Raw genomic sequence first — 54733 nt, 5'->3', positions numbered from 1 at the left:
CCTTCGCCAAGGCCGAGCCCGAACCCGCGCGCCGGGTCGGGCTTGCAGCGGTGGTCGAAGGCGCGCTCGAGGTTCTGGCCCGGCGCATCGAGGCCACGGGGACCGAGATCGACTGGCGCCGCCCCGAGCGCGCCACCGTGGTGATGGCGGGCGATGTGCGGCTGGGGCAGGTGGTGGTGAACCTGCTGTCGAACGCCATGGATGCCATGGCCGACAGCGCGTCCCGGCGCATCGAGATCCGTGTGGCGCCTGACGACGAGGCGGGGCTGGTGCGGCTTACCGTGCGTGACACCGGCCCCGGCATCGCCGACCCGTCGCGCATCTTCGACCCGTTCTATTCGACCAAGGAGGTCGGCGCCGAAGAGGGCATGGGCCTCGGGCTCTCGATCTCCTACGGGATCGTCGAGGGCTTCGGCGGGCGCCTCCGGGGCGAGAACGTCGAGGGCGGCGCGCTCTTCACCATCGAGCTGCAACAGGCGAGGGAAATCGCATGATCATCCGCAAGGTGCTTCTGGTGGACGACGACGCGGCGGTGCGCGAGGCGCTGGGGCAGACGCTGGAGCTGGCCGAGTTCGACGCGGTGACCGCGGGCAGCTTCGTAGAGGCCAAGGACCTGATCGGGCCGCGTTTCGAAGGCGTCATCGTCTCGGACATCCGGATGCCCGGCCGTGACGGCTTTCACCTGCTCGACTACGCCCACGAGCAGGATACCGAACTGCCGGTGATCCTGCTGACCGGCGAGGGAGACATCCCGATGGCGGTGCGGGCGATGTCGGCGGGAGCCTTCGACTTTCTCGAAAAGCCCTGCGCGCCGCAGGACCTGATCTCGGTGATCGAGCGGGCGCTGCGCACGCGCGGGCTGGTGCTCGAGAATCGGCGGCTCAAGGCCCAGCTCGAGACCGGCGACCCGGCGGCGCGCATGATCTTCGGCGTCTCGCCCCAGTCCGAGGCCCTGCGCGCGCAGGTGCGGGCGGCGGCGCGGGCGGGGGCCGACGTGCTGGTGCGCGGCGCCCGGGGCTCGGGGATCTCGAAGGTGGCCGAGGTGGTGCACCTCTGTTCCTCGAGCGCCAAGGGGCCGTTCGAGAAGCGCTCGGCGGCGGGGCTCGGCCGGGCGGCGCTGGCCGAACTCTGGCAGGCCTGCAAGGGCGGCACGCTGTTCCTCGACGAGATCGGCCGGCTGCCGCAGGATACGCAGGTGGCGCTGCAGGATGCGCTCGAGGAGGGCGGCGCGCGGCTCATCGGCGGTACGGTCGACGACTTGTCGGGCGCGGTCGAGGCGGGGGCGTTCTCGTCCGAGCTCTACTACCGGCTCGACGTGATGCAGCTGCGCATTCCCGCGCTTTCGGAGCGGCCCGAGGATATCCCGGTGCTGTTTCGCCACTACGTTGCGCAGGCAGCGGAGCAGTCGGGCATGACCGAGCCCGAGATCGGCGAGGAGGTCGTCGCGGGGCTGATCGCCCGAGACTGGCCCGGTAACGCCCGCGCGCTCATGTCCGCCGCCATGCGCTTCGTGCTGGGGCTGGGCGAGGATGACGGCGGATCCGAGGGGCTGGGCCTGGCCGAACGCATGGCTCAGGTGGAACGCTCGCTGCTGGCGGACGCGCTGAAGCGCACCGGCGGCCAGGCCAGCGCCGCCGCCGAGGTTCTGAAGCTGCCGCGCAAGACTTTCTACGACAAGCTGGCGAAATATGGGCTGAAGCCGGAGAGTTTCCGCTGAAACGGCGTCAGGACGCGGCCTCTCGCGTGAGCCGGTCGATACGCTCGCGCAGGCTCTGCAGGAATGGCGCCTGCGATGTCCAGCGCGTGCCGTAACCCAGGTTCCAGCCGTAGTCGAAGCCGGGCTCCTGCGGGCCGGTGACGTGCTGAAGCATGGTTTCGAGCTTGTCGAGCCCCTTTGCGACGCGCGCCTCGGGAGTCTTGCCCGCCTCGTATTCCTCCCACAGCCCGCGCACCCGGTCGCGCAGGTCCGGCGGCAGACCCTCGGTCAGGGTCGCAAGATCCGCCCGCTCGCGCGCGCTCTTGTCGGTGTCGGGCCCCTGGTCGATGGCGGGGACGTCGCCCGAGATCGCCTCGCCGAGGTCGTGCACGATGCACAGCCGCAGCAGCCGGGCGAAATCCACACCGCTCTCGTCCTCGGTCAGAAGTGCCAGTAGGCAGAGGCTCCACGAGTGCTCGGCAACGCTCTCGCGCCGTTCCGCGCTGGTGCGGCCCGAGCGGAAGGTCGCCTTGAGGCGTTCGGCCTCGGCCATGAAGGCGATGATGCGGTCGTGACGATCCGGTTCCATGCGGCGGAGTGTGCGGGCGGCTCCCGAGATTCGCCAAAGACAAAATGTGCGGATTTCCGCACGGGGAACCGGGAAGCCTGTGCGAAGTTCCGCACATCCACAGGCGGCGTTTCGCCATAGTGGCAGGGGTGGAGGCATTCAACCCTCTGAGACAATTGGATTTCATGACGATTTTGTCACGACGCTTCACACAGGCTTGATGCAATTCACGCATGGCTGTCATGTGTTCAGCGAAGGGTCCGCAGGGGAGCAGGCCCTCGATCATCACTTTTCGGGAGGATACCGATGAAGACGTTTCTGATGACCGCCGTGGCCGCTGCGGCCCTTACCACCGGCGCCACTGGCGCAATGGCTGCCTGCGACGATGGCGAAATCGTCATCAAGTTCAGCCACGTGACCAACACCGACAAGCACCCCAAGGGCATCGCGGCGACGCTGCTCCAGCAGCGCGTCAACGACGAGATGGACGGCAAGGCCTGCATGGAGGTCTACCCGAACTCGACGCTCTACAACGACGACCAGGTGCTCGAGGCAATGCTGAACGGCGACGTGCAGATGGCCGCGCCCTCGCTGTCCAAGTTCGAGCAGTTCACCAAGGTGTTCCGCATCTTCGACCTGCCGTTCATGTTCGTGAACATCGAGGCCGTGGACGCGTTCCAAAACTCGGAAACCGGCCAGGAAATGAAGGAATCGATGCTTCGCCGCGGCCTGCTCGGCCTCGATTTCTGGCACAACGGCATGACCCAGTTCTCGGCCAACAAGCCGCTGGTCGCCCCCGAGGACGCCAAGGGCCTCAAGTTCCGCGTGCAGCCCTCCGAGGTGCTGAAGGCGAACATGGAGCAGCTCGGCGCCAGCCCGCAGCCGATGGCCTTCTCGGAAGTCTACGGCGCGCTGCAGACCGGCGTGGTCGACGGTCAGGACAACACCTGGTCGAATATCTACGGCCAGAAGTTCTTCGAGGTGCAGGACGGCATCACCGAGACCAACCACGGCGTGCTCGACTACATGGTCGTGACCTCGGCCGACTGGTGGGACAGCCTCGACGAGGACATCCGAACCCAGCTCGAGACCATCGTCCACGAGGTCACCGCCGAGCGTAACGCGGCCATCGCCGAGGTCGACGCCGACAACCGCCAGGCCATCCTCGACGCTGGCGGCACCATTCGCGAGCTCACCCCCGAGCAGCGTCAGGCCTGGGTCGACGCGATGAAGCCGGTCTGGGAGAAGTTCGAAGGCGACGTCGGTGTGGAAAACATCGAGGCCGCGCAGAAGTTCAACGCCGAAGTGCAGGGCTGATCGCCCGCACACGGCCGGCCTGGCCCGTATGGATCGGGGCCGGCCGCTGCAGGGGACGGTCCGCCGTCCCCTTTTTCACACGGTTTCCCATCAGACATCACTAACCGGATAAGGCGCCGGGGCCGGTGCCCGGACGCGGAATGGGGGGACAGCATGTCCAGTCACACCCACGGCCAGAGCGCGCTCGGCCGCATCGTCAACGAAATCGAGGAAACCGCCATCGCGGTGATCCTCGGGCTCATGACGCTCATCACCTTCATCAACGTCGTGCTGCGTTACGGCTTCAACACCGGCCTCATCTGGGGCCTCGAGGCGGTGACGATCCTGTTCGCGTGGCTGGTGCTCTTCGGCATCTCCTACGCGGTGAAGGTCACTGCCCATCTCGGCGTCGACGCGGTCACCACGCTGGTGCCGACCACCGTCCGCCGGGTCATGGCGCTGATCGCGGCGGTGGTCTGCATCGTCTACGCGGCGCTGCTGCTGAAGGGCGCCTGGGACTACTGGGCCAACTTCGTCAACCTGCCGCAGACCACCGGCCGCTGGTTCCCCACGGGCTTCGAGGAGATGACACGCACCTCCTACCGCTCCTGGTACGAGGTGGTCGACATCCCGATGCCCGAGTGGCTGCGCTTCATCGAGCCCTGGATCAACGAGGGCGAGGCCTACGAGAAGCTGCCGCGCTTCATCCCCTACGCCATGCTGCCCTTCGGCGCCGCGCTGCTGTTCTTCCGCTTCCTCCAGGCGGGGTGGCGCATCTGGACCGGTGCCCAGACCAGCCTGATCGTCAGCCACGAGGCCGAAGACGCGGTCGAAGACGTGGCCCACATGAACCGCGAGGACTGAAAGACCGATGGACGTTTTACTTCTCTTTGTCATCATCGTCGGCCTGATGCTGATCGGCGTGCCGATCGCAGTCTCGCTCGGCATCTCGTCGATCGTCTTCCTGCTGGTGCTATCCGACACCTCGCTGAGCTCGGTCGCGCAGAGCTTCTACCAGGCGATGGCCGGCCACTACACGCTGCTGGCGATCCCGTTCTTCATCCTCGCCTCGAGCTTCATGTCGACGGGCGGCGTGGCGCGGCGGATCATCCGCTTCTCCATCGCGCTGGTGGGCCACGTGCACGGCGGCCTCGCCATTGCCGGCGTCTTCGCCTGCATGCTCTTCGCTGCCCTCTCCGGGTCCTCGCCCGCGACCGTGGTGGCCATCGGCTCGATCGTCATCGCCGGCATGCGGCAGGTGGGCTACACCAAGGACTTCGCGGCAGGCGTGATCGCCAACGCGGGCACGCTGGGCATCCTCATTCCGCCGTCCATCGTGATGGTGGTCTACGCCTCGGCGACCGATGTCTCGGTGGGGCGGATGTTCCTCGCAGGCGTGATCCCCGGCCTGATGGCGGGCACCATGCTGATGATCACCATCTACGTCATGGCGCGGGTCAAGAACCTGCCCAAGGGCGAGTGGCTGGGCTGGGGCGAGGTCTTCACCGCGGGCCGCGAGGCGCTCTGGGGCCTGTTCCTGATCGTCATCATCCTCGGCGGGATCTACGGCGGCATCTTCACGCCGACCGAAGCCGCTGCCGTGGCCGCGGTCTACGCCTTCCTGATCGCGAACTTCGTCTACCGCGACATGGGGCCGCTCGCGGGCCGGAACGGCGAGCCCAACCTGCCGCTCATCCGCAAGCCGATCGCGCTGGTGACGGCCTTCTTCCACCGCGACACCCGCGACACGCTGTTCGAGGCTGGCAAGCTCACGATCACGCTGATGTTCATCATCGCCAACGCGCTGATCCTGAAACACGTGCTGACCGATGAGCAGATCCCGCAGCAGATCGCGAGCGCCATGCTCGGGGCTGGGCTCGGCCCGGTGATGTTCCTGGTGATCGTCAACGTGATCCTGCTGATCGGCGGCCAGTTCATGGAGCCCTCGGGCCTCCTGGTGATCGTCGCGCCGCTGGTGTTCCCCATCGCCATCGAGCTTGGCATCGACCCGATCCACCTCGGCATCATCATGGTGGTGAACATGGAGATCGGCATGATCACCCCGCCGGTGGGTCTCAACCTCTTCGTGACCTCTGGCGTGGCCGGGATGCCTATGATGAGCGTGGTGCGCGCGGCGCTGCCCTTCCTTGCGGTGCTCTTCGTCTTCCTGATCATGGTGACCTACATCCCGATCCTGTCGACCTGGCTTCCGACGACCTTCATGGGACCGGAGATCATCACCCGTTGATCCGGGCAGATCATTTCAAACGAAAAAGCGGCGCTCCGATCGGGGCGCCGCTTGCGATTCCGGGGGCCGGCCTGCCTCCGGCGGGAGTTTATCGGGCAAGATGAAGGGACAGTCCCGCTCTTCATCTTGCCCCTGAACTCCGGGGAGTGTGAGGGGCTGGCCCCTCACCGGTCCTGCGCCCTCAGCCCGCGCTCGCGTTGAGCGCCTCGATGATGGGCACGAAATCGGCCGCCTTGAGCGAGGCGCCGCCCACCAGCGCGCCGTCGACGTTGGAAACCGCAAAGATCTCGCCCGCGTTCGAGGGCTTCACCGAGCCGCCGTAGAGCAGTCGGACCGAGCGGCCCACGCCCTCGCCGAAGCGCTTCTCGAGGCGGGCGCGCATGAAGTCGTGAACCTCGCCGATCTGGTCGGTGGTCGGGACCTTGCCGGTGCCGATGGCCCAGATCGGCTCGTAGGCGACCACGAGGTTGTGGCCGGTGGCCCCGTCGGGGATCGACTTGGCGAGCTGGCCGCCGATGATGTCGAGCGTGTTCGACGCCTCGCGCTCTTCGAGGCTCTCGCCTACGCAGAGCACCACCTTGAGACCGGCGTCCCAGGCTGCCTCACACTTGGCGCGGACGTCTTCGTCATGCTCGTCGTGGTCGGTGCGGCGCTCGGAGTGGCCGAGGATCACGTACTCGGCGCCGGCATCCGCCAGCATCGCGGCGGAGACATCGCCGGTGTGGGCGCCTGAGGCCTTGGCATGGCAGTCTTGCCCGCCGATGGCGAGACCCTCTGCGGCGTCTGCGGCGGCGGCGACCAGTGTCACGGGCGGACAGATCAGGACTTCGGCGGGGCCAGACGCGGCGGCTGCCATCTCCCCGAGCTCGGACAGGGCTGCCTTGAGCCCGTTCATCTTCCAGTTCCCGGCGGCAAGTTTGGTGCGCATGGTCTCTCCCTTCTGCGGTTCGGGCACATCATCGAAGGATGGGCGCCGCCGTCAAGGGCAGGGCGACCGCCAATGCCGCGACATATCGGGAGAGTTTCGGCTGGAACCGTGCCAGCACCCTGGCGCAGGCCGACGTGAAGGGTCGGCGGGGCGCCGCGACCGGCGCCCGGCAGGGATCAGGGGTCGCCGCGCTCGACGCTGAGCTCTTCCACGTCCTTGAACTTGATCGATTCCCCGCAACCGCAGGCATCGGCCACGTTGGGGTTGTTGAAGTGGAACCCCGATTCGAGCAGCGAGCTGCGGTAGTCGATCTCGGTGCCGAAGAGGAACATCTGCGCCATCGGCGCGATCATCACGCGGGCGCCGTCCTGCTCCACCACCTCGTCGTTGGGGTCCGCCGTGTCGACGAACTCCATGGTGTACTCCATGCCCGCGCAGCCGCCCTTCTTCACGCCGATGCGCAGACCGGCGCGTCCGTCGCGGTCCATCAGCTTCCGCACCTGCGTTTCCGCGGCAGGGGTCATGGTCACGGCCTGTTTGCCAGGAATACCGAACATCGAGTGTCTCCTTTTGGAGTGACAAATCTAAGCGTTCGCGGGGCGCGACACAAGCGGACGCGCCGGGTTTCCCGCGACGGTCGTGCCCTCTGCCACGTCTCGCGTCACCACGGCGCCCGCGCCGATCACCGCGTCATCGCCGACGGTGACTCCCGGCAGGAGGATCGCACCGCCGCCGATCCAGACGTTGCGGCCGATGGTGACGGGCCGTCCGAATTCGAGCCCCGCGGCGCGGGTCTCGCCGTCGCGCGGGTGGTCGGCGGTGAGGATCTGCGTCATCGGCCCGACCTGGGTGCCGTCGCCGATGCGGATCGGGCAGACGTCCAGCAGCACGCAGCCGTAGTTGAGGAACACGCCCTCGCCGAGCGCGATGTTCCAGCCGTAGTCCACGTAGAACGGCGCGCGGATCGCGATACGGTCGGGCAGGGTGCCCAGCAGCGCCGCGAGCAGCGCACCGCGGGTGTCGTCACCGTAAACGGTGGCGTTGTAGTCGCGCATCAGCGCCTGGCTGCGCTTGCGTTCGGCCACGAGCTCGGGGTCGCCCGGGTCGTAGAGCCGGCCCGCGATCATCTTCTCGCGCTCGGTGGCCGGCTCGCGCAGCTCTCCCGTCATGGGATCACATGAAGCCCAGCTCGAGCCGCGCCTCGTCGGACATCATGTCCATGCCCCAGGGCGGATCGAAGACCATGTCCACGTCCACGTCCCTGACGCCGGGCACGGCGCTCACGGCGTCCTGCACCCAGCCGGGCATCTCGCCTGCCACCGGGCAGCCCGGCGCGGTCAGCGTCATGGTCACCTTGACGGCGTTCTCGGGGTCGATGGCGATGGTGTAGATCAGCCCGAGGTCGTAGATGTTCACCGGAATCTCCGGGTCATAGACCGACCGGCACGCCTCGACCACCGGCTCGTGCAGCGGGTGGTCCGTGCTGGAGGGAGCGATCAGCGGCGCGCCTTCGAGCGGTGCATCATCCATGGCCTGTCCTTCATGTGCCTTAGTCCGAGTGTTTATATAAGAAACAGGCGGCGGGGCGTAAAGGTCACGGGTGTGCGAGCCGGGCAGTTCCGTCGGGACGGGACAGGTTCTCCTGTGGTTCGGGGCGCTTGCGCCTCAGGCGATGTCGTCGAGGGAGGTTTCGATCCAGTCGCGCACGTCCTCGACCCGGCCGCGCGCCACCGGGACCTGCGAATCGTCGCTCAGCTGCAGCACCTCGCGCCCGCTGCGCGTTCCCAGCCGCCCCACCGCCCGACGCGACACCCACCACGAGCGGTGCGGCTGGATGCCGTCCTCGGGGCGGGTCTGGGCGGCGATGTCCGAGAGCCGGGCACGCTCAGTCAGGGTGCCGTTGCAGAGCCGCACGTGCATGTGTTGCTGGCGCGCCTCGATCAGCTCGACCTTCTCTAGCGGCAACGGCTGGCCCGCGATGTACAGGAGCCGCTCGGGGCGGCGGGACGTGGCGCGTTGTTTCGCGGGCGGGCAGTCCGGGGCGACCTCGGTCCGGACCCGGGGCATGACGAAGCGCAGGAAGATGGTCTCGAACAGAATCACCATCGCCGCAAGATGGACCACCCGGCCCGAGAGCAGCGCGCGCTGCGGATGGGCGATCGCCAGCGCCATGGCGGTCTCGACCAGCAGCAGGGTGGGGAAGAAGGCGCTGAGACTCACGATCGGCCAGTGACCGCCGGGCGCGTCGAGAACTGGCGCAGGGCGAAGAGCGCGGTAAGCAGGGCGACCCGGGTCGGATCGGCGAGAATCAGAATCACGATTACGTGAGAAAGATCGCGCCAGGGGAGCGGATGCTCGAAGAGTGCGGGGAGTTCCGCGGCGCTGAGCTCGAGGACCTCGAATGTCGGCCCGCGCAAATTGAGTTTCATGTCGAGCAAATTTGGCACGGCCTGACAGCTCTCGTCTGACGCTTTTCGGCAACAGATTCACATATTGTTTCGTGAATTCAAGCGATTCCGACGCTGAGGCGCGTCGGTTTGAAGGCGCAAGTCGGCTGTCTGACGCGAGTCTCCGGCAACAATCCGAGAACCTGCAGTTGCATGAATGGCTTTTTCATTCGTCTGACGGGCGCTTTGTGGTATTTTCGTGGGACCGTCTCCTCGGGGGCGGTCAGACCGTCGACGCACAATGGGGTGGCCCTTCCGGGCTGGAGGAAGCGGGTGGCGGAGAGGTTGGACGGGAACCGCGCATATGCCATGCGCCGTAAGACCGGTGTGCGCTGTCGCAGAAGCCGCGATGGACATGCCGGCATCGCTGTCTGCAAACGGCGGTGATCCATTGCGGCGTGTGATGTTGCCGGATTGTACCTGTGCTCGGGATACGGATCCGGGCGGTGTCTGTCGAGCCTCTCGTGAGAAGGTACGAATTCGGGTTGGGGAGAACGGATTGTCTCAGGTTGAAGGGGATGTGCTGTCGGCACTGGTGTCAGAAGTACATGGCATGACCGGCTTGGAAGCTGCACCGCGCTTGTTGCGGACCGCTGCCGTGCTGGTCGAAAAGGCGGGTTACGAAATCGCCAGATCTGAAAGATCGTCACGGGTGACGCAGATCATTCTGATCGCGGCCGAGCTGGATCGGCTCGGGGAACTGTTCGAGAAACCGGTGGCCGAGCCCATCGGGGAATCGCGCGGCCGCCGTCTGGACGCCCGCTGACAGGCGGGCATCGGCTGACGCCAGGGCAGTCGTTGCGGTGCCACCATGGATCATCGACACAAACGCAGCAAACCGGTGCCCGAAAGGGCGCCGGTTCGTCGTCATGACGTGGGGGCGTGGCGGGGGCGCGCCGTTCAGTCCGATGAGTTTTGCCGATCAACAGGCTGAAAACACGGGTTTTCCGCTGAAAATTCACCTGTGCCGCTCGGCGTCTCGGGCCCCCGGGGAATCTTTCTGAGAAAATGCGCACGAGGAGCCGTCAAAAGCGCTTGACGGGGGAAAGCACCCCGCCTAGAAGGGCCTCCACGTTCGGGGACGCAGTCCTCGGAGGCAGCGAGCGGTTGTAGCTCAGTTGGTTAGAGTACCGGCCTGTCACGCCGGGGGTCGCGGGTTCGAGCCCCGTCAACCGCGCCATCGCTGCCCCGAAAATGCGCCCCGCGGAAATGCGCGGTTGTAGCTCAGTTGGTTAGAGTACCGGCCTGTCACGCCGGGGGTCGCGGGTTCGAGCCCCGTCAACCGCGCCATTTTCCTCCCTCCACGGCAAGTCCTTCACCGGACCCGGTCCTGACCAGACCGACGCGCCGTCTGTGTCGGGAAGGAAGATGATGCACCGTGCGTGCCGCGCCCATCCGCCCCCAGATACCGATTTCGGCGCCCGATTCCCCGCGCACCGCTTGAGATGCGCGCCCACAAAGGCTACATGCCGCCACATTCTCCAGACCCGGGATCCGCCAGATGAAGTTCCTCGACCTCTGCAAAGTCTACATCCGCTCCGGAAGCGGGGGGAACGGCTGCATCTCGTTCCGTCGCGAGAAGTATATCGAATTCGGCGGTCCTGACGGCGGCGACGGTGGTGGCGGCGGTGACGTCTGGGCCGAGGCCGTGGACGGGCTCAACACGCTCATCGACTTCCGCTACCAGCAACACTTCTTCGCCGAGAACGGCCGCCCCGGTGCGGGCCGCCAGCGCACCGGCAAGGACGGTGACGACATCGTGCTGCGCGTGCCCGTGGGCACCGAGATTCTCGACGAGGACGAAGAGACGGTGATCGCCGACCTCACCACGCTGGGCGAGCGCGTGCTGCTCGCGCGCGGGGGCAACGGCGGCTGGGGCAACCTGCACTTCAAATCCGCCACCAACCAGGCCCCGCGCCGCGCCAACCCCGGCCAGCCGGGCGTCGAGCGCACGATCTGGCTGCGTCTGAAGCTCATCGCCGACGTGGGCCTGCTGGGCCTGCCCAACGCCGGCAAGTCGACCTTCCTCGCCGCGACCTCGAACGCGCGGCCCAAGATCGCCGACTACCCGTTCACGACGCTGCACCCGAACCTCGGGGTTGTGGGTGTCGACGGGCGCGAATTCGTGGTGGCCGACATTCCCGGCCTGATCGAGGGCGCCCACGAGGGCCGGGGTCTGGGCGATCTGTTCCTCGGCCATGTCGAGCGCTGCGCGGTGCTGCTGCACCTCGTCGACGGCAGCTCGGGCTCGCTGCTCGAGGATTACGACACGATCATCAACGAGATCGAGCAATACGGGGCGGGCCTCGCCGAGAAGCCGCGCGTCACCGTGCTCAACAAGATCGACACGATGGACGACGAGGAACGCGCCTTCCTGCGCGAAGAACTCGAGGCCCGGTCCGGCGGCAAGGTGCTGCTGATGTCCGGCGCATCGGGCGAGGGCACCACCGAGGTGCTGCGCGCGCTGCGGAGCTACATCGACGACAAGCGCCTGCGCGCCGCGCCCGAGGACGACTCCCAATGGCAACCCTGAGCTCTGCGCAGCGCCTCGTGGTCAAGATCGGCTCGGCGCTGCTGGTAGACAAGCTCACCGGCGCCTTCCGTGCCGCCTGGATGCGCTCGATCGCCGAGGACATCGCCGCGATCCGGGCGCGGGGCACCGACGTGATCCTCGTGTCCTCGGGCTCCATCGCGCTTGGCCGTGGCATCCTCAAGCTGCCCGCCACCACGCTGCCGCTGGAACAGAGCCAGGCCGCTGCCGCGGTCGGCCAGATCCGCCTCGCGCGCGAATGGGAAGACGCGCTCGCGCCCCACGGGATCACCACCGCGCAGGTGCTGGTGACGCTTGAGGATTCCGCCGACCGCCGCCGCTATCTGAACCAGCGTGCCACGATGGAGACGCTGCTGGGCTTCGGCGTGGTGCCCATCGTCAACGAGAACGACACCATCGCCACCGACGAGATCCGCTACGGCGACAACGACCGCCTCGCGGCACAGGTCGCGGTGACGGTGGGGGCGGACCAGCTGATCCTGCTCTCGGACGTCGACGGCTTCTACAGCGCCAACCCCTCGCAGGATCCCACCGCCATCCGCTACGACGTGATCGACGAGATCACCCCCGAGATCGAGGCGATGGCCGGCGACGCCGGCAGCGGCCTCTCCAAGGGCGGCATGAAGACCAAGCTGCTGGCCGCCAAGACCGCCACCGCGGCGGGCTGTGCCATGGCCATCACCGAGGGCTCGGTCTCGAACCCGCTGGCCGCGCTCGAGCAGGGCGCCAACGTCACCTGGTTCACCTCGCGTGTCGATCCGCACGCGGCCCGCAAGCGCTGGATCGCGGCGATGAAGCCCTGCGGCGCGGTCATTCTCGATGCCGGCGCCGCCCGCGCCATGGCCGAGGGCCGCTCGCTGCTGCCGGTGGGCGTCACCGCCACGGAGGGCGAGTTCGGCCGCGGCGACCCGGTGGTGATCCGCGACCCGCGCGGCGCCACGCTCGGGCAGGGCCTCACACGCTACACCGCCGACGAGGCCCGCCGCATCGTTGGCCGCCACTCGTGGGAGATCGAGGAGGCGCTCGGCTATCCCGGCCGTGCGGTGCTCATCCACCGCGACGACATGGCACTCTGACCCCTACCTGTCTCCTGCCAGTTCATCTTGCCCGATAAACTCCGGGGGAGTCCGCGTCAGCGGACGGGGGCAGCGCCCCCGCCGGCGCCCGGGCCGGTGCGCGACGGTGCCGAAATCGCCCTAGGCCCCGCCGCCGCGAGGCGCTATAGGAGGGCCCTCGGAAACCAGAACCCGAAGGGTGAACAGCGATGAAAGACATGACCGACATTCCCGCCGTCATGACCGAAATCGGCCGTCGTGCGAAAGCGGCCGCAGCCGAGCTCGCCTTCACCCCGCCAGCCCGCAAGACCGAGGCGCTCGAGGCCGCGGCCGACGCCGTCTGGGCCCGCCGGGCAGAGATCGTCGAGGCCAATGCCCAGGATCTCGCCTTCGGCCGCGACAAGGGCCTGACCGAAGCGATGATGGACCGGCTCCTGCTGACCGAGGACCGTATCCGCGGCATCGTCGAGGGGCTCCGCGCCATCGCGGCGCAGGAGGATCCCGTGGGCAAGGTGATCGCCGAGTGGGACCGTCCCACCGGCCTGCACATCCAGCGGGTGCGCACACCGCTCGGTGTCGTCGGCGTGATCTACGAATCGCGCCCCAACGTCACCGCTGACGCGGGCGCGCTCTGCCTCAAGTCCGGCAACGCGGTGATCCTGCGCGGCGGCTCCGAGAGCTTCCACTCCTCGCGCGCCATCCATGACTGCCTCGTCTCGGGGCTGCGCAAGGCGGGCCTGCCCGAGGACGCGATCCAGCTCGTGCCGACCCGCGACCGGGCGGCAGTGAGCGAGCTGCTGCAGATGACCGACTACGTCGACGTCATCGTGCCGCGTGGTGGCAAGGGGCTCGTGGGGCTCGTCCAGCGCGAGGCGCGGGTGCCGGTCTTCGCCCATCTCGAGGGCATCGTGCACATCTACATCGACGCCTCCGCCGACCCGGTGAAGGCGCTGACGGTGGTGATGAACGCCAAGACCCGGCGCACCGGCATCTGCGGCGCCGCAGAGTGCCTGCTGATCCACCGCGACGCGGTGGACACCATTGGGCAGGGCGTCGTGCGCGCGCTGATCGAGGCGGGGGTCGAGGTGCGCGCCGACGAGACGCTGCAGGCCATCGAAGGCACCCATCAGGCGAGCGCTGACGATTGGGGGCGCGAGTATCTCGACAGCATCATCGCCGCCCGCGTGGTCGAGGACGAGGATGCCGCCATCGAGCACATCCGCACCTACGGCTCGAACCACACCGACTGCATCCTCGCCGAGGATCCGGCGGCCATCGAGCGCTTCGTCGAGCGGGTGGACAGCGCCATCGTGATGATCAACGCCTCGACCCAGTTCGCCGATGGCGGCGAGTTCGGCATGGGCGCCGAGATCGGCATCGCCACGGGCAAGATGCACGCGCGCGGCCCGGTCGGCGCCGAGCAACTGACCTCGTTCAAGTACGTGGTGCGCGCGGACGGCGCGGTGCGCGCCTGATCGGGCCGCACTTCTGAGAAGAAGACTGGCGTTCCGGGTCCGCCCGGGACGCCGGTCCATTTCGGAAGATCCCGAAACGCCTCTCAGCCGATCTCGATGGTGACCGCCGCGTCGCCTGCATGCACCACCATCTTGCGGCCACGTTCCGGCGCCAGGAGTGCGAGCAGGGCGAACTGCACCCGCGCCGGCGTCACCTCTGCCTCGATCGTGGTGCTGGTGAGCTGCGCCCAGAGATCCGGCTCGATCGACAGCCGCTGTCCGGTGCCCGAGATGCGCCAGCCTCCGCCTTCGATATGGGTGATGTGCACCCGCCCGCCCAGCGGCAGGGCGCTCTCGCAGCAGAGCGTCGCGAGAAAGGCGAGCTGGACCTCGGTCCGCGGCGCGTCGCCGTCGGGCAGCCAGTCGATGCTCAGCCGGCTGCCCTTGCAGTAATCCTGCAGCAGCTTGCGCGCCTCGCGCGCGCCCACGTCCTGCTGGGTCGAGGCATGGCCGAAGGCCACGCGGAAGAAGTTGATGCGCGCGGTGGCCGAGGCCGCGCTCTGCTCGATCAGCGCCATTTCCTCGGGGCCCGGGGTGCCGGCCAGCGCGATCAGCTCGAGCCCGTTGGAAATCGCGCCGATGGGACTTACAAGGTCATGGCAGAGACGAGAGCCGACCAGCGTGGCGATTCTGGCGGTTGCAACGGACATGGGGGCTCCTCACTCTGGACTGTGCTCAGGGCTTCGACCGGGAAGAAGGGACGCGATCGCACCTATGGACGACCTCAACGCAATCCTCGAACCTGGGATGCTGGTGACGCATCCCGACCGGCCCGACTGGGGCACCGGCCAGGTGCAGTCGAACATCGCCGGGCGCGTCACGGTCAATTTTCGCGAGCAGGGCAAGGTTGTCATCGACAGCACGCGCGTCACCCTTCTGCCTGTGTTCGACGAATAGCTAGACATCGAGACGTTGAAGAAAGGTTAACGGCCGGTAACCGACTTGGCGAGGCAAAACCGGTTTCCCTTGGCGGCCCGGGGGATTAAGAACGCCCGCACGTGGGACGCGAGAGGTCGGGATGGCTCTGGACGAGACGGATTTCACGGTGCGGCTGGCGCGCGACGAGGACGACATCGTGGCGGCGCAGCGGCTGCGGTACGAGGTCTTCGTCGAAGAGCTCGGCGGCTCCGGCGCGATGGTCGATCACGCGCGCCGGCTCGAACGCGACCGCTTCGACCCGTTCTTCGACCACCTGATCCTCACCGACGCCAAGCGTGACGGCGCCGTGGTAGGCGTCTACCGCCTGCTGCGCGACGACCAGGCCAGGGCCGCCGGCCAGTTCTATTCCGAGGACGAATACGATCTCACGCCGCTGCGCGCCTCCGGGCGTCGCCTGCTGGAACTCGGCCGCTCCTGCCTGCACCCGGACTACCGGGGGGGCACCGCGATGATGCACCTCTGGGGCGCGCTTGCCGATTACGTCCGCGCGCACGGCATCGAGGTGCTGTTCGGCACCGCCTCCTTCCACGGCACCGACGTTGCGAAGCTGGCCGAGCCCCTGTCGCTGCTGCACCACCGGCATCTTGCGCCCGAGCCGCTGCGGGTGCGCTCGCGGCGGTTCCAGAGCATGGACCTGGTGCCCGAAGCCGAGATCGACCGGCGCCGCGCGATGCTCGAAGTGCCGGCGCTGATCAAGGGCTACCTGCGGCTTGGCGGCACCGTGGGCGAGGGCGCCTTCGTCGACCACGCCTTCAACACCACCGACATCTGCCTGATCATGGACACCGCTCGGCTCAACGCCAAGGCGGCGGGGATCTACACCCGGGGGCGGGAATGAGCAGCCCGACCTGGTACGGCGACGAGCCCGAGGCTCCGCCGCTCGGTGCCGGGGACTGGGTCCGCGTGGTCTGGCGCGCGACGCTGGTGGTCTTCACCATGGCGCTCGGGCTGGTGGCGATGCTGGTGGTGCGGCTCTTCGAGCGGCCGCTCTGCGGGATGCGCCGGCCGGTCTCGCCCGGGATCAGCCGGATCGTCTTCCGCAGCTGTTGTACCGTCCTCGGCATTGTCGTGAAGCCGACCGGCCCGCGGCTCGAGGGGCCGGGGGCGCTGGTCGCGAACCATTGCTCGTGGTTCGACATCGTTGCGCTCAACGCGCGGCGCGACGTCTATTTCGTCGCCAAGTCCGAGGTCTCGCGCTGGCCGGTCATCGGCTGGCTGGCGCGGCTGGTGGGCACCGTCTTCATCACCCGCGACCCGCGCGCTGCCGCCGAGCAGAAGGCGGTCTTCGAAGAGCGGCTGCTGCACGGTCACCGGCTGCTGTTCTTTCCCGAGGGCACCTCGACCGACGGGATGCGCATTCTGCCCTTCAAGTCGACGCTTTTCGCGGCCTTCTTCAGCCACGAGCTCAAGCACGAGATGCAGCTGCAGGCGGTGACGGTGATCTACCACGCGCCCGCGGGCGAGGATCTGCGATTCTACGGCTGGTGGGGCGGCATGTCCCTGGGCCCGCACCTGCTGAAGCTGCTGGGCGCCAAGCGGCAGGGCAGCGTCGAGCTGGTCTACCACCCGCCGGTGCGGGTCGACGATCATCCCAACCGCAAGACGCTGGCCGCGCACCTCGAGGCACAGGTGCGCTCGGCACACCCCTACGGCAGCTGATGTCGTGAAAATGCCCCGGGAGGGGCGTCAGCGCATCGCGGCGGTGAGCGCCGCGAGGGCCGCGACCGGGTCCTCGGCGCTCCAGATTTCCTCACCGATGCCGAAGAAGTCGGTGACCGGGGTCAGGCTGGCGACCAGCTCGGGCGTGAGACCGCCCTCGGCCACCACCGGCACCTCGATCATCTCGGACCACCACTGGAAGAGATCGCGGTCGGCCAGCGTGCCGTCGCCCAGCGACTCGCCGGAGAGGGGGCCGAAGGAGACATAATCCGCGCCGCCTTCTGCCGCGCCCATGCCGTCGTGGCGCGAGGCGCCGCAGAAGGCGCCGACGATGGCGTCCGGGCCAAGCTCCTTGCGGGCGTGGCGCACCGAGCGCGACCCGTCGGTGAGATGCACGCCGTCGAGCCCGAGCCGCTGGGCGAGCACCACGTGGGTGTCGATGACAAGCGCCACGTCATGAGCGTGGGCGATCTCGCGCACCGCGTCGGCGGCGCGCAGCAGCTTGTCCTCGTCGCGGGTGGCGAGGGCGAGGCGGAGGCAGGCGATCTCGGCCGCCTGCAGCACCGCATCGAGCCGCGCTGGGAACTCGCAGAGATCGAACTCCGGCGGCGTGATCAGGTAGAGCTGGGGCAGATCGGTCTCGGCCATTGCGGTCATCCTCGGAAAAACTTCCGGGCTGCATACACCGCCCGGAGGTGCAGTGCCAAGGCCCTGCCTTGGTCATTTCGGATCGAGCGTGGCAACGAAGGCCAGCGCCAGCCGGGTGAGATGCTCGCGGAGCGCGTCGTCGGCGAAGCCGTCCGGGTCGAGCGTCACGAAACCGCCCATGGTGCGCTCGCCCATGGTCATCGGGCCGGTGTGCGGCAGGGCGAGCGCACGGGGCACCTGCGCCTTGCCCACGCGGTAAAGCCCGTGGTCGCGGAAGGTGCCGCAGACCATGTTGCCGCGCGAGGTGAAGCAGAGCCCGCCGAACATGGCGATCTCACGCAGATCGGGCACCGCCGCGAGATCGCTCCGAAGGGTTTCTGCAAGGCCCTCGTCATGTGCCATGACCGGCGCTCCTGTGTCGGGGAATGCCCCCACCATAGAGGACGGATGCCGTGCGCGGGGATATTTCTGGGGGGCAGAAGCCCGCTTGCCCTCGAATAGCGTGGCGCTTAGGGAGACGGCAGGACAAAGGAGAGGCCATGCCGAGCGACGTCAAACAGCCGGCCTTCGTGCTTGTGCGGCCCCAGATGGGCGAAAACATCGGCGCCGCGGCGCGCGCCATGTGGAATTTCGGGCTCGACCGGATGCGGCTGGTGAGCCCGCGCGACGGCTGGCCGAACCCGGCCTCGGTGGCCATGGCCTCTGGTGCGGGGCGGCTGCTCGACGATGCGGTGCTGAGCGAGGACGTGGCGGGCGCGGTCGGCGACTGCGACCTGATCTTTGCCACCACCGCCCGGCAGCGCGGCATGACCAAGCCGGTCTATTCCCCGGAAGAGGCGATGCGCGAGGCCGCCAGCCGGATCGCTGCGGGCGGCCGCGTGGCGGTGATGTTCGGCCCCGAACGGGCGGGGCTCGAGAACGCCGACGTGGCGCAGGCCAATGCCATCATCTCGGTGCCGGTGAACCCCGAGTTCCCGTCGCTGAACCTCGCGCAATGCGTGCTGCTCTGCGGCTACGAATGGCGCCGGGCGAGCGCCGGGATCGAGGCGCGGCGCGACGAGATGGCGGGGGCGGAATGGGCCAGCGCCATCGAGGTCGAGAAGCTCTCCGAGCACTACGAAGAGCGTCTGGACGAGGCGGGGTTCTTCTTCCCCGACCACAAGGCGCCCGCGATGAAACTGACCCTGCGCAACCTCTGGAGCCGGATGCCGCTCACGCGTGAGGACGTGCGCACGCTGCACGGCATCATGCGGCAGATGGTGCGCTGGAAGGAACGCGGCTGACCCATTGCGGGGCTGCGGCGCCGGGGCACACCGGGCGGGGTTGAAGCAGTACCGGGGTGGCCCTATCGTCCGCCCCGAAGTGAGGAAAGGTGAGGCATGGCCGGTCAGCGCAAGCTTTTCGAGGAGGTCGCCGCCGAGGCGCCGAAGGGGACGCAGCCAGCGGGTGGCATGATCGACAGGGGCCGGGGCGGCGCGCGCGGTGCGATCCGCATCTGGCTGATGGTGATCTTCGCGCTGGTCATGGCGATGATCGTGGTGGGCGGGCTCACGCGGCTCACCGACAGCGGTCTGTCGATCACCGAGTGGAAGCCGGTCACCGGCGCGCTGCCCCCGATGGACGCGGCGCACTGGGAAGAGGAGTTCACGCTTTACCAGCAGAGCCCGCAGTACCGCCTCATGAACAACCAGATGACGCTATCCGAATTCAAGAGCATCTACTGGTGGGAATGGGGCCATCGCCAGCTTGGCCGCGTCATCGGCCTCGTGTGGGCGCTGGGGTTCTTCGGTTTCCTCGTGGCGCGCAAGATCCCGACCGGCTGGACGCCGCGGCTGCTGGGCCTCGGCGTGCTCGGCGGGCTGCAGGGCGCCATCGGCTGGTGGATGGTGTCCTCGGGCCTGACCGGCGACATGGTCAGCGTGGCCTCCTACCGGCTGGCGATCCACCTCGGGCTCGCCTTCATCATCCTCGGGTTCATCGCGTGGTATGTCTTCGCCCTCGGGCGGCCGGAGCGTGAGCTCATGCAGGCGCGCCGCGGGCGCGAGGCCAAGCTCTTCTCGATGAGCACCGGGCTCATGCATTTCGCCTTCCTGCAGATCCTGCTGGGGGCGCTGGTGGCAGGCATCGACGCCGGCCGCAGCTACACCGACTGGCCGCTGATGGCGGGCGGGTTCTTCCCGCCGCAGCCCTTCGACCTCGTGCCGGTCTGGCGCAACTTCTTCGAGGATCCGGGCCTCGTGCAGTTCATGCACCGGATGGCGGGCTACCTGCTCTTCATCTTCGGCGTCGTGACCTGGCTGCGCGGCCGCAAGTCCGCCAATTCGGACACCCGCTTCCGCTTCAACGCGGTGATGGCGATGCTGCTGCTGCAGGTGGTGCTGGGCATCACCACGGTGCTCTACGTCGCCCAGCTGCACATCGCGATCACCCACCAGATCGGGGCCGTGGTGCTCTGGGTGCTGATCATCCGCGCCCGCTTCGGCGCGCAATATCCCAAGACCCAATCCATCCGGGGGACCGCACGATGACCGCCTACGACAAGCTCATGTCCTTCCAGCGCGAAACCGGGGCGCTGGCGCAGGTGGCCGGTCGACTCGGCTGGGACCAGGAAGTGATGATGCCGCACGGCGCCTCCGAGCAGCGCTCCGAGGAGATGGCGGTGATGGAATCGATCCTTCACGCCCGCCGCACCGATCCGCGCGTGGGCGAGTGGCTCGATGCCGTCGACGATGGCGCGCTGGACGAGGAGGGCACCGCCCACCTGCGCCACATTCGCCGCTCCTACGAGCGCGGGCTGCGGGTGCCGGCGAAGCTTGCCACCGACATCGCGCGCATCACCAGCCGGGCGCACCGGATCTGGGCCGAGGCGCGCGCCGACGACGATTTCGCGGCCTTCGCGCCGGTGCTGAAGGAGGTCGTGCGCCTCAAGCGCGAGGAGGGCGCCGCGCTGGCCGCCGGTGGCGACGCCTATGACGCGCTGCTCGACGACTACGAACCCGGCGCCACCGCGGCGCAGCTCTCGGGCATGTTCGGCGCGCTGCGGCCGCGGCTGGTGGCGCTGCGGCAGGCGGTGCTCGACCGCCCGCAGCCGGCGTCGCTGCAGGGCACCTTCGACGAACAGGCGCAGATGATGCTGTCGCAGACCGTGGCGCGCACCTTCGGCTACGAAATGGCGCGCGGGCGCATCGACAAGGCGGTGCACCCGTTCAGCTCGGGCTCGGGCGACGACGTGCGCATCACCACGCGGACCAACGCGCTCGACCCGTTCAACTGCCTCTACTCGACCATCCATGAGGTCGGCCACGCCGCCTACGAGCAGTCGATCCGCAGCAGCTACCGCTTCACTCCGCTGGGTCAGGGCGTGTCGATGGGCGTGCACGAGAGCCAGAGCCGCATCTACGAGAACCAGCTCGGCCGCTCGCGCGCTTTCACCTCGTGGCTCTTCACCCGCATGACCGAGCTTTTCGGCGATCTCGGACTCGACGGCCCCGATGCCTTCTACGCCGCCGTGAACCGGGTGCAGAACGGCTTCATCCGCACCGAGGCGGACGAGGTGCAGTACAACCTCCACGTCCTTCTGCGCTTCGATCTGGAGCAGGCGCTGATCGCCGGTACGCTCGAGGTCGACGACCTCGAGGCGGCGTGGAACGAGCGCTTCCTGTCGGACTTCGGCTTCCCGGTCGACAAGCCCTCGGACGGGGTGCTGCAGGACGTGCACTGGTCGGCGGGGCTCTTCGGCTACTTCCCGACCTACTCGCTGGGCAACGTTTACGCCGGCTGCCTGCACAAGGCGCTGCGGGCGGCGGTGCCGGATCTCGACAGCCAGATGGTGGCGGGCGATCTTGCAGCGGCCACCGCGTGGCTCTCGGAGAACGTGCAGCAATACGGCGGGCTCTACGAGCCGCGCGACGTCATCACCCGCGCCTGCGGAGAAGCGCCGAGCGAGGCGCCGCTGCTCGACTATCTCGAGGCGAAGTTCGGGGCGATCTACGGGCTCTGAGCCCGTGAACAGGGACGGGAACGGCGCGACGGAGGCGCCGTTCCGACAGCGCCGTCAGGCTTCGGCGGCGCGGAGGCGGTCCTGGTTCGGCAGGTCCTCGAAACAGCGGATCACCCAGTCGACGGCGCGCCGGATCCCGGGGTCGTTGCGGCGGCTCTCGTGGTAGAACAGCCAGCATTCTTCGATCTTCGGAGGGATCGCGGGATCTAGCGGCACGAGGTCCGGATCGTCCTCGGCCAGAAGCTCGGGCAGCGGGCCGGGAAGGCGGGTCATCTGCATCAGCCGGTGCAGCGCCATCAGGCTGTCGACGCGCAGCCGCGGCGGGCGGCCGAAGGCGTTCAGCCCGGCCTGCATCATCGGCGCGTCGTCATGCGCCTCGCCGAGGCCGGCCCAGTCGCCGCCGCTGTCGCCATCGCGGAAGCGGTAGAAGCGATAGGACATCGACCCCACCTTGCGCGCAACGATGCGGCCCTGACCGGGGCGGGCGTACTGGATCACCAGGTCGTAGTCACCAAGCCCTTCCTTGAACATCCGGTCCGAGAAGGTGAGCTGGACGCCCTCCAGAACCGGCTTGTGCCGGGTGAGGCCGGGGAACAGGACCAGAGAGGTGACGATGGGCAGCGAGCCCACGCTGATGGTGACAGGCTCGGAGTCCGAGTTCACCGCCTGCGAGTTCAGCGCCGCCTGCAGTTCGCCGTCAAAGCTCTGCGCCAGCTGGATGAGCGAGGCCACGGCCTCGGACGGGCGCCAGCCCTCGCCGGTCTTGATGAAGGCGGGCATGCCCAGCGTCTCGGACAGACGCTCGATCCGGCGCGACACGGTGGCCGTGTTGGTGCCGAGGCTCTTGGCCGCGGCAGTCATGGTTCCGGTCTTCGAAAGGGCGACGAGGAAGCGCAGATCGTCCCAGTTGTTCATCTTGCGGCCATCCCTTCTGGTGACGCAGTGCTCGGGTCGTGCGAAGCACCGGAAGCAAGTCTGAAATTCTCTCAATACGAGAAACGCCGCGGTCTCGCGGCATCAATAATGACATCTTGTTAATAGCATTGCGGAGCCCCTGCAACTATGGCGTTGCATTCCCGCAATTGCATGTAAGCCCGCGGAAAACGGCGGTTTCTGTAGGCGATGCTGGTGTCGGAGGACGGCAGGGGGACCGGGCGCGGGGACAGGCGCCGAGGCCGGTGGAAAGGGCCGCGCCTTTCCACCGATCCGTTTTTCGAGATCCTCGCGGATCAGCCGAAGGTTGCGCCGAAGCTGCTGCGGTACAGCGCCGAGAGCTCGGCCAGCGGGGCATCGGAGCTGCCGAAGCGGACGCTGTCGCCGGCGAAGCGGCCGACGGTGTGCAGGGTCACCCCGGCGCGCCCGGCGGCGATCATCAGCGCCTCTGCGGCGTCGAAGCTGCAGGAGATCAGGTAGCGGCCCTGATCCTCGCCGAAGAGCTCCGCGGTGTCGCCGCTGTCGAGATGCACGCCGACGCCCGAGGCCTCGGCCATCTCGAAGGCCGCGAGCGCGAGGCCGCCGTCGCTGAGGTCGGTGCAGCACTTAATCCACTCGCGGTTGGCGCGGATGAACTCGCCGTTGCGCTTCTCTTCGGCCAAATCGACCGCGGGGGCGTCGCCTTCCTCGCGGTTGAAGACCTCGGCAAGCAGCGCCGACTGGCCGAGGTGGCTGCCGGGAGTGCCGAGCAGCAGCGCCACGTGACCGTCACGGGCATAGCCGAGGATCGGCTCTTCGCCGGCAGCGATGAGGCCCACGGCGCCGATGGTCGGCGTCGGCAGGATGCCCACGCCGTCGGTCTCGTTGTAGAGCGACACGTTGCCCGAGACGATCGGCATGTCGAGCGTGAGGCAGGCCTCGCCGATGCCGCGCAGGGCCTCGACGAACTGGCCCATGATCTCGGGCTTCTCTGGGTTGCCGAAGTTCAGGTTGTCGGTGGTGGCGAGCGGCAGCGCGCCCACGGCGGTCAGGTTGCGGTAGGCCTCGGCCACCGCCTGCTTGCCGCCCTCGACCGGGTTGGCCTTGACGTAGCGCGGGGTCACGTCGGAGGTGAAAGCGAGCTTCTTGTCGGTGCCGTGCACACGGATCACGCCCGAGCCGAAGCCGGGGATGCGCACTGTGTCGGCCATGACCTGGCTGTCGTATTGCTCGTAGACCCACTCGCGCGAGCAGTAGTTGGGGCTCGAGACCAGCGCCTTGAGCGCGTCGATGCCGTCGATCTGCGGCACGTCGGCTAGCGGTGCGGCGGGCTCGGACGGCACCCAGGGGCGGTCGTATTCCGGCGCCGAAGACGACAGGCGCGACAGCGGCATGTCGGCCTTTACCTCGCCGTTGTGCACGATGAGGAAGCGGTCTTCCTCGATGGTCTCGCCGACGATGGCGAAGTCGAGGTCCCACTTGTCGAAGACGGCCTTGGCCTCGGCCTCCTTCGAGGGATCGAGCACCATGAGCATGCGCTCCTGGCTCTCCGACAGCATCATCTCGTAGGCGGTCATGTTCTTTTCGCGCTGCGGCACCTTCTCGAGGTCGAGTCGGATGCCGAGGCCGCCCTTGTCGCCCATCTCCACGGCCGAGCAGGTGAGACCCGCGGCGCCCATGTCCTGGATCGAGATCACGGCGCCGGTCTGCATCAGCTCGAGGCAGGCCTCCATCAGGCGCTTCTCGGTGAAGGGGTCGCCGACCTGAACGGTGGGACGCTTCTCTTCGATGGTCTCGTCGAACTCGGCCGAGGCCATGGTCGCACCGCCGACGCCGTCACGGCCGGTCTTCGCGCCGAGGTACACGACCGGGCGTCCGACGCCCGAAGCCGCCGAGTAGAAGATCTTGTCGCTGTCCGCGAGGCCCGCCGCGAAAGCGTTCACCAGGCAGTTGCCGTTGTAGGCGGGGTGGAAGCGAACCTCGCCGCCCGCGGTCGGCACGCCGAAGCAGTTGCCATAGCCGCCCACGCCTTCGACCACACCGTGCACGAGGCGACGGGTCTTGGGGTGGTCCTTCTCGCCGAAGCTCAGCGAGTTCATCGCCGCGATCGGGCGCGCACCCATGGTGAAGACGTCACGCAGGATGCCGCCGACGCCGGTCGCCGCACCCTGGTAGGGCTCGATGTAGGAGGGGTGGTTGTGGCTCTCCATCTTGAAGACCACCGCCTGGCCGTCGCCGATGTCCACCACGCCCGCGTTCTCGCCCGGGCCGCAGATGACCTGCGGGCCCTTGGTGGGCAGGCCCTTGAGGTGGATCTTGGATGACTTGTAGGAACAGTGCTCGTTCCACATGGCCGAGAAGATGCCCAGTTCGGTAAAGGTGGGCTCGCGGTTCAGGATCTGCAGGATCCGCGCGTATTCGTCGGGCTTGATGCCGTGTGCCGCGATCAGCTCTTCGGTGATGGCCGGTTCCTGCATGAACTTTCCCCTCTGGCAGACTTGCGCGCTCTTTAGTGCAAGGTCGCCTCCGGGGGAAGGGGGCGCGAAGGCTCAGGGGTGCGTTGCGGTGAAAAGGTTGATGCGTGCGGGGATATGGCAACCATTGCCGTCGTCGAAATCGCGGAACGCCTCCTTGACCTGCGCATGGATCGCGGCGCGGTCCGCCTCGGTGCCGTCCTTGTCGCGCAGGTGGCGCGAAATCGGGCCCACGAACTGGGTGAGCTCGGCGGCGGCCTCGAAGCCTTCGGGCACCTCGAGCGTGGTGTCGTGGACCTCGGCGGTGGCGCCGGGGGCGCCTGCGGCCTCGAGCAGCGCCAGCACGCGTGCGGTGTCGGCAAAGGCGGTGGGGCCGGGGCCATGCGGATCGCCGGGGGCGGCGGGGCCCAGCCGCTCGGTCGCGAAGCGCATGGCGAGGGAAAACCACGGGTTGTGCGCCGCCTCGGCCCAGGCGGCGAAGACCAGCCGTCCGCCGGGCCGCAGATGCGACAGGATATTGCGGAAGCCCGCCACCGGATCTGCAAAGAACATCAACCCGTTCCGCGACACGCAGAGATCGAAGGGCGCGCCGTCGTGGGCCCATGTCTGGGCATCGGCCACGAGGAAGTCCGGCGCGCAGATGTCGAGCGCCGCGGCCTTGTCGCGGCCGACCCCGATCAGCGGCGCCGAGATGTCGAGCCCGAGCACGTAGCCCTTGGTTCCGACATGCTGCCCGGCGGCGATCGCCAGTGCGCCTGCGCCGCAGCCGATGTCGATAACCCGCTCGCCCGGCCCGGGCCGGCCCGCGTCGAGCACGAGGCGGCTGAGGTTCTCATGCAGCGTGTCGAGCTCGCGGTGCAGCCGTACCCAGTGCTGGCCGGGGCCGGTGCTCCAGAACGTTTCCTGAGCGGCGTTGGGCGGGGTCCCGGCGTGGCTGGTCATGGTGTCCTCCTGTTTGCGCCACCATACCCACGAATCCGGAGAGGCGGCGCCAAAAAAAAGGCCGAGCACAAAGCTCGGCCGTAGTCCAACAGGGAGGTATGAAGATGATGCGCGCTAGGGCGCTTCAAGCTTCATCTGCCGAATATGTTATCAGTTCTGAGTCGATCAAGGTTTAAGACGTCGCAGGCGCAGCATTTCCGCCATGTGTGTGGCGCATGGCTCACACTTTAAGCGGGAAATCAGTCTGCGCCCATCGCCCTGAGTTGTCTCCGGTGGGCGAAGATTTCGTCCTGAACGAAGTCGCGGAACGCCGCCACGCGCTTGGAATGGCGCAGCTCTTCGGGGTAGGCGAGGAACACCGGAACCTCGTTGCTCTCGACCTCGGGCAGGACCCGGATCACCGAGGGGAAATCCTCGATGATGTAGTCGGGGAGCACGCCGATCCCGAGGTTCGCGACCACCGCCTGCAGCACGCCGAAATAGTTGTTCACCGTAAGCGCCGTCTGCGGCCCGTAGGTCAGCAGCTCCTGCACCAGCAGCTTGCCTGCCGCGACCTGCGCCGAGGCCGGGTTCTGGCAGATCAGGCGATGGTTCTCGAGCTCTTCGAGCGCGCCCGGGGTGCCGTGTTCCGCGAGGTAGTCGGGAGAGGCGTACATCCGCATCCGGATCGACATCAGCCGCTTGCGGATGAGGTCGGCCTGGCTCGGCTCTTTCATGCGGATGGCGATGTCGGCCTCGCGCATGGGAAGGTCGAGCACCCGCTCCTCGAGCATCAGGTCGATCTTGAGATCGGGAAACTTCTCGTAGAGCTTCGTCAACCTGGGGGCGAGCCACAGAACGCCGAACCCATGGGTCGTGGTGACCTTGAGTTCGCCGAAGACCTCTTCCTCGCTGTCACGGATGCGTGCTGTGGCCGCGTCGATACGCTTGACCATGGCCGCGGTCGCGTCGAAAAGAAGTTCGCCCTGTTCGGTGAGAATCAGGCCGCGCGCATGCCGGTGGAACAGGGTCGTGTTCAGTGATTCTTCCAGCGACCGGATCTGCCGCGAGACGGCCGATTGGGACAGATGTAGAGCATCCCCCGCATGTGTAAGGCTGCCGGCGTCCGCCACCGCGTGAAATATTCTTAGCTTGTCCCAGTCCATGCCTTTGCCCATCGCTGCTCGCGGGCCCTCATATAAGACACAAATCTTAAATGGGAACCAATCCTTTCGTGACGCTGAAGAAACAGCGAAAAAAGGCTATGAAGGTCAGCAGTTTTGACCTATTATGAGTGTATACTGCCCAAGGGATGAGCGTAGGGAGGCGCGCGTGACCAAAGTGGAGATTACACTCGAAGACCGTTTCAACCTGAACAAGAGCCCGGTGCTGCTGAACGGCACCCAGGCACTGGTCAGGCTCATGTTGATCCAGAAGGCCAGGGACCGTGCCGCGGGGCTGAATACCGCGGGCTACGTCACCGGCTACAGGGGGTCGCCGCTGGGGGCTGTCGACCTTCAGATGAAGCGGGCCGAAAAGCATCTCCGCGAGGCGGACGTTCTCTTTCATGAAGGCCTGAACGAGGATCTGGCGGCCACGGCGCTCTGGGGCGCCCAGCAGGCCGAGCTGCGCGGCGAGGGCAGGTTCGACGGTGTCTTCGGCCTCTGGTACGGCAAGGGCCCCGGCGTGGACCGCTCCGGCGACGTAATGCGCCACGCCAACATGGCGGGTACCTCGAAGCACGGCGGCGTGCTCATGGCCATGGGCGACGACCACACGGGCGAGAGCTCGACCGTGCTGCACCAGTCCGAATGGGCCATGATCGACGCCTACATGCCCGTGGTCTCGCCCGCAGGCGTGCAGGAGGTGCTGGACTACGGCATCTACGGCTACGCTCTGTCGCGTTTCGCCGGTGTCTGGGTCGGTCTCAAGACCATGAAGGACACCGTCGAGGCCACTGCGGTGGTCGACGGCCGCCCCGACCGCATGTCGCTGGTGATGCCGGCGTTCGACATGCCGCCGGGCGGGCTCAACATCCGGCTCGGTGACACTCCCCACGAGCAGGAAAAGCGCATCATCGACTACAAGCGCTTCGCGGCCGAGGCCTTCTCGCACGCGAACAGGATGGACAAGCGCATGTGGGGCAAGCCGGGCGCCAAGATCGGGTTCGTCGCCGCGGGCAAGAACTGGCTCGACCTCGTGCACGCGCTGTCGCTTCTGGGACTGGACGAGGCCGAGGCCGAGCGTCTGGGCATCACCACCTACAAGGTGGGGCAGACCTTCCCGCTCGACATGCTGGGCTTCCACGACTGGGCCGAGGGGCTCGACCTGATCGTCGTGGTCGAGGAGAAGCGCAAGCTCATCGAGGTGCAGGTCAAGGAGGCGATCTTCGACGACCGCCGGGGCCGCAGGGTCTATGGCTGGCACATCGGCGGCGGCGCGGGCTCGATGCACGGTCCCGAGCTCTTCCCGACGCAGGGCGCGCTGGACCCGATCATGATAGCCGAACGCCTCGGCAAGATCCTCATCGACGAGGGCCGCGGCACCGACCGCATCCGCGCGTCGCTGCAGTCGCTGGAAGAGGTGCGCAAGTCCGACAACGCTCCCGAGATCGCGGCGCGCCTGCCGTACTTCTGCTCTGGCTGCCCGCACAACACCTCGACCAAAGTGCCTGAGGGCTCGCGCGCCTACGCGGGCATCGGCTGTCACTACATGGTGCAGTGGATGGACCGCGAGACCACGGGCTTCACCCACATGGGCGGCGAAGGCGCCAACTGGATCGGCGAGGCGCCGTTCTCGAAGCGCCCGCACGTGTTCCAGAACCTAGGCGACGGCACCTACAACCATTCGGGCGTTCAGGCGATCCGGGCGGCGCTCGCGTCGGACACCAACATCACTTACAAGATCCTCTTCAACGACGCCGTCGCGATGACCGGCGGCCAGCCCAACGAGGGCGGTCTCACCGCCGACCGCATCGCGCGCGAGCTGGTCGCCATGGGGGTCAAGAACCTCGCCGTGGTCTACGACGAGAAGGAGGAACCCGACTTCAGCCTCTTCCCGCAAGGCATTGAAAAGCATGAGCGGGCCGAGATGGAGGCGGTGCAGAAGACCTTCTCGGGGATCAAGGGCGTTTCGGTCATTCTCTACATCCAGACCTGCGCCGCCGAGAAGCGCCGGCGCCGCAAGCGCAAGCAGTTCCCCGATCCCGACAAGCGGGTGTTCATCAACACCGACGTCTGCGAGGGCTGCGGCGATTGTGGCGTGCAGTCGAACTGCGTGTCGATCGTGCCCGCCGAGACCGAGCTTGGCCGCAAGCGCGCCATCGACCAGTCGAGCTGCAACAAGGATTTCTCCTGCCTCAAGGGCTTCTGCCCGTCCTTCGTGACGCTCGAGGGCGCCAAGATGCGCAAGGGCGACACTGCGGCGCTCGACCTGCCGCACCTGCCGGCGCCCGCGCTGCCGCAGATCAACGGCACCCACAACGTCGTCATCACCGGCGTCGGCGGCACCGGCGTGGTGACCATCGGCGCGGTGCTGGCGCAGGCGGCGCAGATCGCCGGGCTGGGCGCGGGCATGATGGAGATGGCGGGTCTCGCCCAGAAGGGCGGCGCCGTGCATATCCACCTGCGCCTTGCCAACCGTCCCGAGGACATCAGCGCCGTGCGCGTGGCCATTGGCGAGGCGGATGCGCTGATCGGCGGCGACCTGGTGGTGAGCGCCGGAGCCAAGACGCTCGGCCTGACCCGCAGTGGCCGCACCGGTGCCGTGGTCAACAGCCACGAGATCATCACTGGAGAGTTCACACGCAACACGGAATTCTCTTTGCCTGCCGACAGGTTGCGGCTCGCTCTTGAGGCGCGAATGCAGGATCGTGCGCGGCTCTTCGATGCGACCGAGCTGGCGCGGGTCACCATGGGCGACTCGATCTTCTCGAACATGATGATCCTTGGCGCATCGTGGCAGCAGGGTCTCGTGCCGCTGCCGCATGACGCCATCGCCGAGGCCATCCGTCTCAACGGCGCCGCGGTCGAGCGCAACCTGCGCGCCTTCGAGATCGGCCGCTGGGCGATGCTCCACCCGGCCGAGGCCGAGGCCATGATCACGCCGAAGGTCGTCGAGAAGCCGAAGACGCTCGAGCAGCGCATCGCCTTCCGCGAGAGCCACCTGGTGGCCTACCAGGGCAAGCGGCTGGCCCGGCGCTACCGCGCGCTGGTCGACGGCATCGAGGATCCGCGTTTGCGCGAGGCGGTGGCGCTCGGCTATCACAAGCTGCTTGCCTACAAGGACGAGTACGAGGTCGCCCGGCTCCACCTCGAGACCCGCGAGAAGGCGCTCGGCACCTTCGAGGAGGGCTTCGAGATGAAGTTCCACCTCGCGCCGCCGATGCTGTCGAAGACCGGCCCCGACGGCCGCCCGGTCAAGAAGACCTACGGCGAGGGGATGCTGCGGGCCTTCGGGCTGCTGGCGAAGCTCAAGGGGCTGCGCGGCACGTGGTTCGACCCGTTCGGCCGCACCGACGAGCGCCGGATGGAGCGCGCGCTGATCGCGCAGTACGAGGCCGACATGGCCGAGGTCCTGCCCAAGCTCAGTCCCGAGACGCTCGACGCCACCGTGGCGCTGGCCGAGCTGCCGCTGCGCATCCGCGGCTTCGGCCCGGTCAAGGAGAAGAACGAGCAGGAGGCCGCCAAGCGCCGCGAGGAACTGCTCTCGGCCATCCGCCAGGGCGGCGCACCGCTCGCCCGCGCGGCAGAGTGACGGAGCCGCGCGGACGGGCCTTCCCCGTCCGCGTAGCGTTCCCGAAGACGCCATTCAGACCGCAGTCAGGCGGCGTTCCGGGCATTTGGCCGGACGCCGCCGTCCCGCTGCTTCGGTCGCGATGGATTTTCCCCCGCAAGCCCCGTAAGACCATCGAAACGCCCCCTTACGACTCGAGGGTGCAGAAGAGGCAGGAGGCAGGCCCATGGCAGTTGGTGTGTTCGATTCCGGACTCGGCGGACTCACGGTCCTTGACGCGGTTTCAAAGCGTCTTCCCGAGGTTCCCTTTGTCTATTTCGCCGACAGCGCGCATGCGCCCTACGGCGTGCGCGACGCCGACGACATCTACAATCTCACCACCGCCGCGGTGGACCGGCTCTGGCAAGCGGGCTGCGATCTGGTGATCCTCGCCTGCAACACCGCCTCGGCGGCGGCGCTGCGCCGGATGCAGGAGACCTGGATCCCGCGCGACAAGCGCGTGCTGGGCGTGTTCGTGCCGCTGATCGAGGCGATGACCGAACGTCAGTGGGGCGATAATTCGCCGCCGCGCGAGGTCGGCGTGCAGCACGTGGCGCTCTTCGCGACGCCGGCCACCGTGCGCAGCCGGGCCTTCCAGCGCGAGCTGGCCTTCCGCGCCATCGGCGTCGACGTCGAGGCTCAGGCCTGCGGCGGGCTGGTGGACGCCATCGAGGAGGGCGACATGATCCTCGCCGAGGCGCTGGTCCGCAGCCATGTCGACGCGCTCAAGCGCAAGATGCCCGAGCCCGAGGCCGCGATCCTCGGCTGCACGCATTACCCGCTGATGGAGGACATCTTCCAGGAGGCGCTGGGGCCCGACGTGACGGTCTATTCGCAGGCCAACCTCGTGGCCGAGTCGCTGGCCGACTACCTGCGCCGTCACCCTGGAATGTTGGGGTCGGGCACCGAGTCCCGCTTCCTGACGACCGGCGATCCGCGCAAGGTTTCGGGTCACGCCACCCGCTTCCTGCGGCGCGAGATCAGCTTCGAATCCGCCTGAGCGAGGGGGGGCGGACCGCCCGTCCCGTAGATCACGGCTGCGTCAGTCGGGACGGATTTGATCTTGCTCACGGACACGCCTTCCGGCAGGTGCCATATAGTCGGTGCTGACAAGCCGAGATCCCGGCGTCATAGTCGGGTCAGGAGGAGATGCCATGTCGCTCAAGTCGCTGAAGAAGAAGCGCCGGATCCAGGTGGTGGCGCTGGCCGCCGTGGCGCTGGTCGTGTCGACCGTGCTGATCGGCTACGCCATGCGCGACGGCATCAACTTCTTCCGCTCGCCGAGCCAGCTGGTCGAGGCCCCGCCGACCCCCAACGAGACCTTCCGTCTTGGCGGGCTGGTCGAAGAAGGCACCCTGATCCGCGGCGACGGCCACGAGATCCGCTTCAGCGTCACCGACGGCGGTGCCTCGGTGCCGGTGGTCTTCGCGGGCGTGTTGCCGGACCTCTTCGCCGAGAACCAGGGCATGGTCGGCACCGGTCGCTACATCGACGGCGTGTTCCAGGCCTCAGAGATCCTCGCCAAGCATGACGAGACCTACATGCCGAAAGAGGTCATCGACGCGCTGAAGGAACAGGGCGTCTACGAGGACCCCAACAGCTGACCTCCGGCCGTTTCGGGGGACTCCCGAAATACGGGCCCGGGTCAGGTCAGAACCTTTTCGTAGAAACAGAGCGCGTCGGCCTCCATCGGGGGCAGCGGCGCATAGGGGCCGCGTTCACGGAAGCCGAGCGCACGGTAGAGCGCACGGGCGCTCTCCAGCGTCTTCAGCGTGTCCAGCAGTACGCGGGCCTGTCCGCGCGCCTCGGCTCGGACCACGAGCTCGGAGACCAGCACCCGGCCGGCACCCAGCCCACGGGCCGCGGGCGCCACGTAGACGCGCTTGATCTCGCAGTTCCCGTCCTCGAGCGGGTGCGACATGGCACAGCCCACGGCGCGGTCGCCGTGCCATGCCAGCAGCACGGCGTCATGATCCCCCGGCAGGGCCTCCAGCGTCGCGCGGTAGCCGTCCTCGGGGTAGAAATGCTCGACCAGCGCGCGCGTGGCGGGGGCATGGTCGATCAGATGGTCGCGGTAGGCCCAGCAGAGCGCGCGCACTTGGGCAAGATCCGCGGCCGTGGTCGCATCGCGCAGGACGAGATCTGGCATGGTCGGTCCTTTCGGCGAGGTCAGGCGCGTCTCGGGCGTCGGATGCGGGGATGTCTGGAAAGCAGGCGCCTGTCAGCGCAGAGGGGAAGCGGAGGCCCGGGCCGCGGCCGGCGGGCCTCCGACGGGCGAAGTCAGGCGTTGGCTTCGCGGATCTTGTCGGCGGCGTCCTTGTTGTAGGTGACGCCGTTCTGTTCGAAGAGCTGGTCGAGCTCGCCCGAGAGGGTCATCTCGGTGATGATGTCGCAGCCGCCGACGAACTCGCCCTTGACGTAGAGCTGCGGGATGGTCGGCCAGTCCGAGTAATCCTTGATGCCCTGACGGATCGCGTCGTCCGCCAGCACGTTCACGTCGAGGAACTCGACACCCATGTAGTTCAGCACGCCGGCCACACGGCTGGAAAAGCCGCACTGGGGCATGCTCTTGGTGCCTTTCATGAACAGCACCACGTCGTTGGCCTTAACGGTGTCGTCGATCGTCGTCTTCGCGTCGGTGGTCATCCTGATCTCCTGTTCGCGCGCTCTGGCCGCGCTCTGCGGGCCCGCCGCATGGGGGCCGTGTTTCAAACTCCCGGCCGGATCATCGCAGCGCCCGCGATGCCATGCCGGGCTCTCTGTGGCGTCACTCGGGCGCCTTGGTCGTCAGCGCAAGGGCGTGCAGGTCGCCGTTGTTGCCGTCCATCTTGCCCTGCAGGGCTGCATAGACCGCGCGCTGCTGCTGGACCCGGTTCTTGCCACGGAAGCTCTCGTCGATCACCTCGGCCGCGTAGTGATTTCCATCCCCCGCGAGGTCGGTGATTGTGATCTTGGCATCGGGGAAGGCGGCCCGGATGAGCTGCTCGATCTCCGTCGCTTCAATGGCCATGGGGCGTTGTCTCCGCTGTCTGGTAAGATGCAACAGATGTAAGCCCCATGCCGGAAAGGCGCAAGCGGGGCGCGCGGATCAGCATGCCATGTCGACCCAGACAGGCACGTGGTCCGACGGCTTGTCGCGTCCGCGGATGTCGCGGTCGATCTGCACGTCGCGCATCAGGTCGGCCGCCTGCGGGGTCAGCAGGATGTGGTCGATGCGGATGCCGTTGTTCCGCTGCCACGCGCCGGCCTGGTAATCCCAGAAGGAATAGTGCCCGGGTTCGGGGTGGCGGGTGCGGAAGGCCTCGGTAAAGCCGAGGTTCAGGATCCGGCGGAAGGCGGCGCGGGTCTGCGGCAGGTAGAGCGCGTCCTCGGTCCAGGACTCGGGCTTGGCGGCGTCCTCGGCCTGCGGGATGACGTTGTAGTCGCCGGCCATCATCGCCGGCATCTCGTCGGCGAGCAGGGCGCGGGCGCGGGCCTCGAGCCGCTCCATCCATGCCAGCTTGTAGTCGTACTTGGGCCCGGGCGCCGGGTTGCCGTTGGGAAGGTAGAGCCCGCAGAGCCGCAGCGCGTGGGTCTCGCCCACGACGGTCGCCTCGATCCAGCGCGCCTGCTCGTCCTCGTCGTCGCCGGGCAGCCCGCGGCTGACGTCCTCGAGCGGCAGCTTCGACAGGATGGCGACCCCGTTGAAGCCCTTCTGGCCGTGGGTCTCGACGTTGTAGCCGCGCTCTTCGAAGGGCTCGCGGGGGAAGCCCTCGTCGACCGACTTGATCTCCTGGAGCAGCGCGACGTCGGGCTGGGCCTCGTCGAGCCAGTCGAGAAGCGCCGCGTGGCGGGCCTTGATACCGTTAATGTTGAAGGTCGCGATCTTCATTGGGGGCCTCCGCTGCGATGCGCAAGCTATCGCGCAAGCGCTCTCTCTGGGCAACCCCGACAGGTGATTCTGAGCAAGGATGGGCATGGGATCGAGGGGTGATTCGGTCTGAAATCAAGCGTTTGATCAGGCCGCAGAATATTATCCACAGAAATTATCTTTCTGTGGGGAACTCCCATAGCAATTTTCTTCCAGCGCGTTAGCGGACTTACTTCATGTGAACAACTCGTGTATAACTCAACCTACACAAGAAACCATATTGTCATAAACAGCTGCAGAGGGAAACCCTGTCTCCATCGCAACGACCAAATTCACTCAACCTAGGGGTTCCCAATGTCTGCTCAACTCAAGCATGAAATCGTCACTGAAACCGCCGATCTTTTCGGTGCCGACATGTTCGGCGGCGAAGGCTGCTCGATGTTCACCTCCGCGGCCGCTCCGTCGGCGCATGGTGACGCGCTTCTCGGCGACGCCGTCGAGATGTTCACCTCGGCCGCCGCGCCGATGACCAGCATGCTCGCCGCCGGCGAAGCCACCGGTCTCTTCACCTCCGCCGCGTCCCCGACCGGCTCGCTCGCGCTGACCGGCGACGCCACCGAGATGTTCACCTCGGCCGCCACCCCGGCGGGCACCCGCATCGAGGCAGGTGAGGCCACCGGTCTCTTCACCTCGGCCGCATCGCCCACCGGCTCGCTCGCGCTGACCGGCGACGCCACCGAGATGTTCACCTCGGCCGCCACTCCGGCAGGCACCCGGATCGCCGCAGGCGAGGCCACCGGCATGTTCACCTCTGCTGCTGCTCCGATGGGCACCGAGACGCTCTCGGGCGACGCCACCGAGATGTTCACCTCGGCAGCCACCCCGGCCGGCACCCGGATCGCCGCAGGCGACGCCACCGGCATGTTCACCTCGGCCGCGGCTCCGATGGGCACCGAGACGCTCTCGGGCGACGCCACCGAGATGTTCACCTCGGCAGCCACCCCGGCCGGCACCCGGATCGCCGCAGGCGACGCCACCGGCATGTTCACCTCGGCCGCGGCTCCGATGGGCACCGAGACGCTCTCGGGCGACGCCACCGAGATGTTCACCTCGGCCGCCACTCCGGCAGGCACCCAGATCGAGGCAGGCGAGGCCACTGGTCTCTTCACTTCGGCAGCAGCCCCCTCGGACACCCGCATCGCGTCGGGCAACGTCACCGGGCTTTTCACCTCGGCAGCCTGATCGCCGGGACACTCGCAGCGGGCGTCCAGGGGACATGCGACGCCCGCGCGCAGCAGGGAAACGAGGTAACACTATGAATGCCATGAACAACGTCATCACCTTTCGCCCAGCGGTGCGTATCGACGCGCCCGAGTCCGGCGCCGCGGCGCTGATCACCAGCTTTGCGCAACACCGACGGCGCGAAGACGACGTGTTCTGGCTCAAGGAAAACGCCGAGCTCCTGAACATCCTCGAATGCACCGGCGCGGCGGTCTCCGAGGCGGGGCTCGCCGCGCTCGAGCCGTTCTACCAGTCGGTCGAGAAGCGGCTCGCGTTCTTCCCGCAATACTACCGCTTCCTGCTCTCGATGGCGCTGGATCTCGAGGATCTCGGGATGCCGGGCGAGACCGGGTCCCGGATCGCAGCCACCATCGCCCGCCAGGGCTACGCCGCCGCCGAGCTGTCGGACCTGCAGCGGATGGAGGCTCTTCGCCTGCTGGCCCGCCGCGGCCATGGCGAGACGGTCGAGGACGGGCTCAAGGACCGGCTGCGGGCCTTCTGCAACCGTTCGGGCACCTTCGCGCTGCCCAACCGCAAGGCCGCCTACGAGCTGACCCATATCGTCTTCTACCTCAGCGAATACGGCCGGGTGGATCCGCTGCTGGGCGAACAGGCGATCACCAGCCTGCATTTCGCCGGCAACCTCGCGTTCATCGAACAGAACTCGGACATTCTCGCCGAGGTCTGCATCGCGCTGCACTACGCCGGCGAGACGCCGCCGGCGCTCTGGACCGCGTGGCTCGAGCGCGAGACGCACCTGTTCTCGGTCGAGAGCGGTGACGCGGTGTCGATCGCCGACGACTACCACGACTTCCTCGTTTGCAACTGGCACGAGTCGGTGCGCGGCGGGCATGCCTTCCGCAAGCCGTTCAGCCCCGAGCGCATGGGCTTCAGCCGCTCGGCCCGGGCGGGCGCGCCGCTGCGCGAGCTCTCCGAGGCCCTCTTCGAGCAGGGCGACGCGCGCCGCGCCGACTGGTCCGCGACCCGGGCCCAGGTGGGCGCGCGGCTGTCGCCGGGAACGCTCGACATCGTCGACACGCTGGCCGGGCAGTCGACCCACTTCGACGCTTTCTTCGAGGGCTTTGCCCGGGCAGGTGCACAATGACCGTTTCCAGAACCGCGCTCGTCGGGGCAGGGCTCGTCGCGCTCTACACCGGCGCCATCGCCGCCGCGGACGGCATCACCAAGCTGGTCGCCGGCTCCTATGCCGCGCCGCAGCTCTTCGCCCTGTCTTCGGGGCTGGTCATCCTGCTGTCGCTCGGCGCCGCCCGCAAGAGCGGCGAGGGGCTGCGGGTGCGCAGCCGCGGCGCCATGGCGCTGCGCTCGGTGCTGACCGTGCTCGCCGCCATCGGCTTCTTCCAGGCGTTCCGCCTGCTGCCCTTCGCGGATGTGTTCCTGTTCATCGCGCTGGTGCCGCTCTTCGCCGCGGCGCTGTCCGGTCCCGCCCTGGGCGAGCCGGTGCGTCCGGCGGTTTGGGCTGCGCTGACGGTCGGCGTGGTCGGGCTGCTTTGCCTGATGCCGGCGGGGCGCATGACCTTCGACATCGGTCATCTCTGGGCACTCTTCGCGGCGTTGACCGGGACCGGCTCGATGGTCGCCGCGCGCTACATTGCGCGGGTCGAGAGGGTGCCCTTGGCACAGGTCTTCTGGCCGAACCTCGCGGTGATGATCTGCATGGGCGTGGCGCTGCCCTTCGTCTGGCAGCCGATGCCGCTCGCGGATCTCGGCTGGGTCGCGGCCTACGCGCTCTTCCTCTTCGCGGCCCGCTGGCTGTCGGTCGAGGCGCTCCGGCTGCTGCCCGCCTATGTGGCGACGCCGCTGATGAACCTGCAGTTCGTCTGGATGGTGGCCATTGGCTGGTTCGGCTTCGGCGAACTGCCGGGTGCGGCCACCCTGCTGGGCGTCACGCTGGTGGTGGGCTCGAGCATGTGGCTGGTGGCGGACGAGGCGCTGCTGCCCGCACGACGCACCGCACAGGCCTGAGACCGGCCGCGGCCCGGCGTGCGAACGACCGCCCGAGCCACGCGAGATCCCGCATCGGCGGCCCTTCGGGGCCGCCTTTCGCGTCATAATCCCGGGTTCATAGAGGGTCCGACAACCCCCCGTTCAATGGATTATGCCGCCCGGTCGAGGTCCGTCTTGGGCCCGGTCCCAACTCCGGGACACTGTTCGCCGTGCGGTCTGGCCATGATGCCACCGCCGCCCGGAGCCGCGACGAGGACAGCCTGCGCCTCGCCTCGGGCACCTTTGCCGACGTGCTTGAGGAGCGCTTCTCGGAGTGGCGGCCGACGTCCGCCGAACGTGACGTGGCGATAATGGTGATCAGGGGCTTCTGGATTTCCGAGATCGCCGCCCTGCGCAAGACCTCGGAGGGCAGCGCGAAGGTGCAGGCCAACGCGATCATTCGCAAGGTCGGGGTGTCGGGGCGGTCGCAACCGATGAGCGTGTTGATTGACGAATTGCTCACCGGCCAGATCGGCGAGCGGCCTTGAACCGCAGCGCCGACCGTCAGACGGCGTTTTCCTGCAGCACCGACATCGGCACGATGTCCAGCGCCCGCAGGTGGGTCGAGCTCAGCCGGACCCTTGGCGCGCAGCCCTCGTCATGGGCCTGCAGGAAGCGCGCGGCGCAGAGGCACCACGTGTCGCCGGGCCGCAGTCCGGGGAAGCGCAACTCGGGGCGCGGGGTCGAGAGGTCGTTGCCCACGTAGGCGGAATAGGCGAGGAACTCGGCCGTCATCACCGCGCAGACCGTGTGGCTGCCGCGATCCTCGGCGCAGGTGTTGCAGTGGCCGTCGCGGAAGAACCCGGTGACCGGCGCCATCGAACATGGCGTCAGCGGGTCTCCCAGAACGTTGATCTCGGGGTCTTTCGCGGACATGGGCGCCTCCTTGCGAGGCAAGCCTGCCTCAGAGCGGCGGCGCTGTCCAGTTCACCCAGCGCCCGTGGAAATCTGCGCGCCCCAGCGAGAACGAGCGGTCGCCCGGCCAGAGCCTGAGGGTGATCCCGGCGCCGGGGCGCTGGCCGTCGTCCTCGAGCGCGACCCATGCCACGGGCGCGTCCTCGGTGGCGGCGGCGCCGGCGGTCTCGATGGCGGCGCGGGCGCGGGCCTGCGCCTCGGGCGGGAAATACTGCCACGCGATGGTGGTGTAGATCATCTGGATGAGCCCCGGCGCGTTGCCGGCCATGCGCGCGCCGATCCAGTCGGCGGCATCGCCGCGATCGACCGGCGCGCGGCCGATGGCCATGGCGCGGCGGGTGCGGTCGATGCGGTCGGACTGGTCGGGCCAGAGATAGGCGACGAGCCGCAGCGCGTCGGCGGGGTTGGCCGGATCAAGCGGGTTGAGATCGACGCCGCGCCGGTCGGCGACCTGAAACGACACCGCCGGGGGCAACGGCCCGGTCCACGCGGGATCGAGCACCAGCGCCGGGTCGCGGGCGCCGCGCTGCGCTTCGCCGATGCGCAGCGCGTAGCGGTCGAACAGCAGGTTGAGCCCGCCGCTCGCGCCCATCTCGGAAAGCCTCAGCGGCAGCCCGAAACGCTCGGTCAGCAGCAGCGCCGCCGGGATGAGCACGGAGCTGCGGCGCAGCTCGTTGGTCTGCGGCGGCGAGCGCATCCAGTCGTCGAGGAAGGTCTCGTGCCGCGCCATGGCCCCGTGCACCGCCGCGATCAGCGCCTCGACCGGCGCGTCGTTGGGCGGGTAGACTGCCGCCAGCGGCTCGGCCCGACCGGTAAGCACCAGAGCGTGCAGGCCGCCGGCAAGTCGCAGCGGCACCGAATGCCCGGCGGGTCCGATCTCGCCCGGCCATTCGGCCAGCCGTCGGGCCAGCGGCGTGTCGGGCCAGTCCTGCGCCAGCCCGCTCAGCAGCCGGCCCATGAAGGGCGATCCCAGCGCGACGCAGCTTTTGGCCTGCACGTTCATCGCATCCGTGATGCGACTCACTTGAAGCGATCCACGAGCTTCTGGATCGGTGAGCGGTCGTCGGGGCGGGGCTCGGCGTCGGCGGCGGGCGTCTTGGGCTCCGCGGGCTTGGCCGTCGTCGAGGACCGCGGCGGGTTCACCCGCAGCGCCACCGCGTTCTGGAAGCCGCTGGCATCGCCCTCGGCCAGCGCCTTCGCACCATCCGAGATGCCGCGCAGCAGGTCGTCGAGCCAGGTCTCGTCGGCCTTGGCGAAATCGTGCAGAACGTAACCTGCCACCAGCTCCTTGCGCCCGGGGTGCCCGATGCCGAGCCGAACCCGCCGATAGGCCTCGCCGATGTGCTGGTGGATCGAGCGCAGCCCGTTGTGCCCGGCGTGGCCGCCGCCGCTCTTCACCCGGCACTTGCCCGGCGCGAGGTCGAGCTCGTCGTGCAGCACGGTGACGTCGGCGGGGGTGAGCTTGAAGAAGCGCATCGCCTCGCCGACCGACTGGCCGGAGAGGTTCATGTAGGTGCCGGGCTTCAGCAGCAGGACCTTTTCGCCGCCGAGCCGGCCTTCGCTGACCTCGCCCTGGAAGCGCGCGCGCCACGGGCCGAAGCCGTGATCCTCGGCGATCCGGTCCACGGCCATGAAGCCGATGTTGTGGCGGTTCTTGGCGTATTTCCCGCCGGGATTGCCCAGGCCCACGAAAATCTGCACGTGACGTCTCCGAATGCTGCGGTGCTGCCCTCTAGATAGGGCGGAAGGGCAAGGCTTCACAACCTCGCAACGGGCGAAGGCTCAGCCGCGTGCCCCGAAGACCAGTGCCACGCCCGCGACGAGCAGCACCAGCCCGGCGATCTGGGCGGGCGCGATGGAGGTGCCGCGCCAGAGGTCGAAGCCGAGCCCGGCCACCACCTGCGAGGCCACCAGCGCCGAGATGGTCAGCGTGGCGCCGACCCGGGCGTAGCCGGTGAGGCTTGCGAAGACGAAGAGCGTGCCAAGGAGCCCCGGCAGCAGGAAGACCCAGAGCCGCCCCTGTGCCAGCCGGGCAAAGGCCTCGGTGCCGTCGGTGGCGAGCGCGGTGATGGTGAGCACGACGAGCCCCACCGCCGAGTTCAGCCAGAGCGCCACCCAGACCGAGCCCGAGACCGTGCGCGCCTCGAGCATCAGCGCGTTCTGCAGCACCAGCGCGCTGCCCGCGACCACCAGCAGCAGAAGCGTCACCCAGATCATTGGGCGTCCTCCGGCGCGGCGCGGTCGTCGAGGCTCAGCTGCATGAAGGTGAGGTCGAGCCAGCGCCCGAACTTGCAACCCACCTGCGGCATCTCGCCGGTGATGCGGAAGCCCATGCGTTCGTGCAGGCGGATCGAGGGGAGATTGCCGCTTTCGATTCCCGCGACCATCATGTGCTTGCCCATGGCCCGAGCGCGTTCAACAAGCTCGGCCATGAGCGCCCCGGCAAGGCCGCGGCCACGGGCGTCGGGGTGGACGTAGACCGAATGCTCGACCGTGTGGCGGTAGCCGTCGAAGGCGCGCCAGTCGCCGAAGCTCGCGTAGCCCGCGACGAAATCGCCGTCGCGGGCGACCAGCACCGGGTAGCCATGCGCCGTGCGCGCCTGCCACCAGTCGTGCCGGTTGCCGAGATCGACCTCGGTCTCGTTCCAGATCGCGGCGGTGTTGCGCACGGCATCGTTGTAGATCGCGAGGATGCCGGGCAGGTCGTCCTCGGACGCGTCGGTGATGTTCATTCTACGGGGCCCGGAACAGGGGGACGACGGGGAAGGCGCTCAGCGGATCACCAGCACCGATTGCGGTGCGTGGCGGACGACGCGGGCGGCGTTGGGGCCGACGAGGTAGTCGCTGAGCGCCGGACGGTTGGCGCCGACCACGATGGCATCGGCGCCGACCTCTTTCGCGGCCTTGATGATCTCGTGGTAGATCGTGCCCTGCGTGACGTGCAGCGAGCCGCACACCTCGGACGGGATCGCCTCGGCGGCCCAGCTCTCGAGCTTCTCTCGGGCCTCGCTGCGGATGCGGTGCTCCTGTTCGGGGCCAAGATAGGAGCCCACCATCGCCATCCCCGATCCGGGAATGACGTTCACCACGTGCAGGGTCGCGCCCTCGCATTGCGCCATGCGCACCGCAGCCTCGGCGACATGGCCGCTTTCGGGCAGGTCGTTCATGTCGACTGCCAGCAGGATGGTCCGGAACATCGTCTCTCCTCCTCAGAAGGCCGGTTGCGTGGCGCGCGGGCGCTGGATCAGCACGATCCCCGCCAGCAGCAGCAGCGCCGGGATGAAGAACCATTCCTTCGCGAAGCGGTCGTTCTCCACCTCGACCGCCGAGACCATCACCGGATCGTCGCCGTAATAGTCGTACTCGGGGCCGATCTGTTCGAAGAACGGCGTGCCGGGGAAGGGCTCTTCCAGCAGCAGGGTATCGCCTTCGGGCATCACCGTCAGCCCCTGCGCGTCGAGCGCCGCGGTGGCGTCGCCCGAGACCGCGGGCAGCACCACGGTGGTGGGCCGCATCTCGCCGGTGTCGAAATCCGGACCCACGATCTGCAGGCGGATCTCGGTGCCGTCGGGCTCCTCGGCCATGAGCTCGAGCGCGGCGGGGCCGCTGGCAGTGACGTAGGGCTCTTCCACGAGGTCGAGCCAGAAGCCGGGGCGGAACAGCGTGAAGGCGATCAGCAGCAGCACGGCGGTTTCCCAGAGCCGCGACTTGGCGATGAAGTAGCCCTGCGTCGCGGCGGCGAAGAGCAGCATCGCCAGGAGCGCCACGAAGAAGATGAACACCGCGTGCAGGAAGGTCACGTCGATGAGCAGCAGGTCGGTGTTGAAGATGAACAGGAACGGCAGCAGCGCGGTGCGGATGTCATAGGCAAAGCCCTGCAGGCCGGTCTTGATCGGGTCCCCGCGCGAAATTGCCGCCGCGGCGTAGGCCGCGAGGCCCACCGGTGGCGTGTCGTCGGCGAGGATGCCGAAGTAGAAGACGAACATGTGCACCGCGATCAGTGGCACCACGAGCCCCGCCTGCGCGCCGACGCTGATGATCACCGGCGCCATCAGCGACGAGACCACGATGTAGTTGGCCGTGGTGGGCAGGCCCATGCCGAGGATCAGCGACAGGATCGCCACGAGGATCAGCAGCACCATGAGGTTGCCGCCCGAGATCACCTCGATCACCGTGCCGATGACCTGGTGCGCGCCGGTGAGGCTTATCGTGCCCACGATGATGCCCGCGGCACCCGTCGCGACGCCGATGCCGATCATGTTGCGCGCGCCAAGGATCAGGCCCTGGATGAAATCGCCCCAGCCGGCGCGGGCTTCGGCGCTCACGTCATGACCGCGGAAGGCGGCCTTGATCGGGCGGTGGGTGAGCGCGATCACGATCATGAAGATCGTGGCCCAGAAGGCCGAGAGCGCGGGCGACAGCCGGTCCAGCGTGTCGGTGCGGACCATCAGGTTCCAGACCAGGATGAAGATCGGGATCGCGAAGTAGAGCCCGCCAATCAGCGTGGGCGTCAGCCGCGGCGCCTTGGGCGGGGCGTCGGGGTCGGTGTCCTCGGCGATTTCGGGCATGCTGGCCGCGATCTTCAGCAGCACGATGTAGAGCACCGCGACCAGCGCCACGGCCACGTAGATCGATCCGCCCATGATCGGGTCGAGGATCATCCGCAGCCCTATCATCAGGAAGGTCAGGATGCCGAGCACGATGAAGCCCGACAGGAACAGGATCGCGATCATCAGCACGCCGATCTTGCGGCCGGGCTTCTCGAGCCCCTTGAGCCCCATTTTCAGGCTCTCGAGGTGCACGATGTAGAGCAGCGCGATGTAGCTGATCACCGCCGGAAGGAAGGCGTGCTTGACGACGTCGATGTAGGGGATGTTGACGTATTCGACCATCAGGAAGGCCGCGGCGCCCATGACTGGTGGGGTCAGCTGGCCATTGGTCGAGGAGGCGACCTCGACGGCACCGGCCTTTTCCGCCGGGAAGCCGATGCGCTTCATCAGCGGGATGGTGAAGGTGCCGGTGGTCACGGTGTTGGCGATGGACGAGCCCGAGATCATGCCGGTGAGCATCGAGCTCAGGACCGAGGCCTTGGCCGGCCCCCCGCGCAGCGCGCCGAGCAGCGCGATGGCGACCTGAATGAACCAGTTGCCCCCGCCGGCGCGGTCGAGAATGGCGCCGAACAGCACAAAGAGGAAGATCATCGTGGTCGAGACGCCAAGCGCCACGCCGAACACGCCCTCGGTCTGCATCCAGTAGTGCCCGAGCGCCTTTGACAGCGATGCGCCGCCGTAGTTGGTGATGTTGCGCGCCCATTCCGAGTAGCCGCCGAAGAAGGCGAAGGCGATGAAGAGGCAGGCGATCACCACCAGCGGCAGCCCGAGTGAGCGCCAGACGGCGATCATCAACACCACCATGCCGATGGCGGACATGACGATGTCCGAGGTCGACCAGAGCCCGGGGCGGGTGGCGATCTCGTTGCGGAAGACCACGAGGTAGAGGCAGGAGGCCACGCCCAGCACAACCAGCACCCAGTCATAGGCTGGGATGCGGTCGCGCGGCGCAGTCTTGGTCAGCGGGAAGGCCAGCGTCGCGAGCCCGATGGCAAAGGCCAGGTGGATGAAGCGCGCCTGGGTGACGACGTTGGCGAAGAACGAGACACCCGTCGCCTGGGCGAGCATGCCGGGGATGCGCGAGGCGATGTAGAGCTGGAACAGCGACCAGGCGATGCAGGTGCCCAGGATGAGCGTGCCCTGCCAGTTCGCCGGGTTGCGCGCCCCGGTATCGGCCTCGGCCACCATGTCGTCGGCTGTGCGTTCCGTAGACGGCTGATCCACCATCGCCGTGTCCCCCATGTGCTGGATTATCTTTATTTTTATCAGGTTGCCCGGGTTCTTTCGTGAGCGGGGCAGGCTCGGTGGAAGGCGCCGCGCGGGCGCCTTCCGGGCGCGGGGCGCCGTTACTCGATCAGGCCGAGCTCACGATAGGCCTTTTCCGCACCGGGGTGCAGCGGGGCCGAAAGACCGTCGGCGACCATTTCCTCGGCCTTGAGGTTGGCGAAGGCCGGGTGCAGCTGGCGGAAGTCGTCGAGGTTCTCCATCACCGCCTTGGCCAGCACGTAGACCGCGTCCTCGGAGACGTCGGCCGAGGTCACCAGCGTAGCGCCGACGCCGAAGGTGGTCACGTCCTCGTCGTTGCCGGCATACATGCCGCCCGGGATGGTCGCGGTGCGGTAGTAGGGGTTCTCCTCGATGAGCTTGTCGATGACCGGGCCGGTCACGTTTACGAGGCTCACGTCGCAGGTGGTCGCGGCTTCCTGGATGGCGGCGGCAGGGTGGCCCACCACGTAGACCATGGCGTCGATGTTGCCGTCGCAGAGCTGCTGCGACATTTCCGAGCCCTTGTATTCGGTGGCGAGCGCGAAATCGTCCATGGTCATGCCGTACTCGGCCATCAGCACCTCCGTGGTGGCGCGCAGGCCCGAGCCGGCGTTGCCCACGTTGAAGCGCTTGCCCTTGAGGTCCTCGAAGCTCTCGATGCCGGCATCGGCACGGGCGATCAGGGTGAAGGGCTCGGGGTGGACCGAGAACACCGCGCGGATGTCGGGGAAGGCGGCGTCGCCCTCGAACTGCGAGGTGCCGTTGTAGGCGTGGTACTGCCAGTCGGACTGGGCAACGCCGAATTCCATCTCGCCGGCCTTGATGGTGTTGATGTTGTAGACCGAACCCCCGGTGGATTCGACGGCGCAGCGGATGCCGTGCTCCTTGCGGTCCTTGTTCACCAGCCGGCAGATCGCGCCGCCGGTGGGGTAGTAGACGCCGGTCACGCCGCCGGTGCCGATGGAGATGAAGGTCTGGTCCTGGGCGCTTGCGGCGGCACCGGCCACCAGTGCGCCGGACAGCATCGCGCCGAACAGAGTCTTGTTCATCAGATCGTTCTCCCTGTGATCTTGAATGAATTCATGGTGATGATACTGCCCGGAAGTGCGCGCGGATGCAAACCGCTCGGAACGGTTTCATGATCGCCGCACAGCAACCCCGAGGATACGTCCGTGTCACATGTCTTTCCGCGCCATACCCGCTCTTTGCCGCCAGTCGTCGCACGGGGGGAGGGCGTCTATCTCTACGACACCACCGGCAAGGCCTATCTCGGCGGTTCCGGCGGGGCCGCGGTCTCGTGCCTTGGCCACGGCGACGCCAAAGTCGTCGCCGCGATGAAGGCGCAGCTCGACACGGTGGCCTTCGCGCATACGGGCTTTTTCACCTCCGAGCCCGCCGAGCGGCTGGCCGACCGTCTGGTGTCGCTGGCGCCCGAGGGGCTTGACCGGGTCTACGTGGTCGCGGGCGGCTCCGAGGCGATGGAGGCCGCGATCAAGCTGGCGCGGCAGTACCATCTCGAGAAGGGCGAGACCGGGCGGGTCAACATCATCGCCCGCCGCCAGAGCTACCACGGCAACACGCTGGGCGTGCTCGCCACCGGCGGCAACGCCTGGCGCCGGGCGCCCTTCGCGCCGCTTCTCATCGACGTGCACCACGTCTCGCCCTGCTACGCCTACCGCGGCATGGAACCTGGCGAGACCGAGGAGCAATACGGCGCGCGCCTTGCCGCCGAGCTCGAGACCATGGTGCAGGAGCTCGGGCCCGAGACCGTCATGGCCTTCGTCGCCGAGCCGGTGGTGGGCGCCACCCTCGGCGCGGTGCCTGCGGTACCGGGCTATTTCCGCCGCATCCGCGAGATATGCGACCGCTACGGCATCCTGCTGATCCTCGATGAGGTCATGTGCGGCATGGGCCGCACCGGCACGCTCTTCGCCTGCGAACAGGACGGCGTGGCACCCGACATCTGCGCCATCGCCAAAGGGCTGGGGGCGGGTTATGCGCCCATCGGCGCCATGCTGTGCTCGGCCGGGATCTACGCCGCGATCGAGGCGGGCTCGGGCTTCTTCCAGCACGGCCATACCTATCTCGGCCACCCGACCTCCTGCGCCGGGGCCTGCGCGGTGCTCGAGCGGCTGGTGGACGACCGGCTGCTCGACCGGGTCGCGCCGATGGGCGCCACGCTGCGCGCAGCGCTCGTGGATCGCTTCGGCCGGCACGCCAACGTGGGCGACATCCGCGGGCGGGGCCTGTTCCTCGGGCTCGAGCTGGTGGCCGACCGCGACCGGCGCACGGCCTTCGACCCGTCTCGCGGCATCGCCGGAAAGCTCAAGGCCGCGGCCTTTGCCGAGGGGCTGATCTGCTACCCGATGAGCGGCACCATCGACGGGCAGCAGGGCGACCACGTGCTGCTCGCGCCGCCCTTCATCCTGACCGAGGACCACGTGGGCGAGCTGGTCGACAAGCTCGACGCGGCGCTGGCCAAGGTGCTCTGAGGGCAAGGCGCGGCGAAATTCGCGGGCAGGGCGGTGATCTTAACCACAGATTCAGCTGCGGCGTGGCAATGCCCTGAGATGGATGAACCGCACCGCACCCGCCTCTCGCTTCTGGGTCACCCGCTTCGGGCGGGGGTGCTGCGGATGCTCGTGCGGCGCCTGCCGAAAGCGGTCGCGGCAGGTGAGATCACAGAGTGGCTCGGGGTGCCGCCCTCGACGCTCTCGGCCCATCTCGCGGCGCTGACCGGGGCGGGGTTGCTGGTGCTCGAACGCGACGGCTCGGTGCGACGCTACCGGGCGGCGCCCGAGCCGCTGGGCGAGGCGCTGGGGTGGGCGCGGGCGGATCTTTGCCTCGGGCGGGCCGGGGCCGCGCAGGCGCCGCTGCTGGCGCCGGTCACCATGGCGTTTCTCTGCGACGACAACGCAGCGCTTTCCCTGATCGCCGAGGCGGTGGCGCGACACCGGCTGCCGGGATGGGTGCACGTGACCTCTGGCGGGGTGACGCCTGCCGCGCGCGCCGACCGGCTGGCGCTCGAGATGCTGTCGGCGCGGGGCCTGCCGTTGCCGGTGGCGGCACCGCATCTGCTGGCCGGGGGGGCAGGCATCGTCGTGGCGCTTTGCCCCGGGGCCGCCGCCGCACTCGAGGATGGGCCGGTGCGCGCCTACTGGCCGCTGCACCCGCCGCCCGAGGCGGGGCGGCTGATCCCGAAGGCCATGGTACTGCACGATGCCTTCCGCGCGCTCGATGCCCGGCTCGCGGCGCTGCGCCGGATCCTGCGCAGCGACCTGCCGCGAGGCGCGGTGCAGGCGGCACTCGACGATCTCAGTTCAGGTCTTCCAGCAGGCGACCGTGCTTTCGCGTCTCTTCCAGAACCTCGCCAAAGGTCCGCATCCCCCGCGCCGCAAGCATCGGCAGCATCATGACCAGCACCTGCGCCGTGGCATTGGCATCGCCAAGCGCGGTGTGGCGCAGCACCTGCGGGATCTCGACGCCCAACCGCTGGCACAGCGCGTCCAGCGTGTGGGTCTCGCTCGCTCCGAACAGCACCGCCGACAGCAGTACGGTGTCAAGGATCGGGTGGTCCCACTCGACCCCCATGCGGTTCCGGTGCCGGCGCAGGAAGGCCATGTCGAAGGGTGCGTTGTGCGCCACGATGACCGAACCCTTGGCAAATCGGTGAAAGCGGCGTCCGGCCTCGCCGATGTCCGGCTTTCCGGCGACCATGGCGTCGGTCACCTTGTGCACCCGGCTCGAGGAGGCAGGGATCGGGATGCCGGGATCGACCAGCAGGTCGAGCACCTCGCCCGGCACGATGCGCCCGTTCAGCACCCGCACCGCGCCGATCTGCACCACCTCGTCCTTGTGCGGCAGCAGCCCCGTCGTCTCGGTATCGAAGACCGTGTAGCTCAGCGCCGAGAGCGGGGTGTCCTCGACCGCTGCGGGCGCTTCATGGGTCAGCAGGTCGAAATCGTAGACCAGCGGGCGCTCGGCCTCGGGCGCCATGTGGGTCTCGGCGCCCTCGATCACCATCATGTAGCCGCCGCCGTCCATCGGCTTCAGCCGCGCGTCGTAGCTCTGGGCGCCGTCGGTGCCCTCGGCGGTAAAGCGCACCTCGCGCCCGGTCTTGTGCATTCGGCCGACCGCGGCGTTGAGCCCCTCGGCCTCGAAGAAATCGGTGAGCGGCGCGTTGAGCCGCGGCACATGGAGCTGCGACAGCACCTCGGCCGCCTGTCCGTCGTAGAGCACGATCTGGCCGCGCCGGCTCACCAGGATCATCGCCACCGGGATCTCGGTCAGCAGCGCGGTGAGGCGGGCGGTCTCGGTCGCCAGCCGCTCGGTCTCGCGCGCGACCATCTGCGCGGTCTCCATGGCGCCGTCGGTGGCGCGGGTCGAGACTGCCTGCGCGGCATGCGCCAGATCGCCGAGGAAGCGCGCGCCATGGGTGTCGACGTCGCGGGTGACGCCGGCATGGGCGCGCATCCGGAGCTCGGCGGCGAGCTTCTCGATGGGCTTGGCGACGTTCTCGTCGAACACAAGCCAGATCCCCACGGTCAGCGCCAGCAGCGCCAGCGACGACAGGATCGCGGCGAAGACGAAGCCGTTGGTGACCGTGGTCTCGAGCGCGCGGGCATGGCCGAGCCAGAGCGCCACCGCCACCGCCGCGGTGCCGCCGAGGCCGATGACCACGAACAGCAGGAAGATCCGCAGCCGCAGCCCGAGCCGGGTCATGCGTCGCCCTCCGCTCCCGTCTCGGCCCCGGTGCAGACGGTGCGCAGGATGGGATCCTCGGCGTCTGCCGGGCGCCACACCGGTTCGCCGCCGTCGCCTGCGGGGATCGCGGTGCGGCCACCGGCGCAGTCGACCATCAGCTCGATCTCGCGCGCGGGCTGCCAGCGCCCGTAGGCTACGGCGCGCACGAGGTAGAGCCCCTCGCTCTGGGCGTTCTCCACCCGGTTCGCGAGATCGACCGCGATGAAGCGGTCGATCATCGGCGCGGCAAAGGTCCAGGGCCGGTAGGCGGCGCGGGATTCGTGCACCGTGGCGACGATGAACCCGTCCGGCAGGGCGTCGGCGGTGCGGCCGTACCAGCCGTATTCGCTCGAGATGGTGGCGACGAGCATGGCCGCGCCAGCCCCCAACGGCATCAGCCAGCGGGGCAGGCGACCACCGGTCACCCGGTTCAGCAGCATCACGGCGCCGGCGCCCGCAAAGCCCGCGACGAAGACCGCGATCAGTTCCCAGAACATCTTTCCTCCCTTTCCTCCCGTTCCCCCGGCGCGTCAGCCCAGCATGCCGCGGCCATGTCCAAGCGCCGATTGCAGCGACTTGATGACCACGAAGGCATCGCGCAGGTGGCTCCTCTCGAAATCCGACAGATCCGCCGGAGCCAGATAGTTGTCGGGCCGGCCGCCCTCACGGACGCGCTCGGCCTGGTGCTCGAGTCGTGTTTCGGCGATGAGATCGTAGGCGTCCAGCAGATCCTGCCCGCCGCTGCCCGAAAGCTTGCCCGCGCTCACCGCCGCCTCGAGCCGTGCCCGCGTGTTGACCTCGGGCAGGCGGCCCTGCAGGGCGTAGACCCGCGCGAGGTCCACCACCGGCACCACGCCGTTGTGCTTGAGGTCGAGCCGGTTCTTGTGCTCGCCCGAGCGGATCGTCGCGAAGCCCCGCAGCATGCCCAGCGGCGGCGTGTGCTTGAGCGAGTTGGCGATCATGTGCGCCACGAAGATAGAGTTCTGCGACGCGGCCTCGAGCGTTTCCTTCTGCAGCTCTTCATAGAGCGCGGTGGTGCCGCCGATCGGGCGCAGGTCGAACATCACCGAGGCCAGCATCTGCGCGGTGGGGTCGGGCTTGCGGATCCAGCCGCTGAAATACTGCCGCCAGGTCGAGACCGGCTGGCACCAGCGCGGGTTGGTCGCCATCATGTCGCCGGGGCAGTAGAAATACCCTGCCTGATCGAGCCCGTCGCTGACGAATTTCGCCATTTCGCGAAAATACGAAAGATCGTCCTTGGTGGCGCTGTCGTCGATGAAGAGGCAGTTGTCCTGGTCCGAGACGCCGGTCTGTTCCTGCCGTCCCTGGCTGCCGCAGGCGAGCCAGAGGAAGGGCACGGGCGCGGCGCCGAGCCGGTCCTGCGCGAGAGCGAGCAGGCGGCGTGTGACGGTGTCGGCGATGTCCGTGACCAGCCGGGTTACGACCTCGTGCCGGTTGCCGCCCGCGACGAGCTGCACCAGCAGTTGCGGGATGCGCGCGGTGACCTCTGCCATCTGGGCGGGCGTCGCGGCGCGGGCGATCTCGGCCACGAGACCGGCCGAGCTCACCGCCTGGAAACGGGTCAGGTCGGTCTGGGTGACGATGCCCACCAGCCGTCCGCCCTCGGTGACCGGCACGTGGCCGATGTTGCGCTCCATCATCATGTGCAGCACGTCCGAGCCGATGTCGGACGGCGCCAGCGTCAGAGGCGCTTTGGTCATCACCTGCGTGACAGGGGTGTCGAAGGGGAGGCCGCGGGCCACGACCTTTGCCGAGACGTCGCGTATCGTAAGGATGCCCTTCAGCGCCTCGCCCTCGATGATGCAGACCGACGAGACGCGGCGCTCGGCCATCAGGCTCGCGGCCTCCTGCACGGTAGCACCGGGGCCGATGGTGAGCGGATCCGCCGCCATCAGCGTCTCGACCCGGCTGTGGGCGAGGTCGGACTTGCGCGGTTTCGCCGCCCGTGAACGGTCAAAAAAGCGTTGCGCGGCGGGGTGTTCGCGGATGAGTTCGTTGAAGGCGTAGGCGGGCAGCATGAAGAGCAGCGTCTCGTCGACGGTGCGCGCCGAGGTGGCGGCGATGCCGTCGCGGGCCAGCCCGCGCTCGCCAAAGGAGTTGCGGGGTCCCAGCAGCGAGACCACGACCTCGTTCTCGTCGCGGATCTCGACCTGCCCGGAATGGATGAGATAGAGCCCCTCGAGCGGGTTGCCCGCCGCATAGATCGGCTCTCCCGGGGGCAGGCGGCGCTGCACGAACTGCGGCACCAGCCCCTCGAGCGCATCGGCGTCGAGCGCGTCATAGGGGTGGACGCCTCCAAGGAAACGCAGGAGCTCTTCAGGCGCGATGGGCATGGTCTTCCTCCGGTCCGGTCGGATGAGGCGGAATGAAAATCCCGCCCCGGCATAGCGCGGGACGGGATCGCTGGGTAGGGGGCATGGCCACGCGCCGCGGCCATGCCCGCATCTGTCAGTGGTCCTGTGCCACCCCGGCGCCGCGCGGAATGCGGACGCTTTCGACGAGCTCGCTGATTTCGGCCGGGATCGGCTTGGTCATCGACGAGACCACGAAGGCCACGGTGAAGTTGATGACCGCACCCACCGCGCCGAACGAGGTCGACTTGATCCCGAGGAACAGCGGATCCGCATCGGTGTAGCTGTTGGTGTCGGGGATGAAGAACCAGCCCTTGTGCAGGAAGATGTAGAGCAGGGTCACGATGAAGCCTGCCAGCATCCCCGCCACGGCACCCTTATTGTTCACCTTGGTGAAGATGCCCATCATGAGGACCGGGAAGATCGACGCTGCCGCGAGGCCGAAAGCCAGCGCCACGGTCTGCGCCGCGAAGCCCGGGGGGTTGAGACCCAGCCAGGTGGCGACGGCGATCGAGACGGCCATGGCGATCCGGGCTGCCAGCAGTTCGCCCTTCTCCGAGATGTTCGGGGTCAGCTGACCCTTCATCAGGTCGTGGCTCACCGCCGAAGAGATGGCGAGCAGGAGGCCGGCTGCGGTCGAAAGCGCGGCGGCAAGACCACCGGCGGCGACGAGGCCGATCACCCAGGAGGGCAGGTTGGCGATTTCCGGGTTCGCGAGCACCAGGATGTCGTTGTTGAAGTTGGTCAGCTCGTTGCCGGTCCAGCCTTCAGCCGTCGCCTTTTCCTGCATCGCGGGCGACTTCTCGTTGTAGTACTGGATGCGGCCGTCGCCGTTCTTGTCTTCCCAGCCCAGCATGCCGGTCTGCTGCCAGGTGGCCATCCAGTCGTAGGCCGGATCGGTCTCGATCTGCTCGATCGTCACCGCCGGTCCGTCCGTACCCTCGGGCCAGAACTGCTGGGTGATGTTGAGGCGCGCCATGGCACCCACCGCGGGGGCGGTCAGGTAGAGCAGCGCGATGAAGACCAGCGCCCAGCCGGCGGACCAGCGTGCGTCGGCAACCTTGGGCACGGTGAAGAAGCGCATGATAACGTGCGGCAGACCTGCCGTCCCGATCATCAGCGACAGGGTGAAGAGCACCATGTTCAGCGTGTCGCCGTTGTGGGCGGTGTACTGGTTGAAGCCAAGGTCGGTGACGATGGCGTCGAGCGTCTGCAGCAGCGGCTCGCCGGTGGCGGTGTCGCTTCCAAAGAGGCCGAGGGCCGGGATCGGATTGCCGGTCAGCTGCAGCGAGATGAAGATCGCCGGGATGGTGTAGGCGAGGATCAGCACGACGTATTGCGCCACCTGCGTGTAGGTAACGCCCTTCATGCCGCCGAACACCGCGTAGGCGAACACGATCACCGCGCCGATCAGCAGGCCGGTGGTGGTGTCGACCTCGAGGAAGCGGCCGAAGGCCACGCCCACGCCGGTCATCTGGCCGATCACGTAGGTGATGGAGGCGATGATCAGGCAGAGCACGGCGACGAGCCGCGCGGAGGGCGAGTAGAAGCGGTCACCGATGAACTCGGAGACGGTGAACTTGCCGAACTTGCGCAGGTAGGGCGCGAGCAGCAGCGCCAGCAGCACGTAGCCGCCGGTCCAGCCCATGAGATAGGCCGAGTTGTCGTAACCGGTGAAGGCGATGAGGCCCGCCATCGACAGGAACGATGCCGCCGACATCCAGTCGGCCGCGGTCGCCATGCCGTTGGTCACCGGGTGCACGCCGCGGCCGGCAGCGTAGAATTCCGAAGTCGAGCCCGCACGGGCCCAGATCGCGATGCCGATGTAGATCGCGAAGCTCGCGCCCACGAACAGCAGGTTGATGGTAAACTGATCCATTGCGTCTTACTCCTCGTCCACGCCGTGCTCTTGGTCGAGCTTGTTCATCCGGAAGGCGTAGAAGAAGATCAGCACCAGGAAGACCAGGATGCTGCCCTGCTGTGCGAACCAGAAGCCTAGGTCGGTGCCGCCGACGCTGATGCCCGAGAGGGCAGGGCGCAGCAGGATGCCGAAGCCGAACGAGCACAGGGCCCAGATGATGAGGCTGATGATGATGATGCGAAGATTGGCCTTCCAGTAGGCCTCGCCACTAGATGTATGATCCGCCACGAGCGGTTCCCTCCTCTCCATTTTGTCCCGACCGCGCGCCGGTCCTGGCGCGCGGCCCTGCGACGGTCCTCAGCGGGCCGTCGCGTCCTCCACGATCGCGCCGAGATCGGCGGCGATCCTGTCTATGGCGCCCATCGCGTCGATCCGCGAAAGCGTCCCCTTCTCCTCGTAGTAGCCGATCAGCGGCGCGGTCTGGGCGTGGTACGCCTCGAGCCGGCTCGCCACGGTTTCGGCCTTGTCGTCGGCACGGCGCTTCATCTCCGTGCCGCCGCATTTGTCGCAGGTGCCCGCCTTGGCGGGCTGCTTGAACGCGTCGTGATAGCCCTCGCCGCAGGCGGCGCAGGTGTAGCGGCCCGAAATCCGGGTCACCATCGCGGCGTCGTCGACCTCGAGGCTGACGGCGGCGTCGATCTTCTGCCCGGTCTCGGCCAGCAGCCGGTCGAGCGCCTCGGCCTGCACCGTGGTGCGGGGGAAGCCGTCGAGGATCACGCCCCGGGCGCAGTCGGGCTCGGCGAGCCGGTCGCGCAGGATGGCGATGACGATCTCGTCAGAGACGAGCCCGCCTGCCTCCATCACGGCCTTGGCCTGCTTGCCGGCCTCGGTGCCCGCGGCGACGGCCGCGCGCAGAAGGTCCCCGGTCGAGAGCTGCACCAGCCCGAACTTGTCTTCGAGCATGCGGGCCTGGGTGCCTTTGCCGGCGCCCGGAGGTCCGAGAAGGATGAGCACGGGGGCGGCGGTCACGGTCTGTCCGTCCATCTGTCCGATCATCCCTTGTTTGCGCGGTTTTCGATGAGGTCGTCGACGACGGAGGGGTCGGCGAGTGTGGAGGTGTCCCCGAGGGCGCCGTAGTCGTTTTCGGCGATCTTGCGCAGGATGCGGCGCATGATCTTGCCGGAGCGGGTCTTGGGCAGGCC

Annotated in this window: 56 protein-coding genes and 2 tRNA genes (1 of these 58 cut by a window edge); 26 read left to right on the top strand and 32 right to left on the bottom strand. The window is 68.0% G+C overall.

Translation table 11 applies throughout. The features are described from left to right. Positions 1-494, top strand: the final stretch of a protein-coding gene (locus BLQ77_RS15830) for a sensor histidine kinase (protein WP_165617132.1). Its footprint begins 1255 nt before the window's first position; only the last 494 of its 1749 coding nucleotides appear in the window; the start codon falls outside the window, past its left edge; it ends in the stop codon at positions 492-494. Then, entirely contained in the window at positions 491-1717 is a 1227-nt protein-coding gene (locus BLQ77_RS15825; protein ID WP_089960956.1) for a sigma-54-dependent transcriptional regulator, read from the top strand. Before BLQ77_RS15830 ends, BLQ77_RS15825 begins: the two co-directional genes overlap by 4 nt. Before the next feature lie 7 nt (positions 1718-1724). On the opposite strand, the gene BLQ77_RS15820 is transcribed toward BLQ77_RS15825, so the two are convergent. Beyond that, the gene (locus BLQ77_RS15820) at positions 1725-2285 is read right to left on the bottom strand and encodes an HD domain-containing protein (RefSeq protein WP_089960953.1); all 561 of its coding nucleotides are present in this window, start codon (positions 2283-2285) and stop codon (positions 1725-1727) included. Positions 2286-2570: 285 nt separating this feature from the next. Here BLQ77_RS15820 and BLQ77_RS15815 point away from each other — a divergent pair, with 285 nt between their 5' ends. The 3 genes from BLQ77_RS15815 (at position 2571) to BLQ77_RS15805 (ending at position 5808) form a co-directional block, all read left to right on the top strand. Then, positions 2571-3581 (top strand): DctP family TRAP transporter solute-binding subunit, encoded by a 1011-nt coding sequence (locus BLQ77_RS15815; RefSeq protein ID WP_008884283.1) that lies wholly within the window; start codon positions 2571-2573, stop codon positions 3579-3581. Between the two features lie 153 nt (positions 3582-3734). Continuing rightward, on the top strand, positions 3735-4424 hold the full coding sequence (locus tag BLQ77_RS15810; RefSeq protein WP_008883687.1) for a TRAP transporter small permease: 690 nt from the start codon (positions 3735-3737) through the stop codon (positions 4422-4424). 7 nt (positions 4425-4431) lie between these two features. Further along, a complete protein-coding gene (locus tag BLQ77_RS15805) occupies positions 4432-5808 on the top strand; it encodes a TRAP transporter large permease (protein WP_008883690.1) in 1377 nt (458 codons plus the stop codon). Positions 5809-5989: 181 nt separating this feature from the next. On the opposite strand, the gene tpiA is transcribed toward BLQ77_RS15805, so the two are convergent. From tpiA to BLQ77_RS15775, 6 genes are all read right to left on the bottom strand, one after another. Then, positions 5990-6736 carry a triose-phosphate isomerase gene (gene tpiA / locus BLQ77_RS15800; protein WP_008883964.1) on the bottom strand — a complete coding sequence of 249 codons (747 nt, stop codon included), beginning with the start codon at positions 6734-6736 and terminating at the stop codon, positions 5990-5992. A 176-nt stretch (positions 6737-6912) separates the two neighbouring features. Beyond that, positions 6913-7293, bottom strand: a complete 381-nt coding sequence (locus BLQ77_RS15795) for a HesB/IscA family protein (RefSeq protein WP_008884950.1) — start codon at positions 7291-7293, stop codon at positions 6913-6915. A gap of 27 nt (positions 7294-7320) precedes the next feature. Further along, positions 7321-7905, bottom strand: a complete 585-nt coding sequence (locus tag BLQ77_RS15790; RefSeq protein WP_089960952.1) for a sugar O-acetyltransferase — start codon at positions 7903-7905, stop codon at positions 7321-7323. 4 nt (positions 7906-7909) lie between these two features. Beyond that, positions 7910-8266, bottom strand: coding sequence for an SUF system Fe-S cluster assembly protein (locus BLQ77_RS15785; protein ID WP_008884772.1), 357 nt, complete (start codon positions 8264-8266; stop codon positions 7910-7912). A 135-nt stretch (positions 8267-8401) separates the two neighbouring features. Further along, positions 8402-8956, bottom strand: a complete 555-nt coding sequence (locus BLQ77_RS15780) for a LytTR family DNA-binding domain-containing protein (protein WP_089960949.1) — start codon at positions 8954-8956, stop codon at positions 8402-8404. Continuing rightward, positions 8953-9174 carry a hypothetical protein gene (locus tag BLQ77_RS15775; RefSeq protein ID WP_165617131.1) on the bottom strand — a complete coding sequence of 74 codons (222 nt, stop codon included), beginning with the start codon at positions 9172-9174 and terminating at the stop codon, positions 8953-8955. The genes BLQ77_RS15780 and BLQ77_RS15775 overlap by 4 nt, the downstream gene beginning before the upstream one ends. 508 nt (positions 9175-9682) lie before the next feature. Here BLQ77_RS15775 and BLQ77_RS15770 point away from each other — a divergent pair. The 6 genes from BLQ77_RS15770 (at position 9683) to BLQ77_RS15745 (ending at position 14264) form a co-directional block, all read left to right on the top strand. Next, positions 9683-9949, top strand: a complete 267-nt coding sequence (locus BLQ77_RS15770; protein WP_089960945.1) for a DNA primase — start codon at positions 9683-9685, stop codon at positions 9947-9949. Positions 9950-10286: 337 nt separating this feature from the next. Beyond that, positions 10287-10363 (top strand) — tRNA-Asp (locus BLQ77_RS15765). 33 nt (positions 10364-10396) lie between these two features. Next, a tRNA-Asp gene (locus tag BLQ77_RS15760) sits at positions 10397-10473 on the top strand. 211 nt (positions 10474-10684) lie between these two features. Next, the gene (gene obgE, locus BLQ77_RS15755; RefSeq protein WP_008884963.1) at positions 10685-11716 is read left to right on the top strand and encodes a GTPase ObgE; all 1032 of its coding nucleotides are present in this window, start codon (positions 10685-10687) and stop codon (positions 11714-11716) included. Then, positions 11704-12810: a glutamate 5-kinase gene (gene proB / locus BLQ77_RS15750; protein ID WP_089960943.1), complete on the top strand. Its 1107-nt coding sequence runs from the start codon at positions 11704-11706 to the stop codon at positions 12808-12810. The genes obgE and proB overlap by 13 nt, the downstream gene beginning before the upstream one ends. A 188-nt stretch (positions 12811-12998) precedes the next feature. Then, complete coding sequence (locus BLQ77_RS15745; protein ID WP_089960941.1) at positions 12999-14264, top strand: glutamate-5-semialdehyde dehydrogenase; 1266 nt, start codon at positions 12999-13001, stop codon at positions 14262-14264. An 83-nt stretch (positions 14265-14347) separates the two neighbouring features. Here the strand turns inward: BLQ77_RS15745 and BLQ77_RS15740 are convergent, their stop codons facing one another. After that, positions 14348-14953: a histidine phosphotransferase family protein gene (locus BLQ77_RS15740; RefSeq protein ID WP_089960939.1), complete on the bottom strand. Its 606-nt coding sequence runs from the start codon at positions 14951-14953 to the stop codon at positions 14348-14350. Between the two features lie 64 nt (positions 14954-15017). On the opposite strand from BLQ77_RS15740, the gene BLQ77_RS15735 reads away from it, so the two are divergent. The 3 genes from BLQ77_RS15735 (at position 15018) to olsA (ending at position 16901) form a co-directional block, all read left to right on the top strand. After that, complete coding sequence (locus BLQ77_RS15735; protein ID WP_008886154.1) at positions 15018-15200, top strand: DUF3553 domain-containing protein; 183 nt, start codon at positions 15018-15020, stop codon at positions 15198-15200. A gap of 121 nt (positions 15201-15321) precedes the next feature. Beyond that, the gene (gene olsB / locus BLQ77_RS15730; RefSeq protein WP_089960936.1) at positions 15322-16080 is read left to right on the top strand and encodes an L-ornithine N(alpha)-acyltransferase; all 759 of its coding nucleotides are present in this window, start codon (positions 15322-15324) and stop codon (positions 16078-16080) included. Next, positions 16077-16901: a lyso-ornithine lipid O-acyltransferase gene (gene olsA, locus BLQ77_RS15725; protein WP_089960933.1), complete on the top strand. Its 825-nt coding sequence runs from the start codon at positions 16077-16079 to the stop codon at positions 16899-16901. Before olsB ends, olsA begins: the two co-directional genes overlap by 4 nt. 27 nt (positions 16902-16928) lie before the next feature. Here the strand turns inward: olsA and BLQ77_RS15720 are convergent, their stop codons facing one another. Both BLQ77_RS15720 and BLQ77_RS15715 read right to left on the bottom strand, forming a co-directional pair. Further along, entirely contained in the window at positions 16929-17549 is a 621-nt protein-coding gene (locus BLQ77_RS15720) for a thiamine phosphate synthase (RefSeq protein WP_089960932.1), read from the bottom strand. A 72-nt stretch (positions 17550-17621) separates the two neighbouring features. Next, a complete protein-coding gene (locus BLQ77_RS15715) occupies positions 17622-17951 on the bottom strand; it encodes a TfoX/Sxy family protein (protein WP_008885917.1) in 330 nt (109 codons plus the stop codon). A 137-nt stretch (positions 17952-18088) separates the two neighbouring features. Between BLQ77_RS15715 and BLQ77_RS15710 the strand changes: the two genes are divergently transcribed. The 3 genes from BLQ77_RS15710 to BLQ77_RS15700 all read left to right on the top strand — a co-directional run bounded on the left by BLQ77_RS15710 (position 18089) and on the right by BLQ77_RS15700 (position 21549). Beyond that, positions 18089-18832, top strand: a complete 744-nt coding sequence (locus BLQ77_RS15710; RefSeq protein WP_008885617.1) for an RNA methyltransferase — start codon at positions 18089-18091, stop codon at positions 18830-18832. A 96-nt stretch (positions 18833-18928) separates the two neighbouring features. Next, positions 18929-20077, top strand: a complete 1149-nt coding sequence (gene ctaA, locus BLQ77_RS15705) for a heme A synthase (RefSeq protein WP_008884861.1) — start codon at positions 18929-18931, stop codon at positions 20075-20077. Next, positions 20074-21549, top strand: coding sequence for a carboxypeptidase M32 (locus BLQ77_RS15700; RefSeq protein ID WP_089960929.1), 1476 nt, complete (start codon positions 20074-20076; stop codon positions 21547-21549). The genes ctaA and BLQ77_RS15700 overlap by 4 nt, the downstream gene beginning before the upstream one ends. A 54-nt stretch (positions 21550-21603) precedes the next feature. Here the strand turns inward: BLQ77_RS15700 and BLQ77_RS15695 are convergent, their stop codons facing one another. The 4 genes from BLQ77_RS15695 to BLQ77_RS15680 form a co-directional block, all read right to left on the bottom strand. After that, positions 21604-22464, bottom strand: a complete 861-nt coding sequence (locus BLQ77_RS15695) for a LysR family transcriptional regulator (RefSeq protein ID WP_089960926.1) — start codon at positions 22462-22464, stop codon at positions 21604-21606. 314 nt (positions 22465-22778) lie between these two features. Next, a complete protein-coding gene (gene purL, locus BLQ77_RS15690; protein WP_089960925.1) occupies positions 22779-24938 on the bottom strand; it encodes a phosphoribosylformylglycinamidine synthase subunit PurL in 2160 nt (719 codons plus the stop codon). A 72-nt stretch (positions 24939-25010) separates the two neighbouring features. Continuing rightward, positions 25011-25877, bottom strand: coding sequence for a class I SAM-dependent methyltransferase (locus tag BLQ77_RS15685; protein ID WP_089960922.1), 867 nt, complete (start codon positions 25875-25877; stop codon positions 25011-25013). Between the two features lie 239 nt (positions 25878-26116). Beyond that, positions 26117-27022 (bottom strand): LysR family transcriptional regulator, encoded by a 906-nt coding sequence (locus tag BLQ77_RS15680; RefSeq protein WP_040384347.1) that lies wholly within the window; start codon positions 27020-27022, stop codon positions 26117-26119. Positions 27023-27188: 166 nt separating this feature from the next. Between BLQ77_RS15680 and BLQ77_RS15675 the strand changes: the two genes are divergently transcribed. The 3 genes from BLQ77_RS15675 (at position 27189) to ccmE (ending at position 32233) form a co-directional block, all read left to right on the top strand. Beyond that, entirely contained in the window at positions 27189-30611 is a 3423-nt protein-coding gene (locus tag BLQ77_RS15675) for an indolepyruvate ferredoxin oxidoreductase family protein (RefSeq protein WP_089960920.1), read from the top strand. A gap of 205 nt (positions 30612-30816) precedes the next feature. Further along, positions 30817-31629 carry a glutamate racemase gene (locus BLQ77_RS15670; RefSeq protein ID WP_089960918.1) on the top strand — a complete coding sequence of 271 codons (813 nt, stop codon included), beginning with the start codon at positions 30817-30819 and terminating at the stop codon, positions 31627-31629. Between the two features lie 154 nt (positions 31630-31783). Beyond that, on the top strand, positions 31784-32233 hold the full coding sequence (gene ccmE, locus BLQ77_RS15665; protein ID WP_089960916.1) for a cytochrome c maturation protein CcmE: 450 nt from the start codon (positions 31784-31786) through the stop codon (positions 32231-32233). 41 nt (positions 32234-32274) lie between these two features. On the opposite strand, the gene BLQ77_RS15660 is transcribed toward ccmE, so the two are convergent. The 4 genes from BLQ77_RS15660 to xth form a co-directional block, all read right to left on the bottom strand. After that, the gene (locus BLQ77_RS15660; protein WP_089960913.1) at positions 32275-32778 is read right to left on the bottom strand and encodes a GNAT family N-acetyltransferase; all 504 of its coding nucleotides are present in this window, start codon (positions 32776-32778) and stop codon (positions 32275-32277) included. A gap of 131 nt (positions 32779-32909) precedes the next feature. Beyond that, positions 32910-33275, bottom strand: a complete 366-nt coding sequence (gene grxD, locus BLQ77_RS15655) for a Grx4 family monothiol glutaredoxin (RefSeq protein WP_089960912.1) — start codon at positions 33273-33275, stop codon at positions 32910-32912. A gap of 121 nt (positions 33276-33396) precedes the next feature. Continuing rightward, positions 33397-33639 carry a BolA/IbaG family iron-sulfur metabolism protein gene (locus BLQ77_RS15650; protein ID WP_008883764.1) on the bottom strand — a complete coding sequence of 81 codons (243 nt, stop codon included), beginning with the start codon at positions 33637-33639 and terminating at the stop codon, positions 33397-33399. A 78-nt stretch (positions 33640-33717) separates the two neighbouring features. After that, complete coding sequence (gene xth / locus BLQ77_RS15645) at positions 33718-34500, bottom strand: exodeoxyribonuclease III (protein ID WP_089960909.1); 783 nt, start codon at positions 34498-34500, stop codon at positions 33718-33720. Between the two features lie 333 nt (positions 34501-34833). Here xth and BLQ77_RS15640 point away from each other — a divergent pair, with 333 nt between their 5' ends. The 4 genes from BLQ77_RS15640 (at position 34834) to BLQ77_RS15625 (ending at position 38252) form a co-directional block, all read left to right on the top strand. Next, a complete protein-coding gene (locus BLQ77_RS15640; protein ID WP_089960907.1) occupies positions 34834-35721 on the top strand; it encodes a DUF6749 family protein in 888 nt (295 codons plus the stop codon). A 73-nt stretch (positions 35722-35794) separates the two neighbouring features. After that, positions 35795-36865, top strand: coding sequence for a DUF6902 family protein (locus tag BLQ77_RS15635; RefSeq protein ID WP_089960905.1), 1071 nt, complete (start codon positions 35795-35797; stop codon positions 36863-36865). Continuing rightward, a complete protein-coding gene (locus BLQ77_RS15630; RefSeq protein ID WP_008883550.1) occupies positions 36862-37743 on the top strand; it encodes a DMT family transporter in 882 nt (293 codons plus the stop codon). The genes BLQ77_RS15635 and BLQ77_RS15630 overlap by 4 nt, the downstream gene beginning before the upstream one ends. Before the next feature lie 191 nt (positions 37744-37934). Further along, entirely contained in the window at positions 37935-38252 is a 318-nt protein-coding gene (locus BLQ77_RS15625; RefSeq protein WP_089960902.1) for a helix-turn-helix transcriptional regulator, read from the top strand. Between the two features lie 16 nt (positions 38253-38268). Here BLQ77_RS15625 and BLQ77_RS15620 read toward each other — a convergent pair whose 3' ends face one another. The 8 genes from BLQ77_RS15620 to BLQ77_RS15585 all read right to left on the bottom strand — a co-directional run bounded on the left by BLQ77_RS15620 (position 38269) and on the right by BLQ77_RS15585 (position 45604). Beyond that, on the bottom strand, positions 38269-38640 hold the full coding sequence (locus BLQ77_RS15620) for a DUF2237 family protein (protein ID WP_089960899.1): 372 nt from the start codon (positions 38638-38640) through the stop codon (positions 38269-38271). A 28-nt stretch (positions 38641-38668) separates the two neighbouring features. Then, entirely contained in the window at positions 38669-39703 is a 1035-nt protein-coding gene (locus BLQ77_RS15615) for a DUF2332 domain-containing protein (protein WP_089960896.1), read from the bottom strand. Continuing rightward, positions 39700-40380: an aminoacyl-tRNA hydrolase gene (pth, locus tag BLQ77_RS15610; protein ID WP_089960892.1), complete on the bottom strand. Its 681-nt coding sequence runs from the start codon at positions 40378-40380 to the stop codon at positions 39700-39702. Before pth ends, BLQ77_RS15615 begins: the two co-directional genes overlap by 4 nt. Before the next feature lie 81 nt (positions 40381-40461). Continuing rightward, on the bottom strand, positions 40462-40896 hold the full coding sequence (locus tag BLQ77_RS15605) for a DMT family transporter (protein WP_089960889.1): 435 nt from the start codon (positions 40894-40896) through the stop codon (positions 40462-40464). Continuing rightward, on the bottom strand, positions 40893-41411 hold the full coding sequence (locus BLQ77_RS15600) for a GNAT family N-acetyltransferase (RefSeq protein ID WP_089960887.1): 519 nt from the start codon (positions 41409-41411) through the stop codon (positions 40893-40895). The genes BLQ77_RS15605 and BLQ77_RS15600 overlap by 4 nt, the downstream gene beginning before the upstream one ends. A gap of 39 nt (positions 41412-41450) precedes the next feature. Then, a complete protein-coding gene (locus BLQ77_RS15595; RefSeq protein WP_089960885.1) occupies positions 41451-41876 on the bottom strand; it encodes a universal stress protein in 426 nt (141 codons plus the stop codon). A 12-nt stretch (positions 41877-41888) separates the two neighbouring features. Next, positions 41889-44516: a TRAP transporter permease gene (locus tag BLQ77_RS15590; protein WP_089961250.1), complete on the bottom strand. Its 2628-nt coding sequence runs from the start codon at positions 44514-44516 to the stop codon at positions 41889-41891. Positions 44517-44635: 119 nt separating this feature from the next. Beyond that, positions 44636-45604, bottom strand: coding sequence for a TAXI family TRAP transporter solute-binding subunit (locus BLQ77_RS15585; RefSeq protein ID WP_008886134.1), 969 nt, complete (start codon positions 45602-45604; stop codon positions 44636-44638). Positions 45605-45727: 123 nt separating this feature from the next. On the opposite strand from BLQ77_RS15585, the gene BLQ77_RS15580 reads away from it, so the two are divergent. Then, complete coding sequence (locus BLQ77_RS15580) at positions 45728-47047, top strand: aspartate aminotransferase family protein (protein ID WP_089960883.1); 1320 nt, start codon at positions 45728-45730, stop codon at positions 47045-47047. A 78-nt stretch (positions 47048-47125) separates the two neighbouring features. Next, positions 47126-47971, top strand: a complete 846-nt coding sequence (locus BLQ77_RS15575; protein WP_089960880.1) for a helix-turn-helix domain-containing protein — start codon at positions 47126-47128, stop codon at positions 47969-47971. Here the strand turns inward: BLQ77_RS15575 and BLQ77_RS15570 are convergent. From BLQ77_RS15570 to BLQ77_RS15545, 6 genes are all read right to left on the bottom strand, one after another. Continuing rightward, entirely contained in the window at positions 47871-49277 is a 1407-nt protein-coding gene (locus tag BLQ77_RS15570) for a 3'-5' exonuclease (protein ID WP_089960877.1), read from the bottom strand. The genes BLQ77_RS15575 and BLQ77_RS15570 overlap by 101 nt on opposite strands. After that, positions 49274-49795 carry a hypothetical protein gene (locus BLQ77_RS15565; protein ID WP_089960873.1) on the bottom strand — a complete coding sequence of 174 codons (522 nt, stop codon included), beginning with the start codon at positions 49793-49795 and terminating at the stop codon, positions 49274-49276. The genes BLQ77_RS15570 and BLQ77_RS15565 overlap by 4 nt, the downstream gene beginning before the upstream one ends. A 33-nt stretch (positions 49796-49828) precedes the next feature. Beyond that, entirely contained in the window at positions 49829-51652 is a 1824-nt protein-coding gene (locus BLQ77_RS15560; protein WP_089960871.1) for a DUF294 nucleotidyltransferase-like domain-containing protein, read from the bottom strand. A gap of 115 nt (positions 51653-51767) precedes the next feature. Beyond that, positions 51768-53549 (bottom strand): sodium:solute symporter family protein, encoded by a 1782-nt coding sequence (locus tag BLQ77_RS15555; protein WP_008883558.1) that lies wholly within the window; start codon positions 53547-53549, stop codon positions 51768-51770. 6 nt (positions 53550-53555) lie between these two features. Further along, positions 53556-53840 (bottom strand): DUF4212 domain-containing protein, encoded by a 285-nt coding sequence (locus BLQ77_RS15550; RefSeq protein WP_206893910.1) that lies wholly within the window; start codon positions 53838-53840, stop codon positions 53556-53558. Positions 53841-53888: 48 nt separating this feature from the next. Next, positions 53889-54575, bottom strand: a complete 687-nt coding sequence (locus tag BLQ77_RS15545) for an adenylate kinase (RefSeq protein WP_040383980.1) — start codon at positions 54573-54575, stop codon at positions 53889-53891. Between the last annotated feature and the right edge of the window lie 158 nt (positions 54576-54733).

Origin of the sequence: Salipiger thiooxidans (assembly GCF_900102075.1) — a bacterium.
GTDB classification, from domain to species: domain Bacteria; phylum Pseudomonadota; class Alphaproteobacteria; order Rhodobacterales; family Rhodobacteraceae; genus Salipiger; species Salipiger thiooxidans.
Note: the sequence above shows the minus strand (reverse complement) of the source record. Positions and strands in the feature narration are given on the sequence as shown.

What these genes read in the sequence shown, in the direction of transcription:
- BLQ77_RS15565 (WP_089960873.1), bottom strand. Translation starts at nt 49,795, where the DNA reads ATGTTCTGGGAACTGATCGCGGTCTTCGTCGCGGGCTTTGCGGGCGCC.
- BLQ77_RS15630 (WP_008883550.1), top strand. Translation starts at nt 36,862, where the DNA reads ATGACCGTTTCCAGAACCGCGCTCGTCGGGGCAGGGCTCGTCGCGCTC.
- BLQ77_RS15590 (WP_089961250.1), bottom strand. Translation starts at nt 44,516, where the DNA reads ATGGTGGATCAGCCGTCTACGGAACGCACAGCCGACGACATGGTGGCC.
- BLQ77_RS15815 (WP_008884283.1), top strand. Translation starts at nt 2,571, where the DNA reads ATGAAGACGTTTCTGATGACCGCCGTGGCCGCTGCGGCCCTTACCACC.
- BLQ77_RS15560 (WP_089960871.1), bottom strand. Translation starts at nt 51,652, where the DNA reads ATGCCCATCGCGCCTGAAGAGCTCCTGCGTTTCCTTGGAGGCGTCCAC.
- BLQ77_RS15600 (WP_089960887.1), bottom strand. Translation starts at nt 41,411, where the DNA reads ATGAACATCACCGACGCGTCCGAGGACGACCTGCCCGGCATCCTCGCG.
- BLQ77_RS15685 (WP_089960922.1), bottom strand. Translation starts at nt 25,877, where the DNA reads ATGACCAGCCACGCCGGGACCCCGCCCAACGCCGCTCAGGAAACGTTC.
- BLQ77_RS15620 (WP_089960899.1), bottom strand. Translation starts at nt 38,640, where the DNA reads ATGTCCGCGAAAGACCCCGAGATCAACGTTCTGGGAGACCCGCTGACG.
- BLQ77_RS15825 (WP_089960956.1), top strand. Translation starts at nt 491, where the DNA reads ATGATCATCCGCAAGGTGCTTCTGGTGGACGACGACGCGGCGGTGCGC.
- BLQ77_RS15805 (WP_008883690.1), top strand. Translation starts at nt 4,432, where the DNA reads ATGGACGTTTTACTTCTCTTTGTCATCATCGTCGGCCTGATGCTGATC.
- BLQ77_RS15680 (WP_040384347.1), bottom strand. Translation starts at nt 27,022, where the DNA reads ATGGACTGGGACAAGCTAAGAATATTTCACGCGGTGGCGGACGCCGGC.
- BLQ77_RS15700 (WP_089960929.1), top strand. Translation starts at nt 20,074, where the DNA reads ATGACCGCCTACGACAAGCTCATGTCCTTCCAGCGCGAAACCGGGGCG.
- BLQ77_RS15550 (WP_206893910.1), bottom strand. Translation starts at nt 53,840, where the DNA reads ATGGAGAGGAGGGAACCGCTCGTGGCGGATCATACATCTAGTGGCGAG.
- BLQ77_RS15640 (WP_089960907.1), top strand. Translation starts at nt 34,834, where the DNA reads ATGTCTGCTCAACTCAAGCATGAAATCGTCACTGAAACCGCCGATCTT.
- obgE (WP_008884963.1), top strand. Translation starts at nt 10,685, where the DNA reads ATGAAGTTCCTCGACCTCTGCAAAGTCTACATCCGCTCCGGAAGCGGG.
- BLQ77_RS15575 (WP_089960880.1), top strand. Translation starts at nt 47,126, where the DNA reads ATGGATGAACCGCACCGCACCCGCCTCTCGCTTCTGGGTCACCCGCTT.
- tpiA (WP_008883964.1), bottom strand. Translation starts at nt 6,736, where the DNA reads ATGCGCACCAAACTTGCCGCCGGGAACTGGAAGATGAACGGGCTCAAG.
- ctaA (WP_008884861.1), top strand. Translation starts at nt 18,929, where the DNA reads ATGGCCGGTCAGCGCAAGCTTTTCGAGGAGGTCGCCGCCGAGGCGCCG.
- BLQ77_RS15650 (WP_008883764.1), bottom strand. Translation starts at nt 33,639, where the DNA reads ATGGCCATTGAAGCGACGGAGATCGAGCAGCTCATCCGGGCCGCCTTC.
- BLQ77_RS15785 (WP_008884772.1), bottom strand. Translation starts at nt 8,266, where the DNA reads ATGGATGATGCACCGCTCGAAGGCGCGCCGCTGATCGCTCCCTCCAGC.
- BLQ77_RS15585 (WP_008886134.1), bottom strand. Translation starts at nt 45,604, where the DNA reads ATGAACAAGACTCTGTTCGGCGCGATGCTGTCCGGCGCACTGGTGGCC.
- BLQ77_RS15810 (WP_008883687.1), top strand. Translation starts at nt 3,735, where the DNA reads ATGTCCAGTCACACCCACGGCCAGAGCGCGCTCGGCCGCATCGTCAAC.
- proB (WP_089960943.1), top strand. Translation starts at nt 11,704, where the DNA reads ATGGCAACCCTGAGCTCTGCGCAGCGCCTCGTGGTCAAGATCGGCTCG.
- purL (WP_089960925.1), bottom strand. Translation starts at nt 24,938, where the DNA reads ATGCAGGAACCGGCCATCACCGAAGAGCTGATCGCGGCACACGGCATC.
- BLQ77_RS15820 (WP_089960953.1), bottom strand. Translation starts at nt 2,285, where the DNA reads ATGGAACCGGATCGTCACGACCGCATCATCGCCTTCATGGCCGAGGCC.
- BLQ77_RS15635 (WP_089960905.1), top strand. Translation starts at nt 35,795, where the DNA reads ATGAATGCCATGAACAACGTCATCACCTTTCGCCCAGCGGTGCGTATC.
- BLQ77_RS15710 (WP_008885617.1), top strand. Translation starts at nt 18,089, where the DNA reads ATGCCGAGCGACGTCAAACAGCCGGCCTTCGTGCTTGTGCGGCCCCAG.
- BLQ77_RS15570 (WP_089960877.1), bottom strand. Translation starts at nt 49,277, where the DNA reads ATGACCCGGCTCGGGCTGCGGCTGCGGATCTTCCTGCTGTTCGTGGTC.
- BLQ77_RS15735 (WP_008886154.1), top strand. Translation starts at nt 15,018, where the DNA reads ATGGACGACCTCAACGCAATCCTCGAACCTGGGATGCTGGTGACGCAT.
- BLQ77_RS15670 (WP_089960918.1), top strand. Translation starts at nt 30,817, where the DNA reads ATGGCAGTTGGTGTGTTCGATTCCGGACTCGGCGGACTCACGGTCCTT.
- BLQ77_RS15715 (WP_008885917.1), bottom strand. Translation starts at nt 17,951, where the DNA reads ATGGCACATGACGAGGGCCTTGCAGAAACCCTTCGGAGCGATCTCGCG.
- olsB (WP_089960936.1), top strand. Translation starts at nt 15,322, where the DNA reads ATGGCTCTGGACGAGACGGATTTCACGGTGCGGCTGGCGCGCGACGAG.
- BLQ77_RS15795 (WP_008884950.1), bottom strand. Translation starts at nt 7,293, where the DNA reads ATGTTCGGTATTCCTGGCAAACAGGCCGTGACCATGACCCCTGCCGCG.
- BLQ77_RS15695 (WP_089960926.1), bottom strand. Translation starts at nt 22,464, where the DNA reads ATGAACAACTGGGACGATCTGCGCTTCCTCGTCGCCCTTTCGAAGACC.
- BLQ77_RS15545 (WP_040383980.1), bottom strand. Translation starts at nt 54,575, where the DNA reads ATGGACGGACAGACCGTGACCGCCGCCCCCGTGCTCATCCTTCTCGGA.
- grxD (WP_089960912.1), bottom strand. Translation starts at nt 33,275, where the DNA reads ATGACCACCGACGCGAAGACGACGATCGACGACACCGTTAAGGCCAAC.
- olsA (WP_089960933.1), top strand. Translation starts at nt 16,077, where the DNA reads ATGAGCAGCCCGACCTGGTACGGCGACGAGCCCGAGGCTCCGCCGCTC.
- BLQ77_RS15745 (WP_089960941.1), top strand. Translation starts at nt 12,999, where the DNA reads ATGAAAGACATGACCGACATTCCCGCCGTCATGACCGAAATCGGCCGT.
- BLQ77_RS15595 (WP_089960885.1), bottom strand. Translation starts at nt 41,876, where the DNA reads ATGTTCCGGACCATCCTGCTGGCAGTCGACATGAACGACCTGCCCGAA.
- xth (WP_089960909.1), bottom strand. Translation starts at nt 34,500, where the DNA reads ATGAAGATCGCGACCTTCAACATTAACGGTATCAAGGCCCGCCACGCG.
- BLQ77_RS15720 (WP_089960932.1), bottom strand. Translation starts at nt 17,549, where the DNA reads ATGGCCGAGACCGATCTGCCCCAGCTCTACCTGATCACGCCGCCGGAG.
- BLQ77_RS15660 (WP_089960913.1), bottom strand. Translation starts at nt 32,778, where the DNA reads ATGCCAGATCTCGTCCTGCGCGATGCGACCACGGCCGCGGATCTTGCC.
- BLQ77_RS15790 (WP_089960952.1), bottom strand. Translation starts at nt 7,905, where the DNA reads ATGACGGGAGAGCTGCGCGAGCCGGCCACCGAGCGCGAGAAGATGATC.
- BLQ77_RS15555 (WP_008883558.1), bottom strand. Translation starts at nt 53,549, where the DNA reads ATGGATCAGTTTACCATCAACCTGCTGTTCGTGGGCGCGAGCTTCGCG.
- ccmE (WP_089960916.1), top strand. Translation starts at nt 31,784, where the DNA reads ATGTCGCTCAAGTCGCTGAAGAAGAAGCGCCGGATCCAGGTGGTGGCG.
- BLQ77_RS15740 (WP_089960939.1), bottom strand. Translation starts at nt 14,953, where the DNA reads ATGTCCGTTGCAACCGCCAGAATCGCCACGCTGGTCGGCTCTCGTCTC.
- BLQ77_RS15605 (WP_089960889.1), bottom strand. Translation starts at nt 40,896, where the DNA reads ATGATCTGGGTGACGCTTCTGCTGCTGGTGGTCGCGGGCAGCGCGCTG.